We start from the raw sequence: 49,283 nt of genomic DNA, 5'->3' as shown, positions 1-49,283 counted from the left end.
CTCCTCTTTTTTTAAGTTCGGCTACAGCGTGACGCCCTCCCCAAGTTCTATTTGCGGCTGCGGCGCCAATTGCTTCTCCTGCAATTCCCGCGGGATGGGTATAAAATAGTATCTCTGGAAGTTTGGTATTAAATTCTTTTTTAAGAGTCTCGATTCGTTGTTTTACCTCTTTTGCTCCGCGTTCTTCGCAGGTTAGAGCAATGATAATTTGGGATTTTGGAAAATCGCTCTTAACAATTCCCCCCAAAGTATTTTTTAAAACTTCGTAGGATTCATTGACGGCGGGAATGAGGATTAAATGTCTCATCTTCTCAACGGATGGCAACTTACGGCAGAGGGACGACCAATCGGTCGCCACTTCTTTTTTGTATCTTTTATACCCAATATATGAGCCAATAGTATGGACAAAGGCTCGGTAGACCCAAAAGAAGCACAAAAAAGTGACCAAAAAAATTACGGCTAGAGGAAATTTATATCCTAACCATAGAGGGGAAGTTAAAACTGCCCAAGTTAAAATTCCAGGAACAGTTTGGAGCACTCTTTGAAGAACAGCTTCTTTTTTAATCATAGTTTAAGCCAAAAAGCAGTTGGGCATTTTGGGAGGTCGCGGTTGCCAGATCTTTTTCTGATATGTTTCTAGCCCCGGCAATTTTTTGTGCGACTATTTTAACATAAGAAGGTTCGTTTAGTTTAATCTTCGGATCAGATCTTGCTGGTTCTGGAATTAAAAGAGGCGAGTCGGTTTCGAGGAGGATTTTGTCAAGTGAGATGGTTCGGGCAATTTTGAGGATTTCCCCCCCGCTTTTGTAAGTAACAATGCCATTAAATGAGAGTAACAACCCTAACTTTAGAGCCAATTTTGCGGTTAAAGCATCCTCGACAAAGCAGTGCCAGACCCCGTTAGTCACGGAATACTCTTTGAGCGCTTCTACCATTTTGTCTTTAGCCTGCCTGCAATGCAATACTTGCGGTTTGTTAAGTTTTTGAGCAAGATGCGTTTGGAATTCAAAAATATACTCTTGCTCTTCAACATCCCGTTTTCTTTCTCCTGCTGGTGGCACAGAGTTATCAAAACCGCACTCACCAATGGCAACAACTTTGGGATGTAAGGATGCAACCTCTAGTTTTTTAAGTTTCAGGTCAAGTTGGAAGGGACTGGTGTTTTTGGTATCTTGGGGGTGGATTCCCAGCGATAAATACACCCCGCTAAATTTTTCGGCAAGAGCAATTGCTTTGGGGATTTCTTCTGTGGCAGAAGCTACGCAAATAATTTTGGCAACACCCGCCTCACGCGCTCTCGTTATGACATTATTGACATCTGGATAATCCTTACTTGCCAAGTGGGCGTGGGTGTCAATTAAATTTGCTATCTTAGACTTCTCCATATTTCAAAAATAAGGCAGGCAATAAAGATTATAAAATATCTTTGAGGGTTAAAGGCGTTTAAGTACCCAAGCAAAAGATAAGAAAATAACAAAAATGAGAGAAGTAAACTTCTTCTTAAGCAACTGCGCCAGAGACATTTTAAAATCCTTTTATCTTTAAGATGCTCTTTGTGGTGTCCTAACAGGTAAGACATTGGCAAAGACAAAATTAAACCCAAGATAATCCACAAAAGAGCAAAAACTCCTAGGATAATAAAGGTGTTTGCGGGGGGGATTTTTAAAAATATGTATGCTAAACTTGCGCAAAGAGCTAAAAGAATAAAAATTACTGTCAGAATAAATTTAGGCATAAATGTGTAACGCCCCCGATATTCATCGGGGAAATTAATAGGAAGTCTTCTTAAATCTTGTTATAAATTTAGGCATATAGGTATGTTATCAGAATTTGATCTCAACAAGGAACAACAAGACGCAGTTAACCACCAGATAGGACCTCTGTTGATTATTGCTGGGGCGGGAACCGGAAAAACTAGAGTAATTTGTGAAACTATCAGAAAACTAATTTCACAAGATGGGGTTTCTCCAAAAAATATTCTAGCTTTGACCTTTACCGAGAAAGCTTCGGGGGAAATGCTAGATCGCGTGGGAGATTTAATGCCTCTAGGGTACGAAGAACCCAATATTGCCACCTTTCACTCGTTCGCCGAAAGAATTTTAAGAGATAAGGGACTTGAAATTGGACTTGATCCCACATTTAAAATTTTAACAACCAGCAACGCCTATATTCTTTTTAAGAAAAATCTTTTTAAATTTGACCTTAGTTACTTTAGACCCTTGGGGAATCCCAACAAATTTATCGGGGCGATTTTAAAGTTTTTTTCTCGACTGCAAGACGAGGTGGTTAGTCCTTTAGATTTTTCTGACTATGTTAAAAACCTCGATCCCCCCGATATCAAGTGGCAAGAACTCTCAAAGGCTTATTCTTTATATACTGAATTAAAATTAGATAATTCCTTTTTGGATTTTGGAGATTTAATCAATTATGCTTTAAGGCTATTTAAAGAGCGACCAAAAATATTAGAGGAGTATCAAAATACTCTAAAACATGTTTTTGTTGACGAATTTCAGGATACCAATTGGGCGCAATACGAACTAATTAAGCTTTTATGCCCCGCGTCAGCTAATCCGCATTTAGTTGTGGTAGGAGATGATAATCAAAGTATTTACAAATTTAGAGGGGCGGCAATTTCTAATATTATAAATTTTAAAAAAGATTACCCCCAAACCAAAAGCATTGTCTTAAACAAGAATTACAGGAGCTTTCAAGATATTCTGGATGCCTCGTATCGGCTGATTAAAAACAACGATCCCGATACTTTGGAAGCAAAACTTGGGATTGTAAAAAATCTCGAATCCCAAAAAGAAAAAAGTAGCCAAGGCAACTTGCAATATAATATTTTGGCAACGGAAGAAGACGAGGCAGAGTTTATTGTTAAAAAAATATTGGAATTAATGGGAGAAAACCCCAAATATACATATAAAGATTTTGCGGTATTAGCAAGGGCCAATACTCACTTAGAAGGTATTGTGGCAACACTTCGTAGATACGGGTTGCCTTATCAAATTGTTGGGAATCGAGGGCTGTTTGATGTGCCACAAATTAAATCGCTCATCTGCTTTTTACGCTTTTTAATTGATGAGTCCGATAATGTTTCTTTATATCAATTTCTGGTTAGTGATTTTTTTAACCTTCCGGGAACTTACATCCTGCAACTTCTTAAAAAAGCTAAAACTTTAAGATGCCCCTTGTGGGAAGTATTTTTAGGCGATGCGTCGTTTAAGGATCAGGCAATTCTTATCAACCGCGCCAGAGAAATGGTTGCCAAGGAAAACACCAGTCGGGTTTTGTATAACTTTTTGGTAGAAGTTGGGTATGCCAAGAACATTATTAACACCGAAAGCTTGGAGAATAAATTGGTTGTTGATAATCTAAATCTTTTTTTTAAAGCTATTAAAACTTTTGAATCTCAAAATAATCAAAATTCGGTTTTAGCTTTTGTAGAGTATCTGGATTTAATTTTAGAAGCTGGAGAAAACCCCGCCCAAGCGCAAATAGAAGACATTGATACGATAAATCTCATTACTGTTCACGGATCTAAGGGTCTGGAGTTTCCGGTGGTGTTTTTGATTAGTCTGACCTCAGATAGATTTCCATCTCGTTCGCGGGGAGATTTAATAGAAATTCCCGAGGAATTAATCAAAGAAACATTGCCCACAGGCGATTATCATTTGGAGGAGGAGCGCAGGCTCTTTTATGTGGGGGTAACAAGAGCGCAAGATCAGGTCTATTTATCCTATGCCAAAAATTATGGTGGTGTAAAAGAAAAAAAGCCTTCAGGATTTATTGCGGAACTTGGTTTAACCAAAGACACAGTTAAAGATAGCAGTTTAATTCCTACAAAACAGCTCAATCTTCTTTTTGCTCTGTCGGAAAAAATTCCCATTAAGCCCCATAAAATTGCTGATGGGGAAGTAGCGGTGTCTTATGTGAGCTACAGCCAAATTGATATGTTTAAAAAATGCCCGTTGCAGTATAAGTACCGCTATATTTTAAGTATTCAAACCCCGCCAAACCACGCTTTTACCTTTGGGCAAAGTATTCATATAACCTTAAGAGATTTTGAAAAGCAGGCAGTTATAAATCCAAAATTGGCTACAATTGACGAGTTGTTACGCATTTATGAGAAGAATTTTGACCCCTCGGGGTACGAAACAAAAGAGCATAAAGAAAAGCGATTTTTAGAAGGAAAGAAATACCTAAAAATCTACTTTGAAAGGGGAAGACAGCTTTTTGGCAAACCAAAAATGCTTGAGGAAAAGTTTAGACTTTTAGTAGGTGGGGTTCCATTAATTGGTGTTATTGACCGAATTGATGAGAGGGTTGGTGGGGTTGAAATTGTAGATTATAAAACAGGGGGGTTAAAGGAGCAAAAAGAAGTCGATCGTGATATGCAACTTACATATTATGCTTTAGCCTGTCGCGACTTTTTTAAATTACCTTTAAAGAGCCTATCGCTTTACTTTTTTGAGGATGCCCAAAAAATATCCACCACCAGAACAGATGCAGATCTGGAAAGTGTCAAAGAAGATATTGTTAAGACGGTTAAGGAGATAAAGGTGGGAAATTTTGAAGCCAAAACTAGCCCTTTATGCAAATATTGCGACTACCGCCACATCTGCCCCGCCTACAAAAATTACTTGAATATCTAATTCGTTAAAATCGGTAAAAGCGGGTACTACCCGATTCGGGTAGTACCCGATAATTTGCTGTTAGGTCAAGGTATTCTCATTACTGTCTTAAATGTTGTTACAACAGGAAAAAAATGTGGTGAGACCCAAAAATATTGGTTTATCAACCCAGAATTCTTCCACTTTTTTCGAATCGCGTTTTATGCGACGGAGGTGGAAGAACTTATGTAATCGTGAAAAATCGCTAATTTTTACCAGTTTTTTATGGTTATGACCCCAAAACCGTGAAGATTTTAAATTTGTTATACTTAACCCATGCCAAAAGGGTTAATGATTTTTATTACAATTTTTGCTTTGCTGGCTCTTCCAACGCTAGCTTTTTCTGTTGTTAGTGACGAGGAAATTGCCGAGGTGCAAGAAGATCTGACAAAAACTCAAGATGAATACAACGATGTTAAGGGGGATTTGTCCGACATCAACTCCGAAATTTCCCAAATTACCAGTAAAATCAACAATCTCTCATCCCAAGTTAATGTCACCCAAGGCGAAATCAATGGAGTTCTAGCATCAATTAATAATCTCTCGGCAAAAATTGTGGAGTTGGAAGACCTCTTAAATAGATTCAATACGGTTTTGTTACAAAAAAGCGCCGAGCGCGATGGTACTATTCGCGGTCTTTATAAAGCCTCGCGACAATCCACGCTCCAAATGGTCTTATCCTCCATCGGTTTTTTGGATTTAGCCAAAAATTCTATGTACTACAAAAGTTATCTGGGTCAATCAATTGACACTATTAAGAGAGTCAATAGCGAAATAGAGGATTATTCCAACAAAAAAGCAGAAACCGAAAAAGCTAAAACAGGTTTGGAGACGCAGAAAGCTCGTTTGGAACAAATTAAAGCCACTCTTGCCACCCAAGTACAATCGGCTCAAGGGGAGGTTGCGGGTTTGCAGTCGCAGGCTAGTGCCCTAGAAGATCAGCTAAGCGATTTGTCGGATTCTTTGGAGGAGTTGTCCGAAAAACAAAATGCCTTACTGCGCGAAAAGTTTGGGGCATCATCAGAAAGGCTAACTGTAGGTGACAGCGAATCTGGCAGGCAAAGCTTGCCCGACCCAGGTTTTTCGGGAACCGCCTATGCGTTTTTTACTCGGGGCTATCCCCATCGGGTAGGAATGAACCAGTATGGTGCCAAAGGTAGGGCAGATGATGGTCAAGATTACGAAGAAATTTTAGATGCTTACTATCCAAACACTTCTTTGGAGGGGAAATGTGATAAAGATCTAGAAATTCCGGTTGCGGGGTATGGGGATATTTCTTTAGAAGAATACCTTTATGGCTTAGGTGAGATGCCCTCTAGTTGGAACATGGAAGCCTTAAAAGCCCAAGCCGTAGCAGCTCGAAGCTATGCTCTAAATTACACCCAAGGTGGCAGGGCAATTTGTACCGATCAAAGGTGCCAAGTTTATTTAGGACATGAAAAAGGTGGTAGATGGAATCAAGCAGTGGATGCAACTTGTGGTCAGTATTTGTCTTACAATGGTTCTCCTATTCCCGCGTGGTATGCCTCTACCGCTGGGGGTTTCGTTCGTTCCAGCGCCGATGTTTGGGGAAGTTCTCGTCCGTATTCTCAAAGGTTGCGAGATGGAGATTGTGGTGATTGGGAAAACTGCTCTTACGATGGACCAGAATATGGCGATTCTCCATGGTTTCATAAAGCTTGGGGCAAAGGTACCGAAAATGGTCCTTGGATGACAGAAGAGCAGGCCCAAGATGTTTTTAACGCTTATTTGCTTTCCAAAGAATCCTCCTCGTACAATAGCGATCTTTCTCCGGCGGATCAGGGTGGAATCAGCGAGGACGAAGTCATTGAGAAGCTAAAAGATGAAGATGTTGATCCCGTTGGAGAAATTAGCAAGATTGAAGTTTACGATGATGGCGAAGGATATACATCATCAATAAAGCTTTATAGTGCCAACTACTCGGGTGGGATAACATTTGACGGCTACAAATTTAAATCTATTTTTAATCTCCGCGCCCCGGGAACAATTGTTATTTGGACAAGTTTTTATGATATTTTAAGGCAGTGATACAAAAATTACTCGTCATCATCCCAGCTTACAATGAAGATGCATCAATAGGAAAAGTTGTTGGCGATTTAAGAACTGTGGGTTTTGAGGATATTCTAGTTGTCAATGATGGAAGTTGGGATACTACTGTAACTGTTGCCCAAAAGTTTGGAGCTACCGTTATCAGTCACATTTTAAATGTTGGTTTGGGGGGAGCAATTGCCACGGGTTTAGAGTACGCCAGATATCAGAATTATAATTTTGCCATAACATTTGATGCCGACGGACAGCACAAAACGGAAGATGCTTTAAAAATCAAAGAAGCCCTCTTCTTGCAAAAGTTTGATTTTGTCATCGGAACAAGAATTAAAGATTTGGCTAAAGGCTACAAATTACGCTATCTTGTCAACATTCTCTCAAATCTCATCACCTACGCTCTCTATGGTGTTTACGTATCAGACTCGCAGTCGGGAATGCGGGGATTTAATCGGAAAGCGTTAGAATTATTGCAACCGGTGACATCGGGTTACGAGGTCTCAACGGAACTGATTGGTCTTGCTAAAAAGAGTAATCTCAAGATTGGGGAGATTCCCATTAAGGGAATTTATACCAGTTACAGTTTAAAGAAAGGTCAAAAAGTTACTAATGCTTTTAAGGTATTACGCAGACTTTTAGTTAGCTAATATTATGATGCTATTTCAAATTCTTTTTCTTGTCATCGTTGCCTTTTCAACAAGTCGAGCTCTGTTGCGGTTTAGGGAAAAAGCCTTAAATTTAGGCGGGGTAATATTTTGGGTTTTGGTTTGGGGGGTAGGGTCAGTAGTGGTTTTTTACCCCGGACTTTCCTCAACTCTAGCAAATTTGTTTGGAATAGGGCGTGGGTCGGATTTAATTTTGTACTTGTCAGTAATTCTGTTGTTTTACCTAATTTACCGCATTTATGTCAAGCTCGCAGGTCTCTCAAGAAAACTCGATTTATTAATTCGCAAACTTTCGAAACAGTAGATCTGGTAGTCCTAATTTACCCTTAATTAGGATTAAATTGCAGGAACAAAATAAGTCGCGGGAACCACTTGTCCATCTTCCAACGATGCCATTCCCTCAAAAACATACACCGGTTGGGCATAGTCAATATTTTGTCTATCAAGAATTTTTATTTCGTATTGTTGTACGCTTACCGAGACCACCTTTGGCTTTGGGGCATCCACATCAAAGTAAAAACTCTCGGGCATTTTAAGATTTACCAGTATTCCTTTATTTTCTTTAACTTCCTCTATCGCTCCTTTAATATCCTTTAGGGGATATGTCCCAAAGCGCGAAGTATCCAGCGCGGTGTAATAAAGCGAGAGGTTTTTAATTTTATTTTCTGGTCCAATCATCATTGTCAAAAGATAGCTTTGATAGGGGAGGCTTGTTGTCTTGAATTCGCCAGCTGGCGAACCAAGGTTTCTCACGAAGGGTACGAAAACCGTATCGTAAGTATCAGCTGTCCCATCAGTTGGATACTGATTACCTTTAGAAATTTTATAGGCAACCCCAGTTTCGTCTGGGATTAAATTAAAGCTGTCCAGTTTGAATTCGTTAAGATAATTTTTAGCGGTTAAGACAGCTCCTTCTCTGGTTGGTCTGGTTAAATTATAATTTAGACCTTGATCATAAAAAGAAAACTGTTGGAATTCGTTCCAAAAAGTCAACGAGGCAGACTTGTCTCTGTTGTAAAAGATTGAAGATCCATCCTCTTGAGGAAATGCTGTCGTTTCTAGTTTTAGACTTTGAGCAATTTGCCTTGCCGTTTTTTCGTCAACTTTAGTATCTTTAAGATACTGATAAACTGGAGCGGTGTAGGCTGGCGCCTGTTCAGTGGGCACATCGACCCCAATCGTAGCGTTTTGCTCTGACTGATAAACAAACGAAATTTTAGGCGCCGAAATACTCCCAAAGATTGGATTTACCGCTTGCTTGATTTCCTCTTGTTTTTTGGTTGCAATTTGGGATTTTTGATACTCTTTATAGGCCGAGTAACCGCCAAGGATGAGGGCAAGGGCTAGAACAATTAGAGTTATAGGAAGCTTTTTTATAATCATATTCGTCTTTAAGTATAGATTAAATTAAGATACAATAAAAGGATGTCCCGCGAAGTTCAGCAAGTAAAAAAACAACACCCGGTTCCGCAAAATATCATGAGCGTGGAATTCAAGCTCATCGGCGACATGACAGTCAGGCAGTTTTTTTATGTGGCAGCTGGTGCTATTCTGGGAATTCTGTTTTTTAAGTCGGGGCTTCCCTTTCTTATAAAGTGGCCCTTTACTCTTTTATTTAGTTTGGGCGGAGCGGCTCTTGCCTTTGTCCCCCTGCAAGAGCGGGGGTTAGATGTTTGGTTTAAAAGCTTTATTCGGGTCTTTGGAGTTCCAACCCAAATGGTCTGGAAAAAAGATCCTACCCCTCCCGCCTTTTTCTTGTCGGATTATGCTAAAGCAGTAAACGCAGATTTAATTGCTATGACTCCAACTAAGAGTCGTCACCGACTACATTCTTATCTGGAGGCTATAAGAAATAGCGCTAGTCTTGATCCCCACGACCGAAAAGAAAGAGAGTTATTGGCTAAATTAAATTTTGATTTGGCAATTCCCCCACAGCTTGCGGGTTTGTTTGAGGAACAAAGTCCCCGTCTTTTACTTCCTGCCAAAGAAGCTTTTTTTAGCGATAACACCTTTACAGGTCAAACATCTCCATTTATTAAAAATGTTAAAAAAGACCGACCCCTGCGAAACATTGCATTAGAAAAAGAAATCATCCTCCCTAAAGATTATAAAGATATTCCTGTTAAGGTTGAGGTTGTTGGGGTTAAAAAAGATGGGGTAGGGAACGCAAAGGACGAAGAAAACGCACTACAAAAGAAAACTGAAGAATTAAAAAAAACCATGGGGAGAATTAGAAAAGACAAAGAGAAAAAAGAATCTAAAAAAATTCTCCAAGATATTCCCAAGGAAAAGAAAGAAGGTCCAAGTCCTTTAGTGAGGCTCACAACCATCTTTTTAAGACCAAAAAAATTACCTAAAACAGATTTTGCCAATGTTTCCCCTAGTCCCCAAGAAAGCGACAATTCTTTGTTCGCAAAAATTCCTAAGGGGGATGAGGGGGAAAAGAGGGAACAGAAGGAAGAAAAAGGAGAAGAAACAGCGACAATTGTTCGCGAATCTGAAGTTACAAATCCAAAACCAGAACCCCAGATTAGTAAAATAGAAATAGTAGATGCTGGGGTTGCAAAATCTCAAGTAGAAGACAAGATCAAAAAAACAGCAATGGCAGATGTTAATATACTAAAAGGTCATGTCTTGGACAGCAACGACCGTATTGTGGAAGGCGCCTTGCTTCTAGTAAAAGATTCTCAAGGCGATCCCGAAAGAGCCACAAAAACCAACGCTTTAGGAGAGTTTATTACTGTTACTCCGCTAAACAATGGCAAATATTCGATAGAAACTAGGTATGAGGGGATGGTTTTCAATGTGGTAAACTTTATAGCAACTGGAGCAAAACTTGATTATTTAACAATTAAAGCTAAAGCTACCCATGGCTAAAAAATACACGGCTTCTACCCAAGAGCATTTAGATATAGAGACGATTGTGAATGATCTTGTAATCTTAAAAAACGGGGGAGCGGTTTGCGTTTTAGAAACCTCGTCGGTTAATTTTGATTTGCTGTCGGAACGAGAACAAGATGCCGCAATCGCAGCTTATAGCGCCCTTTTAAACTCGCTATCTTTTTTTGTTCAGATAGTAATTAGAAGCAAAAAGATGGACATTACCTCATATGTAGAGAATGTAAAGCGTAGCGAAGACGAAAAAACCGATCCTAAACAAAAGCAGGAGATTTTAAGATACCGTAAGTTTGTTGAGGAGCTGGTTACAAAAAACGAAATTTTGGATAAAAAATTTTATGTCGTGCTTCCCTATACTTCGATTAGCCTAAGACCCTCATCGGATCCATTTTTTTGGTTCAAATCCCTTTTGGGTCTGCCAACAAAACGCCGAGAAAGAGTAGATGTAGGTTATGTGGAAAAGCGCGCCCGCACAATGTTAGAGCCTAAGAGAGACCATTTGATAAAGGAGTTTACAAGGTTAAATATTCGCGCGCGACAACTTAAGACCGATGAATTAATTGAGCTATTTTACGATCTCTACAACCCAGAAAGCGCCCGAATGCAAAAGGTTAAAGGATCGGTGTTGGAGTACACAGTTCCATTAGTTGAACCAAAAGTCGCGATTTAGAAATTAAGAATTAGAAATTTGTGAGATATGCTTGGATTATTTAAACCAAAAACTAAAAAAGTTGAGGAAAAAGCAAAAGGTGAAAACTCCGTTGTTGCCTCAATCGCTCCTGTTCCCGATGAACGAAAAAAAGGCAAAACGGTAAGTTTAATTTCCGAGGGATCTTTAGAGGTTCGTGATATCATCGCTCCGTCTGCTATAGAGGTAGATTTTGATCACATAAAAATTGCCAATAAATTCTATCGCACTCTCTTTGTTTCGGGTTACCCCCGCTTTGTTGGAGCCAACTGGTTGGAACCAATCATCAATTTTGACCATTCTTTGCTTATCTCAATGTTTTATTATCCCGTGGAGGCGCGGGGAGTTTTAGATGACCTTAGGCGCAAAATTGCCGAAATGGAAGCAACTTTATCAACCGATAGAGAGCGAGGCAGAGTTGTCGACCCCGCGGTTCAAGCGGCACTTGACGACGCAGGATCTTTACAGGAACAGTTGGTTAAAGGAATGGAAAGGTTCTTCCAATTTTCTTTTTACATCACAATTCCAGCCGACTCTCTAGAGGAGTTGGATCGCATTTCCAATAGAGTGGAATCGGCGCTGGGTTCTTTAATGCTTATTTCTAAACACGCTACTCTCCAAATGGAGGATGCCTTCCAAAGCACTTTACCCACCTGCCAAGACAAGCTTTATATTACAAGAAACATGGATACCACAAGCGTTGCCACCACCTTTCCGTTTACTTCTAGTGAACTGTCGGCAAACGAAGGCATTTTATATGGCGTTAATAAACACAACGGATCGCTGATCATTTTTGACCGATTTACCTTGGAAAACGCCAACTCGGTTATTTTTGCCAAGTCGGGTGCTGGAAAAAGCTATTTCGTAAAAATAGAAATTATCCGTTCTTTGCTTTTTGGTACCGAGGTTATGATCATTGATCCCGAAAGCGAGTATAAAAAAATGTGTGAGGCCATGGGCGGGGATTATCTAAATTTTTCTATAGACAGCACCGTGCGAATAAACCCCTTTGACCTTCCAGAACCAATTCTTGGCGAAGAACGAGATCAACTGGGGTTAAAAATTTTAACTTTGCATACCTTATTTAAAATCATGTTGGGAAGTTTGACTTCTACCGAAGAAGCGGTTTTGGACAACGCTTTAATGGTCAGCTATAAACTTAAAGGAATTACTCAAGATCCGTCAACCCAAAGAAAAGAGCCCCCTGTAATGCAAGATTTATATAAAGTATTGCTATCTTTGGAGGAGCCAGAAGCAAAGACTCTTTCCGAAAGATTAGAAAGGTATATTAGAGGGTCGCTGGCGGGAATTTTTGATCAGCGATCTAATGTGGACATTAAAAATAGGCTCACGGTGTTTTCGGTGCAAAATTTAGAAGATATTCTACGACCTATTGCTATTTATATAATTTTGGATTTTGTCTGGACAAAAATAAAAGGCGACCTTAAAAAGCGCATTTTAGTTGTGGATGAGGCTTGGTATTTAATGCAAAACGCCGACTCGGCAGAATTTTTATTTTCTATTGCTAAAAGGGCACGAAAGTATTATTTGGGGCTTTCTACTATTACTCAAGATGTTTCGGACTTTTTATCTTCGGAGTATGGAAAAACCATTATTACCAACTCATCTTTGCAAATTCTTTTAAAACAGCATCCGGCTTCTATTGACCAGGTTGCCGAAGTATTTTATTTATCCGAAGGAGAAAAGAGGCTACTCTTATCTGCGGGGGTGGGAGAAGGACTATTTTTTGCCGGATCTAATCATGTTGCGATGCAAGTTGTAGCGTCCGAAGAGGAACATAAATTAATTACCACAAACCCTGCAGAACTGATCAAAATGAAAGAAGAGGAGGGGGAAACAAAAGTAGAAAAACTTAAAAAGAAATTCTCCGAAGCTAAATCCGAACCCACCCCCACAACTCCTGCAAGTTAGCATTAACTCCACTTATTTTTCCTACTATGACAATCTTTAAATTGGTATCGTAAATATCCTGGTTTAACAACAAATTATCGGGTAGTACCCGAATCGGGTAGTACCCGCATTCCGACAACGAATCCGCACTTTATAAACTATAGGTTTTTGTGTTATAATTCCTCTACATTTCACGCGAATAGATCTAACCTAAGGGGGGTATCATGAAACGCAACGATTTTCCGTCCTCTTTTTTGTTTGGTGCCGCGACGAGCGCGCACCAAATCGAGGGGGAGTGGGGTTCCGACTGGCACTACGCTGAAGCATCAGGTCGTGTGCCAGCTGTGGGTATCGCCTGCGATCACAGGCGATATCGCAAGATTTTCAAGTCGGGGTAGTAGAGAACTACGGTCGTTTCTACCCAGTTTCTAGGGGGTTTGCGATTCCTGCGTACCTGTGCAACTTGTTTTCCCTCGTGGGATTTCACGGGGGAGACTGGTTGGGAGTGAATTACTACCGCTCTTATCAAGTAGGAGCTAAGGGAGCGGTAGACAGAGCGTCGGAACTTGGATTTACAGATATGGGATGGGGGGTTTACCCCGAGGGGCTGTTCGATGTATTAACGGCACTTGGGAAAAAATTCCATTTCCCTATCTACATTACAGAAAATGGATTGGCGGACTTTGCGGATGCAAAGCGGTGGGCTTTAGACTACAAAAGGTTTAGAGTTTGGCTTACAGAAATACAAAAATCTCTATACATACTTACAAGAATGTGGCTTTACGCTTATTTTTAAGGAAGTGGTTTATGGTGAAGATGGGAGACCTAAAGGAAATTGTGATGCAGATTTTGTCTTACAAACCACTAAGGATTACTACGAAAATAATTGCGAGAGGGCTGTAATCGTCTCAAGTGATGGGGATTATGCAAGTTTAGTAAAATTTCTTATTGATAATAAAAGGTTGTTGGTCGTGTTATCTCCCGCAAGAAAAGAGAAATGTTCAATACTATTAAAAAGGACTGGGGCTACGATATCGTATATAAACGATCAACGATCAATATTATATTTGTCAAAAAAGAAAAAGCCCCCGTTAAGGACAAAATCTTAAAAGGGTCTTTTTCGTAGTGATCGTAGTAATTATAACAAAAATAAGTTTAACAGCAAGCGGGAAATTTTTAATTAGAGAGAGAAATGAAACTAATAAATTACTTTCACTTAGGAGGTGGAAGAGTTTGGGGTTGCTAGATCAAGGTTTGCCATGGAAAGTCTATGGAGCAATGTGGAATTAGGATTGGACTCTTACGGGCATGACGACATAGTAGTAGTCGGGGATTTCATCAACCGAAAACTTGGCTGGGGCAACTGGACCCATAGATTCAAGAGTAGCAGTTTTTCCAGATACCGCGTTTAAAAAATCCAGCAAAAATTTTCCATTAAAGGCAATCGTCATATCATCACCTGTAATTTTGCATTTTACTGTTGCTTTGCTTTCGCCAATTTCGGGTGTTTCGGAAGAAACCGTTAATACTCCATCAGCCTGGTTTAGTTCAAATTTGACAATCTTGGATTCGTCTTTAGCGAAAACACCGGCAAGTTTTATAGCCGAAACAAGGTCGGCAAAATCAATTTCGGCTTTAACCGTGTGCTCTTGGGGAACTATCTTCTTGTAGTCGGGAAAATCGCCATCTAATTGCCTAATGCTAATAAAAATATCTTCGCCCTCAAACGAAAGAGAGTTCTCTTTTTCTAAAAATCCAATCGTAACCGGCTTTTGGCTTCCTGACAAGATGCGGGAGGTCTCGAGCAAATGTTTTGATGGCAAAACAAAAGAGAGAGCTTTTTCTTGAGCCTGTTTTTGCGCCAGCAGTTTTTCGGCTAGTCTAAATCCGTCTACACAAGCAAAAGAAATGCGGTCCTTATCAAGACTTATCTGTGTTCCGGTAAGAATTGGTCTGGTATCATCAGTTGCCGAGGCAAAACAAACCACAGAGAGATTTTCAAAAAGATCCTTGGCATTAATACTAAAGGAGTTTGTAACATCCGTGTTGGCGGCAATTTTGGGAAATTCCAAAGCCTCGACGCAGGAAAATTTGGAGAGGGAGTTTTCTGACTCTACAATAAGCATCGATCCCTCGGTGTGAACCAACAGTCTTTCACCTTTAACGGTCCCCAAATATTCGTGCAAAACCCTTGCGGGAACCGTTATTGCCCCCTCCTCCTCTATTTTTGCCCCAACCCAAGTAGTAACGGATTTTTCTAGATCAGTTGCCGAAATTTTAAGGCGACCTCTATCAGTCTCTATGAGGACATTAGATAAAATTGGTAAAGTAGCTTTTTGGGATACGGCTTTATTAGCATTGGTAAAAGCGTTAAATAGGTTTTTTGTGATAATAGAAAATTTCATGCCTGGTCTTTTTTGACTGGTTTAATAACTACTCTTCTTTCGCGACCCTCGCCGGTACTTTCTGTTGTTAAGTTTGGGTTTTCGGATACAAATGTATGCACGATTAATCTATCATACGCTGGCATGGGAGAAAGCCCCACCTCTTTGTTAAAAAAGATGACTTTGTCGCAACCGGCTTGGGCAATCTTTTTTATCCAATCTTCCCGCTCTTTTCTATAATTGCCAACATCCAACGAAATAGGGGTCCATTTTTCGGTCTTTCGGTACAGGGCAAGCTCTAAAAAAAGTTGCATGGCGTTTAGGGTCTCTCCGTGAAAGCCAATAATGTTGCCAAGGTGCTCACCTTCCAGAGAAACATAAAAGCGCCCCTCTTTTTCCTCAATAGAGACTTCGGCTGTTACCTCAATAAGTTTAAGTAATTCCAATGTTGTTGCTAAGATTTGCTCTTTTGGACTATCCATTGTTGTAAAATTCCCAAAACTGTTTGTAAAAACCAATAAAAAACCAAACCCGATGGAAACTTATAACCAATAAAAACGGTCATAACGGGTCCTAAATACATCATTTGCTTTTGCATATTATACATGACATCGTCCGATTTTTCTTCGGTTTTTTCGGCGACTTCCTTTTGCACCTTGGCAAGAGCTCCCATGGGGGTCATCATTTTAGTCATTACAAACTGCGATAGACCCGCAAGTATTGGCATAATATAGTAAGGATCAGGTTTGGCAAGATTTAAATATAAAAATGAGGTATTTAGCTTATGACCTGCTTCTGATCTTAAAAACTCAAAGTATAAATTGGGATTAAGGATAGAAACATCATCAACCGCTTTAAGAACCCTTAGAAAGACATTATATAAGGCAAACAGGATAATAATCTGGAGAATTTGAGGCAGACACCCAGACGCGGGGTTAATACCATGTTTTTTGTAAAGCTCCATTTGCTTTTGCGCCATAAGTTTTTTGTCTTTACCATAGATTTTTTTTAGCTCCTCAAGCTCACCCGCCACCTCTTTTTGCTTTTTCAGCATTTTTAGGGAGGGGAGAGAGAGGGGGTAGAGAATGAGTTTAAGAAAAAGAGTGAGGAATAAAATTGCTAAACCAAAATTATTAAATCCAACCTTATAAAAAAATATTAAGAGGTTTAGTATAGGATCAGTCAGAAGTAATTGAATAATATTTGTCATAATTAAGCTGGGTCACTTCCTCCAACATTATGTGGATTACAGCGCAGGATTCTCCTCACACCTTTTATGCCCCCATGTAAAATTCCGTACTTCGTAATGGCGTCAATTGTATATTGAGAACAGCTGGGAGTAAATCGGCAAATTTTTTGGGGAAAGATAATTGACAGAACTCCTGTTTCAAACGAGAGGAGTTTTTGGTAGAGCCGTATCAAAAGAATGACTAATTTCTTCATAAGATCTACCTAAAATACTCTTTTTAGGAATAAACACAATGTCAAATCCCAGTTTAAACTCATTTAGTCTTTTTTGGACACCTTGACGCAAGAGCCTTTTATAGCGATTGCGCACGGTTGCCCTTTTGTTGAAGTTGGTCGAAAAGATAAAGCCAAACCGCAAACCTTTTGGATTTTTGGCGTGGGCGCAGGCAATAATAAAGAAAGGAAAATTATAACTTCTACCAAGTCTCTTGACTCTTCTAAAATCATAGTCGTCTAAAAGACGATATTCAGCAGGAAGCATAATACTTTAAGAGGACACCTTGCGTACTTTTACCGTAAGAGAAGCTCTTTTTTTAGCCCTTCTTCTTTTGAGCACATTTCTACCACCCGCGGTTTGGGAGCGTTTTAAAAACCCATGCTTACGGGCGCGTTTTTTCTTTTTTGGTTGCCAAGTTCTTTTAGGCATGAGGGAAATATATCACATATGTTGCTATTATCAAATGTTTTTCCAAAATGTTAGAATGTAAGCATGAAAGATATTACAAACGCCTTGGAAAAATTATCAAACGCCTTTTCTAAAAGACCCGAAATACTTGCGGGGTATCTTTTTGGTTCTTATTTAAAAGGAACTGCTGTATCAACTAGTGACATAGACATTGCTGTTTTACTTGATAAGGATGTTTTTAATCCAAAAAGCTATCAGTATATGCTTGAATTGCAAAATGAAGTATCTAAAAACATCGTTGATTTTAAGACAGAGATTATCCCAACAACTTATATGTCTTATCCACTGCGATTTACCGCCCCACTTCTGGGGAAAGTAATTTATTGTAAAGACCAAGCTAAAAGGCTAAGAGAAGAAAAAAAGTTAGAGATAGATTACGAAGAATTAAAAGAGCTTTACGACATGCGTCATAAGATTATAATGGAGAGAGTAAAAAGTCGTGTTATGGCAAACTCCTAAAGCAAGTTGTGGGGGATGGTAATGCCAAATTTAGAGAAGGCGTTATCCAAAAGTATTATACCTTCTGTTCTTCTGTTTAAACTTCCAAGAATGACACCTAGAATTTTGTGTCCCGAATTTTCTACATAAGTTATTAAACACAATCCCGAATCCTCGGTATAACCGGTTTTTACTCCTTTAGCTCCAGGGTAGGTAGAGAGCAAATTGGTTTGGTTTTGTAGGTAAATATATTTGTGTCTTTCGGTTGCAAAAATCTCATATTCAAATGTGGCAAATATCTCGGCAAGCTCCGGTTTTCTCAAGGCGTATTCTGTCAAAATCGCTAAGTCATAAGCTGTGGAATAATACTCTTTGTTTTTGGGATTAAGACCACTGGGTTCCGAAAATTTAGTATTTTCTAAACCTAAATCACTTGCCTTGCGATTCATCCAGTCGGTAAATGTTTTGGCGTCTCCAGCAACTCCTTCAGCTATGGCATAGGCAGTGTCATTTCCTGAGGCAAGAACCAGCCCATAGAGCAATTCTTCTAAGGTATATTCTTCGCCTGGCGAAATACCCATGACATTTTCGCCGATAGTACCAGCTTTTTGCGAAACAACTATTTTTTCATCCAACTTTAGGTGCTCCACCGCGACAACTGCTGTGGCAATTTTGACAAGGCTGGCAACAGGGACTTGCTTTTGGGCATTTTTATTGTAGATTATGGTGTTGGTTGCCAAATCGACAAATAAAACCTCTTGCGCCGAGACCTCTGGAGTCGCGGTTTCTGGGGAGTTTCTAAGATCAAAAGATAGCCTTTGGGGATTTTTATCCCCCTCGTTTCTAAAAGTTGCTTCGTAGAGGATCTCTTTATTGCCGTTTTCTAGCGTTTTGGAGAATTTTTGGGGCTTTGTCCAGGTTGTTAGAGCAATAATTAAAATAAGCACGAGTAAAAATGGGGCAAAATACTTTTTAATTGGAGTTTTTTTTGGTAAGATGTTTTCCATGGTTAAACTAATTGATTTTTTTGCCACATGGTGTGGTCCTTGTCGCGCAATGTTACCTATTGTAGAAGAAACAGTATCGGAATTACAAGGGAAAATTGAATTCGAGAAAGTTGATGTAGATAGCAATTCGCCTCGCGCCCAAGAATTTGGCGTTATGAGTATTCCCACCTTTGTTTTGCTAAAGGATGGAAAAGAAGTGGATAGAAAAATGGGGATGATATCAAAAGAGCAGTTTGCCGGTTGGATTAAGTTGCACATTTAAGTATGGAAAAAAGCAATCATCAAACCACAACACTTTTGGAAACAGCTGTGCAGTTGGAACCAAAAAAATTAGTGACAGATTCTAAAAGAGTAAGAATCGCCATAAATGGATTTGGCAGAATCGGTCGCGCCGTACTTAAAATTGCTCAAGAAAGGGAAGATGTAGAGGTTGTTGCTATAAACGATCTTTCGGACATTGCAACTTTGGCGCACTTGTTAAAGTACGATTCGGTTTATGGAATTTATTCCAAAACTATCAATATCCAAGACAATTTGCTTTTTGTCGATGGAAAAAAGATTCAGGTTTTGTCAATTCCGGACCCAGCAAATCTTCCCTGGAAGTCTTTGGAGATTGATGTAGTGGTTGAATGTACCGGAAGATTGACCAAGGATGGCGCTTCGAGTGCTCATGTAACAGCTGGAGCCAAGAAAGTTATTATTTCTGCCCCTGCCAAAGGTGGTAATGTTAAAACGATTATTTTGGGGGTAAATGATGGGGAATACAAAGGTGAACCTTTGGTATCTAACGGTTCTTGCACCACAAATTGCATAGCCCCTGTTGTTAAAGTCGTAGAAAATTCTTTTGGGGTAGAGCAGGTTAGTTGTACTACTGTTCATGCCATGACCTCGGAGCAAAACATTGTTGATAGCGCCCCACCTGCCTTGCACAAAGATTTAAGACGCGCTAGGGCTGCAGGAAGTAATATTATCCCCACAACATCTGGAGCAGCTACCGCTCTTGTTGAGGCGTTTCCAAATCTGGTTGGAAAGGTAGAAGTAGTATCTCTGCGAGTTCCGATAATTTGCGGATCTATTACCGATTTTACCTTTGTCACAAAAAAAGAAACTACAGTAGAAGAAGTCAACAAAATTTTGACTTCCGCTTCTCTTTCTGGAGAGTATAAGAATGTTTTGGCAACAACATCGGATCCAATTGTTTCTTCGGATATTATTGGAAACCCGGCTTCTAGCCTTGTGGATCTTTCGTTAACCAAAGTGATATCTAAAAACCTTGTTAAGATATTTTCTTGGTATGACAATGAATGGGGATACAGTAATAGACTTATAGACCTATGCCAACACATCAGCTCGTAATTTCCCACCCTAAAAATTGTATTGGTTGCCTGCTTTGCGTTTTGGCGTCTGTAAGAATTTCTAAATCCAAAATTGGTCTCTCCGATGGTTTTATTACCGTTTATCCCAAAGGCAAAGAGGGCTTTGATATTTCAGTAGACTACGCATCCAAGAACGATTTTGAAGAAATTGTCACAATCTGCCCCAGAAATTGTTTTAAGATAGACGCCGTAACCATAAAAAAATGAATTACGATTGTAAAACGGTGTTGCAAATAAATCTAACTAATAGAACCTCCCAAGTAAAAATTTATAAAGATTTAAATTGTTATATTGGTGGCGTGGGTCTTGCTTTGGCGATCATCGCGGAGATAAAAGATTCTAACCCGTTAGTTTTTTGTACTGGACCTTTGGGCGGGTTCTTTCCTTATGCCTCCAAGATTATCGGGATGTGCATTTATAACAATACTCTTTGTGAGGCAGTTGGTGGTGGAAGAATGTCTTTGATGATGAATCTCGCGGGGTTAGACGCTATTGTTATAACAGGCCAGAGTCAAAGCAAGGTGGCAATTTCAATAAAAGATCAGCAGGCGAATTTTTTTGAAGCTTCAAAAATATCTCAGAGAGACGCTTTTAAAAACGAAGGGCTACCTAGCAAGCGAAGTCTAATTGAATTTACCAAAAATTGTTTAGTTGATTCCCATTTTAGTTTTGGCAGTAACGAACTTGCGACAGCTGGCGCTTTAAAAAATTTAAAAGCTCTTTTGGTCACGGGTACCCAGTCTTTTGCCGTTGCAAGTTTAGACTACTACCGAAGAATCTATTTTGATATTTTGTCCCGTCCTTCAGATCTTGCGGTGCCTTTTATGGGGTACAGATCCTGCGCGGGATGTCCCGCAGGTTGTAAATATTCAAAGAACGGTGAAGGGGATGTTAATATTGCGGTATTACCTAGATGTTTGGTTGCTTGCCAATTTGCTCAAAATATTTATAATGACATTCCAAGAGTATTCTCGTGCCTTGCGAGTATCGGCTATCATTATAACCACGAAGACTTAGAAGGAATTTCCGAAAGGGTAGGAAAACTGCATGAACTACTTAATCGCCAATTGGAAAGCCAATGACAATTTAGAGTTTGCCAAGAACTGGTTTACTCTTTGGAATAAAAATCCCGCCTTTAACAATTTAGCCGCAATTGTTTGTTCCTCGTTTCCTGTTTTAAGTTTTGTGGCAAGTCAACGCTCGGTTATCTGCGGAGCGCAAGATGTTTCTCTTTTCTCTGGTGGATCTCACACGGGAGAAGTAACCGCCTCCGATTTGGCTTTGTTTGCTAAATATTGTCTTGTAGGGCACAGCGAGAGGAGAAAAGAAATGAGAGAGACAATAGAAGATGTAAGATCTAAGATGGAAAATTTAATTCAGGTTGCTATAATCCCAATATTGTGTTTTGAAGAGGTAGAAGATTTAAAAGTAGTAAAAGGTCTTATCTCAAAAAGTATCTTGGTGTATGAGCCATCAGAAAATATCAGCAGCGGAGGGCAATTTAAAGAAGTGGATTTTAACGCGCTTTATGAAACAGTATCTGACATTAAAAGCAGGTACGGCAGTAATATTTCCCTTCTTTATGGTGGAAGTGTTAACATAAAGAATGTTTTGCAAGTAGCCAACTTAAATGTTTTCAATGGTGTACTTGTAGGTAAAGCAAGTTTGGAGCCTTTGGAGTTTTATCAAATTGGAAAAATATGGGCGCAGAAAGCTTAAAAAAACAAAAGAATAGGATGTTTTTATTGCCCCTAATACCAGTATGTCTCATTGGTCTTTTTTTTGTCTTTAGGGGAAATTGGCTTTTTTCCGCTTCGGTAATTTCTAAAATTATCCCCTCTAAAAATCTTCCACAAAGCGATGGGAGGACAAACATCTTACTTACTGGAGTGGACAAAAACGAGAGGTTAACAGATTCGTTAATGGTTGTTTCTATTCCTCAAAGTCCTGGAAAAATCGTCATGGTTTCATTGCCTCGGGATTTGTGGGTGGAATACAGAACTGGAGCTTCTGCCAAGATCAATGAGGTTTATGCTTACGCAGGACTCGAAACAACAGGATTCAATTCCGAGAAAGGACTCACAGCCCTAAAAAATTCAGTGACTCAAGCTACTGGAATGCCAGTTCACTATTTTGCCAAAGTGGATTTTAATGGCTTTAAAGAAGCCGTAGATGCCTTAGGTGGTATTAGAATCACGGTGCAAAATACCTTTGACGATTATAAGTACCCTGTGGCTGGCAAGGAAGCCAATACTTGTGGATTGACCGAAGATGAAATATTGGAAGGAAAAGATGAAGATTATGTAATTTCCGAAGCGGATTACCCTTGCCGTTTTGAGCGTCTCCATTTTGATAAGGGGATGGTGCAAATGAATGGTGAGAGTGCCCTAAAGTATGCCAGGTCTCGGCATTCAGTAAATCCAGCAGAAGGATCCGATTTTGCGAGAGCAGAAAGGCAACAGCAGGTAATTTTGGCCATAAAGGAGAAAATAATGTCACTAGATACTCTGTTTAACGCTAAAAAAATAAGCGAGCTGTTTGCGATTTATAATAAGTTTGTCGAAACCGATATCACCCTTACCGACGCCGAAGCTCTTTTTGAAGTGGGGATGAAAAGCGATACTACAAACATTAAAACCTCTGTATTGAACAACAGTAATGTAACTGACGGCACAGGTTCAGGGCTTTTATACACACCGACTGATATCGCATCTTACGCGGGGAAATGGGTGCTTTTGCCCAAAGGTGGTTCCTATTCTACGGTTCACGCCTTTATCCAAAAACTGCTTTTTGATGAGTGACAAGCGTCTGTTAGAATATATCTAATGGAAAATTCTATTCACCAAATAATTATCATAGGCTCTGGTCCGGCAGGTCTCACCGCTGCAATTTATGCGTCCCGAGCCTCGTTGCAACCGCTTGTTATAGAAGGGGCGCAATTTGGCGGGCAGTTAATGCAGACAACTCTTGTGGAGAACTTTCCTGGATTTTCCAAAGGGGTGCAAGGACCAGATTTAATGTTGGCAATGCGAAAACAGGCGGAAGATTTTGGGACCCGCTTTGTTGCGGGCGATGCCACGAAAGTAGATTTTTCCAAAAGACCTTTTACTGTTTGGGTAGGGGAGCAGGAATTTAAAGCTCAAGCTGTAATTATTGCAACTGGAGCCCGCGCAAAATGGTTGCCTTTGGAATCAGCCGAAAGATTGCGAGGTAGAGGAGTAACCGCCTGCGCTACCTGTGACGCCCCGTTTTTTAAAGGGCAGGATGTGCTGGTGGTTGGTGGGGGAGATACAGCAGTGGAGGAAGCTTCGTACTTGGCTAAATTTTGCAATAAAATTTACCTGGTAAATATTTTGGATAGCTTGCAGGCAAGCAAAGCTATGCAAGAGAGAATTCTTGGCAAACCTCAATTTGAGATTATCCTAGACTCCAGTGTTATAGAAATATTAGGAGGGGGTAAGGTTATTGGAGTGAAGGTAAAGAACAATAAAACCCAAGAAGAAAAGGTTCTAAATGCCACTGGAGTTTTTATTGCAATTGGACATAGTCCGGCATCCGAGATCTTTAAAGGGCAACTGGAATTAGAACGCGATGGCAGAATCAAAGTTATTGATAACACCAGGACTTCGGTTGCTGGAGTTTTTGTGGCAGGAGATGTTGCCGATAATAAATATTGGCAGGCAGTAGTTGCGGCGGGGTTTGGAGCCATGTCTGCCCTTGACGCGCAGAAGATGATAGAATCTTCTCATGCAACCATTGGCTGACAGGGTGAGACCAAAAACCTTAGACGAGTTTGTTGGTCAAAAACAAATCCTTGCCCTCGAAAAGATCCTATTCAAGTCCATCAGATCTGGTCAGGTTTTTTCGATGATCTTTTGGGGACCTCCAGGAAGCGGTAAAACTACTCTAGCTCGGGTGATTGCTAATGAGACCAAGGCAAGATTTTTGGAATTTTCAGCGGTTAATGCCAAAACCTCGGAACTTAAACCCATCTTTGAAGATATTAGAAAGACCAAAAAAGCTACAGAGAGAGTAATCGTTTTTATTGACGAGATTCATCGGTTTAGCAAAGCCCAGCAAGATGCCTTTTTACCCTATGTAGAAAGGGGCGATATTATTTTAATTGGCGCTACAACCGAAAATCCTAGTTTTGAGGTTATCGGAGCTTTGCTTTCTCGTACTCGGGTTTTTGTCTTGGAACGATTATCCAACAATGACTTAAAAGAGATTATCAATCGCGCTATCAAAGATAAAGCAGTTGGTCTTGGTGAGTACAAAATCAACTTTGATGAAGGAGCCTTAGATTATCTTATTGAGGGGGCAAATGGCGACTCCAGAATTGCCTTGAATGCTTTAGAAATTGCGGCCAACTCAAAGGGTGCAAAAAATATCACCTTGGATGTCGCAACTTTGCAAGACGCTTTGCAAAAAAGAGCTTTACTGTACGATCGGGCAGGGGATGAGCATTACAACACAATTTCGGCTTTTATTAAATCAATGCGCGCCAGCAATACTGATAGCGCTTTGTATTATTTGGCAAGAATGGTGGTAGCTGGAGAAGACCCGCTGTTTATCGCTCGGCGCATGGTGGTTTTTGCCAGTGAAGATATTGGGGCGGCGCAACCCACAGCCTTGGTTGTGGCTAACGCTGTTTTTAGAGCTTGCGAAACCATTGGCTATCCCGAATGTCAAGAAAACTTAGCTCATGGGGTTGTCTATTTATGCAAATGCAAAAAAGATCGTTCGGCCTATAATGCTTACTTTAAGGCGTTGGACGATGTTAAAAAATATGGTAACTTGCCCATTCCTTTGGAAATTCTTAACGCCCCAACTGCTCTGATGAAAAATTTAGGCTATGGGGCAAATTACAAACCGTATTCTACTGGCTCCCTCCTTCCCGAAAAACTAAAAGACAAAAAGTATTATTTAGGGTTAGAATAGATTGGAATAGAATAGGGATTATCCCAAATTTGGGATAATCCCTAATCGAGTCCTAGTCGAATATGCCCAGAAAGAATATTCTAAAAAAGTATCAAGAGGGTAGTTACTACCATATTTATAGTAGAGGAATTTTCCACCAAGATATTTTTGAAACTTCGGATGATTACGCGATTTTTCTCTACAATCTTAAGAAATATTTGCAGAAAGACTTTAAAGAACCTCGATTTAATAAAGTAACTAAGTTGATGGATTATTTTTCTCCTAACTCTGTTGCTGACGAGGTTGGACTCGTTGCATATTGCCTCATGCCAAATCACTTCCACCTGCTTTTGCACAATAAAGAGATTATGGGAATATCGCATCTCACGCGAAGGATTTTATCCAACTATTCTACTTACTTTAATACAACTAGGGGTAAAGATGGACATGTTTTTGAGAGTACATACAAGGCGGTTCTAGTGCGTAACGAAGATCAATTAAAACACTTGTCCAGATATATTCACATAAATCCTTTAAAGCTAGGAGCAGAAACGGATGTTCTTAAATATGCTTATTCGAGCATATCGGATTATCTTGGAGAAACCAAAAGAAGCTGGTTATATCCATCAGTTGTATTATCGAACACCTCCGATTATAAAAGTTTTGTATTGGATTATCTTAAATCTCCAAAGGAAAGCTTGGAGTATTTAGGAACGAGTGTTTTACTGGAGACATAAATTAGGGATTATCCCAAATTTGGGATAATCCCTACTTGTGCCTTTTGTGTTTCGACTATTGTGATAAGGTGGTTTTGGATATACAATCAAATTGTTATGGAACCTACATTTTTGATCATTTTAGTAGTCTTGGCAATTGTAACCCTGTTTAAGGGTTTACGAATTGTCTCCCCTTGGGAAAAGGGGATTGTGGTTAGACTTGGAAGATACCATACAACTTTGGAAAGTGGGATTAACTTTGTAGCTCCTTATATTGATGAGGTGATAAAAGTGGATACCAGAGAACAAGTCATAAGCGTGGAACCGCAACAGGTTATTACCAAAGATAATGTGGTCGTGATAGTGGATGCTGTTATTTATACCAAAGTTGTTGATCCAGTAAAGGCGGAATTTGAAGTGCGAAATTTTGGATTAGCCGCAACGACTTTAGCTCAAACCACTTTGCGAAATTTAATTGGAGACAAATCTCTTGATGAAACACTGGTTGCTCGAGATACCCTCAACGCCTCCTTGCGCGAAACTTTAGATGAGGCCACTCAAAGTTGGGGAGTAAAAGTTACCCGTGTGGAGTTGCAAAGAATTGATCCCCCAGAAGATATCACTCTTGCTATGAGCAAGCAAATGAAGGCAGAACGAGAGCGTAGAGCCATAATTTTAGAGGCCGAAGGAATTAAGCAATCACAAATACTAAAAGCCGAAGGCGAAGCCCAAGCCTTAAAAAATGTTTCCGAAGCCGCCGAAAAATACTTTAAGACCCGTCCCGAGGCTTTAAGAAGGTTGGAGGTTTTAGAAAATGTCTTGGCTTCTAATACCAAGTTTGTTATTCCATCAAGTAGCGAATTAATAAATCTGTTAAATTTAGATGGGGAAAAAACCACAGTATTGCCCCTCAAGCAAAAGAAGTAACAGCCTGTCTCAATGGCTCTAATCTCATGTCCCGTGTGGTAGAATTGGACACATGCTACCTACAGCTCATACATCGGTTGGTTTTCTAATTTCACAAATTAAGATCAAAGGCAAATCTCTCTCAATTAAAGAGGTTTTGTTTGTGATTTTTTGTGCTAATGTTTTTGATTTAGACCTTTTTTATGTTTATTTAGGCGGGCAAAAAATTTACCACCACCTTTTAGTTACTCACACACCTCTATTTGCAGTTTTTCTCATTATCTTGTTTACCCTTGTCTTGCGCTTAAATTGGCGAGTTGCCTTATTGAGTTTTGTGGCCATGCTTTCCCATTTTGTACTGGATGATTTATCTTATTGGTTGTATTTTGTGGGTATTGCTCACGAGGGTAAACCCGAAATCTTTTGGCTTTTCCCCTTTGATGCTAGGCGAGGCGAGGCTCTGCGTTTATATAGCAGTCTGCGGCCAACAGTGGGCGGGTTTTTTGCAAGTTACATCAAACACACAGTATTTATTTTTGAAGGGGTGTTTTTAATTTGGGGTGGGGTTGTCTTTCTAAAAAAGTATGGATTTTTAGTCAAGAAATTGTTTTTTCAGACCACTCTCAAGAGTAAGATAAAAGAATGATTACTCTAATCTATGGTGATGATTTAGAAACATCCCGAAGAAAATTAATTGACTTAAAGCCTGGTGGTGGAAAGGCTGTAACAATCCTTAACGCCGAGGATAACCTTAATGCTGTTATTATGGCATGTTCCTCTCAATCATTATTTGGAGATAAAACTTTTGTAGTTGCCGAATTTTCCAAAAGCCCTAATTCCGAAGCGGATTTTTCATTTATTCAAGATATTTCAAATGATTGCGAGATTATTTTTTGGGTGGGGGGTAATTTGCCCGCCAAAAATGACCTTCTGGTGCAATGTCGTGATGTCAAAGCTAGCATGTTACTATTCCAGAAAATGGCAACTAATTCCTTTAAATTTGTAGATGCGCTAGTTGCAAAAAACTACGATCTAGCCCTCCGCGAACTATTTTTATGTCTTAGAAAGAGCGATCCTTTGGAGATTTTACCTAGTGTGGTTTTTCAATTTCGTAATCTTCTAGGGTACAAGACCAAAAGCGCCTTAGTGTTAAAACTGCATCCTTATGTCCAAAAAAAATCTCAGACTGCGGTAAAAAGATATACGCAAGAAGAATTAATTTTAATTTATTGTAAGATACTAGAATGCGAAGTGGCAATAAAAACAGGGACAATGGATGCGGAACTTGCTATACTAAATTTAGTGGAGGAAATATGCAAAAAAAATACCCCTACATCTACTTAAAAAGCGAACCGCAGCCGGTAAAAAAATCAACGATTAAACTTAAACATTATCTTGGTGTAGCGTTAATTCTCTCTGGCGTTTCTGTTTTTATATTTTTTGTTGGATTTCCTATGTTTAATCAGGTTATGGGAAAAAGATCTTATGAGATAGTAAGCGCAGTGGGGGAGGAGTTTATGAGTGATGCCGGAGAAATGACCGCTTTGTCTTTAATTCAATCCTCTTTTAATGGAAATTCTAATTTTTTTCCTTACAAAGGTACACAAAAAGAGAAATACTTTTTTACCCTATCCATCCCTGTTTTGGGGATTAAAAATGCTCAAGTTGAGGCAAATTCTACCAATACCAATCCTTCCGAAATCCTGGTGCATATTTTAGGGACTGCTGAACCTGGATCATCTGGTAATACTTTTATTACAGGACACTCATCTTTTAAGTATCTCTTTGATCCCACAGATTATAAACAGGTATTTTCTACTTTGGAGGACTTATCCATTGGTGATGAGATAATAATTAATGTTGATAACACAACCTACAGATACGAAGTAATGCAAAAGGAAAAAATTAAACCGCAAGATGTATCTCTTTACAAAGAGCTTTTTCCTAAATTTCTTAATCGCCAAACTGTAACTTTAATGACCTGCTGGCCCGGAGGGACTACCTCATATCGACTCCTTGTCACCGCGCAATTAGCCAATTAGACGGTATAAAACTTTATGAATTTACATAAAAAACAAATCCAAACGATTTTTTCTGAAGTCAAGCAAATAGCTTGTCCCGCTTTTGACAAAGAAAAGGTTTACTTTACTGCTAAGGGAATAAATCACCTTCTATACAAAAACAGCAGAAGCAAAAGAGATTCTAAAAGAATAGAAACTAACACTCGTTTACTTCCAGGAGCAATCAAAGTTTTACGAGTAATGCCGTATTTTCAAGAAGAAAGTTACTATACAAAGGAAAGTGTAATTCACAAATTTTGGGCTTTTGAAGCAGTAGTCGATGATAGAAGAATAAAGGTTGTTATTCGTCAGGTGGGAAAAGGACAAAAGCATTTTTGGAGTGTTATTCCTGCCTGGAGAAAAGATAGATTTGGGATTTTAAATGCTAAAAAGAGAAACCTGGAGGAGTAAAAGTGCCTGCACTGAGCTTGTCGAATGTGCTGGCCGTCGGCTTTAGATTGGCCGAATAAACCTTACGGTTAACCAGCAAGGGCATCTTATCAGACGAAAGTAATTTCGTCAATCTTGAGTTGTACGGTGTCTAACACATACTATTCCATTTATTTTCAATTTAGAGTAAAATACCATTATGTGTACAACAGTGGCTAAGAAATTAGATAATAGTTGGTTTCTCCTCAAAACGAGGGATCCAGTGCCTTGGATGAGATGGGATGATGAAATAAAACCTTTCGATTCTAAGATTGACCAAGTAAAAAAGCTTATTATACAAAACCCCAACTCGCGGGAGGATGGCTATTATGGAGGAATTAATGAAAAAGGCGTTGCTTATGTTGCAACCTTTGTTTCGGTTGCCGAAAATCAAATTTCCTACATTCGGCGACCCTATGTGCGTCTAATACTAGATGCGTCAACAGCCAAAGAGGCTGTTGAAATCATCAAAGCCTTTAATCCTAGGATTGGTGGCAATATGTTTGTAGCTGATGATAAAGAGTGTTATGGAATTGAGGGAGTCCCCGAAAAATATTTTATTGAAAAAGTTAGTGACCCTGTTGTTAAAACGAACCACTTTGTTAATTTGCCAAACCGCAATTTGAGTTTTGATACAGAAAAAGGTTTTGAACAATGGTCGCACGATCATTACGATAGAGCCAAGGAGTTAATCTCAACTGCTAAAAGTTTAGACGATTTTAAGCAACTCTTGCGAGATAGAAAAAATGCTGAAAAGAAAACTGCTATCTGTACAACAAAAGAAGAGGATAAGTGCTTTACTTATTCCGCTTTTATTTTTGATACCAAGAATATAAAAGCCTATTATTGTCAAGGCAACCCATTAGAAAATGAGTTCAGGGAATACGGATTCTAGAATTAAAATCAGTTAACTGAAAAGTCTAGGGAATTTAGAATGCCGTCGCCGTTGGTATCACCTTCTATTTTATTATCCGCTGGTGGAATCACCAAATCTTGAGATTTTGTGGTGAAATTTTTGGTATCTCGAGTATTATTATCCAGATAATAGTAGTACGAGGTGTTAGGTATTAGGTTAGTGAGCGTGATTTCATGGCTGGTTGAGGCGGTATCTTCCGAAGCGGTTAGGCACGATCCAGTTTCTTGTTGCGTGCAAACCGTCGAATCTGTCCCATAAACTATATTTCCTACAAGTTCTTTTGATGTATTCCACAAAATCACCGCTTCGGTTTGAGTAATATTTGAGGCATTTGCATCTATCAGGCTAACGGTAACCTCTTGAGGAGACTTGGCAAATTTCAGCTCCACAATCTTCTTTGAAAAGAAGTAAATAGAAAAAGATATTAGGCATAAAAAGGAGAAAGTTAAAAATCCTCGTTTGGCTTCGGTACTGTTCATGTGGTTCTAGAGATGCCTAGCGGAGTAAACAAAAGCTCCGCCGACAGTTATAAGTACGCCAGAAAGTAGCATAAAAAGAAAGAGATTTTCAGTATTGCCAGTTGCAGGAACCGTAACTGGTGTTACAGGAACAGAAGTAGCAGGAGGGGTAGCAGGTGGTGGAGTAACCTCTGTTGTTGTGGATATTGTGTAAACCCCGCCAACCACAGTTTCTAAAATATCCGTACCGTTAGATGCCACATGAGAACCAGTTTGACCTCCTAGCGTAAAAACAAAATCCACAGGAGTTGTTCCAGTTGTAACTAGAGGTTTAAAAGAAATCTTGGCAACAACAGTCGGGGCGGAAATTAAAGTTGTGGTGTTATAGGCGCTTATTTCGATAACGCCAGTAGTTTTGTTAATGTTCTTTTTTAGATATTGCTCGAAAACACCGTTTTGAATAAGAGTGGCTTCGAGCTTATCCGGTTCATACTTAACAATAGCATCCACTCCCGAAACACTGGCACCCTTGGGGTCTACATTGATTGTAAGATCAAAACTGTCTGCCACTGTTTGAGTCTGTGGGGTTATGGTAAGCTCCGCCGCAAAAATATTAGTCGCAAAAGCAAAAAAGAACAACGGCGCTAAAAATATTCGTTTAGGCAGGTTTTTTATCATTAATTAATTTTGCCCATTTGTTAAACTTTTTGTCAAGTCCCGATTTTATTCGAGCCGATTTATTTTTATGAAAGGATCCGCAAGATACAGCTTTATCGGCGATTTTTTTGGCTTTGGCAAGTTTGGCAGCAACCGCATCACGATCTTTATTTTGTAGCATTAAATCTTTAAGTTCCTTTTTGGTTTTACGCAATCCATTTTTCCAATACTTGTTAGTAATAGCTTTTCTTTGAGAAACTCTAATTGCTTTTTTAGCGCTTTTTGTGTTTGCCATGGGTGCAATTCTATCAACCATCTACCACGAACACAAGAGGATAGCCAGACATATGCTGTTACGCGACATTAATTTTTAATTCTTTTTTTAACTTTTTAAAATAATCAACAGCATACTTAATCAGATACCTTGATATACCTATTGCCCCAAAAGCATCAATTTTGTCAGCATCAAAAAGAATTTTCGCTTCAATCTGAGGTCTTTTTGACGATAGAAATGTTGGATCATGATATTTAATGGCTAATATAGCAGGCTCAATTTTATCTTGCGGAAATTGAATTCTTTCTAAAACTTGCCTTGCATACGGAGCGCTAATTGGTCCATGTTCTCTAGCCCCCTCTGGATAGTGGCGACCAATATCATGTGATGGGGCTTTTTTCATTTCTTTTTCAAGCTCTTTAATTAATATTGTTTGCCACCTTTTTTCTGCTTGGTTGCTGTTGATTACCATAATTATTTAGAAATCAATCTCATGTAATTACGGAATTTCGCTTATCTCTGTTAAAAGATAAGAGTCTTACCAATATATTTTCTTCGGCTTATACCCTAGATGCGTTTCATGCTCAAACCGATTATAGCCAAGTCAAAGAAAAGTTTTATTCGTTTATTACAACACTACCAATAAAAGTAGATGTTCTAGTTGTGGATAAATTGCTTTGTTACGAACCGTTAAAACGAAATCCGGGGAAAATGTATGGGATTATGGCGGGAGAATTAATCAAAAATCTGTGTCACCAATCCAAAAATACAGAGATTGTCTTTAGTCGCAAAGATAGTAAGTTAAAATTGCGACAAGAGTTAGAAGCAGAGGTAGAAAGGGTAAGGTTAGGATATCTTAAAGACCACCCCAAACTTAATGCTAATCTAAAGCTAAGTTATTATCACAATCCACATTATACCCACGGTGGGCTACAAGTTGCCGATTATATCGCATTTGCCATTTATCAAATCTACGAGAGAGGTAATTAGGAATTGGTACGAAATGGTAAAACCTGCAATCGGAAAAATACAAGATATTTGCAACAAAAAATACTTCACTAAAAGCAATCCGCTGTAACTATCCTTTTGGGAAGTGCAAACCTTGCACGTCTTATTAAGCGAACTGCTTTAAATGAAGTATCTGTAGTTAGTATAAACCAAACAGTAAGCAAAAGTCAAACAAAATTTCCCACCACCTAAACCCTGTCGCCCAAATATTTTAGTATTTTTGGAGATTCTTATTACCTCAAACACTGTTGACATGATACCATCATCTCCATGACCGGAATTTTTTTTAAAAAACAAGAAAGCGTGCTTTCGGCAGCTTTTGTTATCTCCGTAACTTATTTGGTCGCTTATTTTTTGGGATTTATCAAACAAAGGGTATTAATTGCAACTTTTGGAGTAAGTCTTGAGGGGGATTTACCCACATCTCTTTTGGGAACATTTTATTTGGCAGATAGAATCCCTTCGCTTGTTTTTAATGTCTTGGTTGTTGGGTCAATTTCTTCGGCATTTATTCCAGTTTTCACAAGAATTCTCCATGCGAAAGATCAAGATAAGGCTTTCGAAATGGCAAGCGAAGTCCTAAACATCACGCTGATAGCTTTTGCAATACTTTCCGCTGTGGTTTTTATTTTTACGGGAACTCTGTCTCGCACTGTGACTCTTTTTAGTCCCGACGCCGACTATCCGCTTTTAATTTCACTAATTAGAATTATGATGCTTTCGCAATTTGTTTTAATTGTAAGTAGCTATTTAACCAGCACTTTGCAATCTTTAAAGCGCTTCATTATCCCAGCCCTTGCTCCAGTTTTTTATAACCTTGGGGTTATTATAATAACTATTGTTTTAAGCCCCAGAATTGGAATTTACGCTCCAGCATATGGTATGGTGTTTGGCGCTTTTCTCCATCTGGGGATTCAAATTCCAGCTTGCAGGGCGGTTGGTTTTAGGTACTTTGCTAAGATAAAAAACTTTAGTCAAGGCGCCAAAGAGGTATTTTTGCTTGCTATGCCCCGTACTTTTGGAATGATAGCCGACCAAATCTCCTTGATAATTGACACCTCACTAGCATTTTTTATCGCCCCGCCCTATACGGCAATACTCGCTCTTGCCGCATCTTTACAGAGACTGCCAGTAAGTGTTTTTGGTGCCTCCTTTGCTCAAGCGCTTCTGCCACGATTTTCTCATTTGGTAAGCCAGCAAAAGGATAAATTCTCGGATGAAATAAAAGAGGCGATAATCAAGTCTCTGTTTTTTTCCATGCCTTCTTCGGTTGTTATTTTGGTTTTAAGAATTCCTTTGGTTCGAATTGTTTACGGAGCTTCTAGATTTTCTTGGGATGCGACTATTGCAACATCATACACCCTGGCTTTTTTTTCCATCTCTATTTTTGCCCAAACTTTAGTTTTTATTCTTGCTCGAGCCTTTTATGCCTTGGAGGACACAAAGACTCCCTTGAAGGCAAGTGTTATCTCTCTTGTAACAGGTATTATTTTAAGTCTAACCTTTGTTTTTGGTTTTAAATTTGGAGTTTGGTCGCTGGGGCTGTCATACTCTATTTCGGTAATTGTCAATTTAGTCTTCCTGGTCTTTTTTCTTCTTAAAAAGAAGATTCTAGATAAAGTTGATCTCGTCTTTGCCGACCGTGCGGCAAAAATTTTCTGGGCGTCTTTTTTTACAGGAGTATGCCTATATATACCTCTAAAGCTTTTTGATCAATACTTATTTGATACTTCCCGCACGATATACTTATTGGCATTAACCGCGATAGTTGGTGTTATCGGGGTAGGCTCGTATATTAAACTCTGCTCGTTATTTAAGGTTCATGAGGTGGTGATGGTGAGGGAAGTATCTGCGATAGTTATCTATAAGATAAAGAAGTTAACGATAGGATTTCGAGTTTAGTATTTATCAATTTGGATAGACAAGTTTTGGGTCTAAAGGGGCTATTTCGTCTTGATAAATCTGGAGGACATCTGTGGCTGTAATTTCTGGTTTTGTAGCGTCATAGAGAACCCACACCCCCAAGCAAATGATTGTCAGGATAATAATTATCAGATCGCGTTTTTCTAAAGTCATAGAGTTTCTTCAAAATAAAACACCTTGCCTCTTACAGAAATTGTGCTTTCTCGGCGCAGTTTAGAAACTGTTGCCGATTCAATTTCGATAATTCTTTTGATCCCCTGAAGGCTTTTTAGAAAGTTTAAAACCGAATCAAAGTCTCCGCTTACCGCCATTTCTACAGTAAGTGTTTTAAGTTCAGTATCATTGGCGTTTTCATTGTAAGCGATAAAATTAATCTTGGTAACGGTAACTTTGTTTACCGTGGCAAGAGTATACACTTCTCTTACAAACTCCGAGTCGCCCCGACCACGGGTAACAGTACTATTTATTGTGTTTAAGTAAGTTTCTATTTTACTATAATTTGCTTTAGCTGTGGTGATGTTGGTCAATTTTTCGCTAAGCAAACTGTTTAGGGTGGTATACTTGTCAAGTTGGTTCGTAAGCTTTATTAGCTCAAGAACAGAAGGTCTTATGGCAAATCCCCCAAATAGAATTAGAGCGATAACACTGGCTAAGGCAAACGAATAGGCCTTTTTTTCTAAGGTGTGACGAATCCCAACTCTTTTTTGATACTGCAATAAATTCATAATTAAAACATCACCTCAAGCACAAAAAAGTAACTTTCTTTTTCTTTGTAAAACGACGCCTCTTTAAGCGAGATTTCTAAAATTGATTTATCCGCCACTAAATTTTCAATAAATTTACTAAAGTCGGCAATATTTGTTGCCGATGCCCTAATAGTAATTGGTTTGGTTACAAAATACTCAATTTTTTCTAGCGACACCCCTGCAGGTGTATTTTTTGTAATTTCTGCTATAAATTCCCAAGGTTTAATAGTTTGGGCTTTAGCTTGTTGAATATACAAAAGTCGTTTTTGAGTACTGGAAAAATCTGTAATAAACTTTTCTTCTTGTTGCACGATAGCTCTGTTTATTTCTGCTGTTTCTTTTAGATCTTTAAGGCGGGAATCTAAAACAAATCTTGTGGCAAATACCAAAACTACTGTAAGTTCTGTTAAAATAACAACAATTCTGCCAAAGCTTGTAATCCAGATAGAGGCCTTGTTACGAAACGACTCGTCCTCAAAGCTTTTTTTGGGAACAAGATTTATACCTAAGTCCATGTTATAAATGTCACATTCCAAAATTGGATAAAAAGAAAGGTGATATTTACATAGACCGAACATCTTTATCCAATTTATAAATGTGAGGTCTATATTAGTATAGTTTAGAAATGGTAGCAACATCAATGACATCCCAAGATATTTTAAATATTAGAAATTTTTCTATTATTGCCCATATTGATCACGGTAAATCCACCCTTGCCGATAGAATGTTGGAATGTACCCATACAGTCTCCAAGCGTCTTATGGTAAATCAATTTTTAGATTCTATGGAATTAGAGCGTGAGCGGGGGATTACGATAAAACTCAAAGCCGTCAAGATGACTTATGTCTCAAATGATATTTCTTACATTTTAAATCTCATCGATACCCCCGGCCATGTGGATTTTTCCTACGAAGTTTCTCGCTCTCTTGTAGCTTGCGAGGGGGCAATTTTGTTGGTGGACGCAACGCAAGGAGTCCAAGCGCAAACAGTGGCAGTGGTAGATAAAGCCTTCTCTTATGGTCTTAAAGTAATTCCAGTAGTTAATAAAATTGATCTGCCCTATGCTATGGTGGAACAAACTGCCTTGGATATTGTAAAAACTTTTGGGTTTAAACAAAACGAAATTCTATTTTCGTCAGGAAAGTCGGGGGAGGGGATAGATAAAATTTTGCAAAAAATTGTAGAAGTAATCCCCCCACCGCAGGGAGATCTAAAAAAACCCTTTAGGGCTTTAATTTTTGATTCCTCTTTTGATGAGCATTTGGGAGTTTTGGCGAGTGTGCGGGTAGTTGATGGAAGCCTTGCTGTTAACGAGAAAATAAAGTTTTTTAAAACTAATCAAAGCTCCTCCGCTCTAAAAGTTGGTGTGATGGCTCCTAATTTTTGTGATTATTCGCCACTTTCTGCTGGAGAGGTTGGGATCCTCGCGACCGGTTTAAAAGATATTAAACAAGTCAGGGTAGGAGATACAGTCTCTAAGCAAGGTATAAGCACAGAGCCATTGCTGGGGTATAACGAACCAAAACCAGTGGTTTTTCTGGGTCTTTATCCCTTAAATTCCTCGCGATTTTTGGACTTGCGCAAAGCATTAGAACGATTAAGTTTAAACGATGCTTCCTTGTCTTACGAACCCGAGTCGGGCGGAGCTTTGGGGCACGGTTTTAAGTGTGGCTTTTTGGGACTACTGCATGCAGAAATTATTCAAGAGAGAATTGAGCGGGAGTTTAATTTAGAAGTTGTCTCTACCACCCCAACGGTGGCTTATAAAGTTTCGTTGACCGATGGGGTAGCGATTTTTTGCTCTTCAGCGTCGTTTTTCCCCGACCCTTCTAAAATTGACTTTATCGAAGAACCGGTTTGTGAACTTACCATTTATGTTCCATCCCAATATATGGGCAAGGTCATAGATCTTTGTTCGCAAAAGCGAGCAACTATTTTAGAAAACAATTTTGTGGGAAATGTAGAATTGCAAAGAGTAAAGCTAAAATTTATCATGCCTCTTGCCGAAATGATTACCGACTTTTATGATCGGCTTAAATCCATTTCATCGGGTTATGCCTCGTTAGATTATGAGATTGTAGGATACGCTAAAGTTGATGCGGTAAAACTTTCTATTTTGGTTGCCGAAACAGCGGTAGATGCCTTGTCTCGAATAGCTTATCGGGGAAAAGCTTTAGATTTGGGAAGACAGATAATTACGGCTTTAAAAGAGACTTTGCCAAAAGAGCAGTTTCCTGTGGCTTTGCAAGCTGCAATTGGGGGGGCAATTATTGCCCGTGAAACCATCCCTGCCATGCGTAAGACCGTGACCCAGAAACTGTATGGTGGAGATGTTACCCGAAAAAATAAGTTGTTGGATCGGCAAAAAGAAGGCAAAGCCAGACTAAAACAAATGGGTCTCGGGCGGGTCCAAATCACCAAAAAGGCGTTTTGGAAAGTGGTTAAGATTGGTTAATTCAGGTTAAGATTTATGTTATCCTAATTAAGATGGAAAAACACAGGAGTCTTTTTATCCAACTCTTCCCAATTGCAGTTTCTATATTTGGAGTATTGGTTTTAGTTTTCTATTTAAGGTCGGTTTTAGTTAAACCAAGTAATGACAAAACATGGGTAAATACCTCCACCGAAAAAACCACTTCTGATTGTATTCGGCTGGAAGCGCCTTCGGATTTTCTAAAAGAAACCTGTAGAAGAAGTGGAGGATTGCCAAAACTTTCCACAAACACAAAAACAGGTTGTGCCATTGGATATATGTGTGATATTGGAAAAGGCTCATCAAAAACACTTTCTACTTATAAAGTACCAGACAATTGGGTAAGGTATTCAAATAGTGACTTTATTGGTATTTCGTACCAGTTTTATTACCCATCAGGTCATATTATATACGATACAGATCCTGCAAGTGGGGACATAGAAGTTAGAGATGCCGAAACTCAGCATAATGTGGTGGCAGTAAATAAAATGACAGTTTGGGGATTTAAAGAATATGATGGAAGTCCACAAGAGAATTGGTTTCTTAATAGTTGGTACGAACACGAAAAATCTAGTGGTTTAGATCTAAATGATATATCTTTAGCGCCGGTAAAATTTGCCAATGGAAATGTTTTTTACTTGGTATCTTATCCGCAAATTCTTGGACCTTATACAATTCTGCCACGGATTTACTGCGCCATTCTTTCGGGCAAGGCTATTTTTGTGCAAGATTGGGGGAAGTTATCAGAAGACGAGCTGTATTCGTTATTGCAAACTTTGGTTGTTAAGTAAACCCAAAAACTAATGATGCCAGTTTAATGAGTAAATGCAAAGGTTTTTCTCCTTTAACACTTAAACACTAACTGGCATCTCGTGAGCCTCTCAACCATTACCTACCATCCAGGGAAATATTGGTTGAGGAGTTGTTGCGCCATCGGATTTGCCTTCAGTACGCCCTGCATTCGCAGGCACTGCTGAAGGGCCTCCGCGGGCATTCCGGCGACGGTGGCGATCCGCGCGTTACAGCGGGTTGCGTCGCCCGCTCGGAGGGTGACGCATTCATGGTTGCTTTTTGAGGTGGCCAACGCCCACCCCGAAACAAAAGACGCAACCAGTGCCAGAACCAGCAAACCGACAAACAGTTTTGTTCTCATTCGACCTCCTTGTGGGTTGCAGACTTTCGTCATGCATGGTTGTAAAATAAGCAGAAATCTTCTGCCTAAGTGCTTGTATTATACCACAAAACCCTATAGTTAGTAAAGGCGCTGGTGAGGCGTTTTGGAAAGTGGTTAAGATTGGGTAAGAGACCTTGCCAAAAACACTTCTCGCTTGTAGAATAAACTATATGGAAATTCTTAACTTACCTTTAACCATTAAGGTCTTTAAAGAAGGATCTTCTAAAGAAAGTCCTTATGTTGCCTATAATCCCGTAGATGGAGCAAAAGAAGACGGGACTTTAGATCAACTTTTAGAAGAATCAGTTTTTGCTGTTAACACAACTAAAAGTATACCTAGTACCGTAGTCTAGTCAACGGTACTGATGTACCAAGGTGTTTAAAGTAAATTTTTTTTCGTTAAAATTTCTAAGTAACCTTCTGCACTCAGCGGACAGTTGTTAAGATCGTAAAGTTGTTGCTTGTTATCTAGTTTTAACTGAGATTTTATAGATTGCATCTCAAATTCTCTTAAATCTCCTGTTCTATGAGAGTGGTATGTTCTAAGAATATATTTTCCGTTGTAATAACAATTGTAAATGGTGTGATGGGATTGTTTAACTTTTACTTCGAGTACCTTTGAGACTTTTTTACCGATTACTTTTTTCTCAAAGTCACTTATAGTCATGTTTATCTCTTTTCAATTAGGTCTTCTAAAAGAACCTTCCACTTTTTAGGTTCTTTGCCAAGATTCTTTGCATCTATTTGTTCCATTTCCTCAAACAGCTCCAAGATATTTATTTTCAATTCATCTAGTGCATCTGTTCTATCAACGCCAGATGCGATCAAGTTAAGTTCAATTAGTTCTGCTACATAAAGATTTTCAGTAAATCTAACTTGACACATCAAAGGACATTTCAACTTATGTTTTTTAGAGTTTAAGGAATGAATAGGTATAATCTCTAAGGAATTAGCACTTAGTACAGCATTTTTTATAATTTCCACATTAAAATCAATATTGTTGAGGGTGTTTAATGGAATCACGAAGTTTATTGTTGATAGGGTATCTGCCTCTAAATACTTGACCACCTCTTCCTTTAATTTTGTTGATGTAATGTTGTACTCCATGGTTTAGCTGTTAGCTGTAACTTCGAATTTTACTTCTGCTTCTACATTATCTTCCACAAATATTTCTGCACAGTAAACACCTTCTTCTGATAATTGTAGATTGTGTACCCCAAATATAGCTCCAACGGTTTGCACCTCTTTTGATGGATCTACGGAAACATTAATAGACAAACCTACATCGGAATAGTTACCATCAGGTCTTTTAATTTTTAATTTAGTTACTAACTCCTTTCTATCTGGTTGTAACCCCTTTAATTCAAAATTTACTACAATGTATAGTTTTGCATACACTCCTGGTAGGGCGAAACGAACTTTGATGACATCAAACACATTAAAAAGTGTAATCTTATTATCCTTGTCAAGGGATGTATTTTCGCAAAGAAGTGCGAAGTTTTTAGTTATTTGCATAGGTTGTATTATACCACTAAAAATATATCACCTATTGGATATTTCTCAAACCGTAAGTTTTAACGAGTACTACCCGATAAAACTATCTCTTAAGTTCATAAGTCGAACTCTTAGTAGAACCGCGTTTGGCGACTATTTTGTGTTTTATCAAGTCCTTTAAATCCCGTAACACTGTATCTTCGGAAATATTGGGAAACAGTTTTTCAAAATCTTTATTTGTAAGTCTTCCGTAATTAGTTAACCAATCAATGATTTTCTCTTCCCTCTCTGATAGGTAAACTTGACCAACGGTATTTTTAAGTTTGGCATCGCGAGACATTTTTAAAACCCGCTCTTTAATCTGTGTTAATTCTATGGCAAGACCCTCGCAGAAGTACTCAATCCAGACTGTTAAATTGGTGTGACCATCACTAATCGCTTTGTAATAAGCTAAAACATCTCGGTCGTAATATTCCTCCAGCGAAAAGAATTTTTTAATGTCGTAGCCCTCAAGGTATAAGCTCAAAGTGGCGCAAGCGCGAGCAGTTCTGCCGTTGCCGTCAACAAAGGGGTGAATCGAAACAATTCTCTCGTGGACTATCGAGGCTTTAATTGCTGGATGCAGAGTTTTTGCCTCATCCCCGTTTATGTACTCAATAAATTGTTCCATGTGGGCAACCACCTCATCCGCTGGCGGTGGGGTAAAAATAGTTTCTTGGGTGACAAGGTTCATGAAGTAGTTTTGGTTATGGCGGTAACTTCCGCGGTAAACATCCCCGACTACTTTTTCGGTTGAGATGTGATTGATGTGTTTTACCGTCCTGGAGGTGATGCTCTGATCTCTGTAGGAGTCAATAAAAGCAATCACTTTGCGGTAGTTAATGACTTCTTGAATGTCTCTTTCGCGACCTATGACCTCTTCGCCTTTGCCGTCAATAATCTTGCGGACATTTCCCAAATTTAATTTGTTGCCTTCTACAGCGGTTCCAAAGTGAGCCATACGAACAAAAGCGTCATTTTTAAATTGGCGCTCGTATAGTGGGAGTAGGGGAGAAGTCTCAATAATCGCCTTGGCGTTTTCCACAGCAGAAACGCTTTTTAAAATGCTTGAAGTGATGGTAAATTGGGGTTGGTAACTCATGCGTTAATTCTACGGGAATAATGCGGGAATTGTCAAGGGTGATATAATCTATCAAATGACATTTAGCGAACTCTCCAAATATTTTCAACAAATTGAATCCACGCCCAAACGCTTGGAAATGACTGCAATTCTGGCGAGTCTCGTCAAAGACTTATCACCCGACGAGGTAGATGTTGCAATGTACCTCTCTTTAGGCTACTTAACCCCGCCCTTTAGATCCACGCAATTTAGCGTAGCACAAAAATTAATGTTGCGGGCAATTTCGTTAGCGTTTAATATATTCCCCCCGCGTAAAACGCGGTTGGAATATGAAACGCCCCCGACACACGGTCGGGGAAATTTATCGGAAGAGGTATCCTCTAAATCTTGTTATAAACCATTTGTTGATGTTGTTGATTATGCCAACAAGGTTGGGGATTTAGGAATTGTTGCACAGAGTCTTTCCAAAGTGCACGACTCCTCACTTTTAGTATCTCCAGTTTACGAGAAGTTAAAAGAAATAGCTCTTGAGAATGGGGAAGGATCACAGGAAAGAAAGCTGACCAAAATTGCCAGTCTTTTAAATCAATTGGACCCCATATCAAACAAATTTGTGGTACGGATAATTTTGGGAACCATGCGTTTGGGGTTTTCGGATATTACGGTGATTGAGGCGCTTTCGTGGTATTTAGCAGGGGATAAAAGCCTTAAAGCAAAAATAGAATCTCGCTACCGAATTCATCCGGATATTGGTTTTTTGGCAAAAGTTATTAAAGAAAATGGAATTGCAGGACTTAAAAAAGTGGATTTGGAAGTTGGCGTGCCAGTTCTGGTGGCAAAATGCGCCCGAGTGGCCACAGCCGAGGAAGCCATGGATAAAATTGGAGAACAGGCTGTTGCGGAGGATAAATATGATGGAACAAGGGTGCAAATTCACCTTAATTCCGGAAGAGTCTGGACTTTCACTCGTAATTTGGAGGAGTCAACTTACCAATTTCCCGATCTGGTAGAGGCAGTTTTAGCTAATGTTAAAGCAGAAAATGCTATTTTGGATGCCGAGGCAATTGGGTACAATGTCAAAACTGGCGATTTTATTCCCTTTCAACAAACTATCAAACGCAAGCGCAAGCACCAGGTGGCGCAAAACGCCTTGGATATTCCTTTAACTTTGCGGGTTTTTGATCTTTTGTATTTAAATGGCGAAAGCCTCATTGATAAACCCCTACATGAAAGATGGGAAATTTTAAGAAGCATTCTTTCCCCAACGGAAAAAATTCAACTAGCCAATCGAGCCAATATATCTAATTCCAACCAGTTGCTCAAAGTTTTTGAAAACGCTGTGTCTCGTGGGCTAGAGGGGGTCGTAATAAAGAACCCTAATGCTAAATATGCGGTAGGGAACAGGGGGTTTGCTTGGATTAAATTTAAAAGAGAAGAAACCGGGGGGTTGGAAGATACCATAGACGCCGTGGTTTTGGGGTACTATTTTGGCGCCGGCAAAAGAACCGTGTTTGGCATTGGGGCGTTTTTAATTGGGGTTTATGATAGTAGTACCGACAGCTTTAAAACAGTCTCTAAAATTGGAACCGGTTTAACTGATGAGCAATGGGTGGAACTAAAGGAAAAATGCGATGCCATAAAAGTGGCGGAGGTTCCCAAAAATGTGGCTATTCCCAAAGAGCTATTTTGCGATGTCTTTGTCGCGCCTAAAATGGTAGTAGTGGTGCGGGCGGACAATATCACCGTTTCACCCTTGCACACTGCAGGTTACGCTATGAGGTTTCCAAGGCTTATAGAGTATCGGGAAGATAAATCACCGCTTGATGCCACAAGTTTAAAAGAGCTTGCAGATATCTACAAATTACAAAAAAAGACCTAAAATCTCCACCCCATTGTAAGGGTTTTTTTGTGATAAAATGATATTTATCTGGAGGTGATGAGTAATGGAAAAAACCAAGAACAAAAATCAAAGCCATCTTTACGGGGCGTTATGTTATTTTTGGGTTTTGTCGCTGGTCTTTTTAATTCTTAAAAAAGACGATGAATTTGTAAAATTCCACGCCAAACAAGGGTTAGTTCTTTTTGTAGCCAGCTTTTTAACCTGGGTTCCTTTAATTGGGTGGTTGGTAGCTTTTGGGGTATTTTTATTAGCCGTTGCTGGGTTTATCAAAGCCTTGCAAGGTGAGAAATACCGCTTGCCGATAGTTGCCGATTTGGCAGAAAAGCTTAATCTTTGAGGCTTTTGAGCTTCCACATAAAAAGACGGGCGGGAACTTTGGCGCGAGATGCTTTAACAAATTCCAAAGCGTCGAGCAATTTGTTGCGATTAACTGTTTTGGCAAGTTTAATGTAAAGCGACTTGTGAGCAAAGTCGTTTAGCTGTTGCGCCATTCTATAGCCAAAATCCTGAAATTCGTGCTTGGAGTAGGACATTTTGTTTGCCGGTCGGTTAGAAAGTATTTGTTTAAGGGAGTCCATTCATATATCATATATTTATCTTATGCTAGTTTGCAACCCGTAGGGTTAGCAAAGTAGCTTAGATGTATACAATTGTTATGTTGCTGAAACAACTTTTTAAAAGACACTCTCTGAACTTGCTTTTGGCGCTGGTTCTTTTTATTTTAATTTTGGCGTTGCGCTTGGAGGCTCACCCAATTTCTATGATTTGGATATTTGCCGGGTGCATCTCGGGGTCATTCCTGCTGGATTTAGATTATTACCTTTTTGCTTTTTTGGTGGAACCTTCCCACCACTTTAGTATTCGAGTTAAAGAATTTTTTCATCAGAAGAATTTTTTGGGAATGGTGGCGTATGTTGGAACTCACACAGACTCTCTACCGCGATTAACGCTACACAGCGCGTTGTTTCAAGTTATTTTGGCAGTTGTGGTGTTATATGTTTTAACCTCCTCGGCAAGTTTGTTTGGACAGGCTTTTGTGCTTTCGGGGTTTTTGTCGAGTATTTACAAGATGCTGGACCAGCATTTTAAAACAAAGAATGTTGACAGCTGGTTTTGGATTTTAAAAGAGAAACCAACTAAAAGGTTTATAAAAATCTATCTAGCTTCTCTTGTAGTTGTCTTTTTATACTCATTAACATTTGTGGGGTAGGGAGGATCCTGCCCTTCTACGCTTCTCAACAGGCTCAAAGCTTCGCAGGGCACAAGAAAATGTAATCCCGACTTTAGGTCGGGAAACATTTTCTAGTGGCGGTGTGCGTTCGAAAAAATTCGAACTGATTTCGCCCAAAATTTGTAGGGCGGGCGGAATTCCCCCCAGACCCCCCTTCCGCCCGCCGCACCTGTCCGCCTCTGGCGGAGAAGCGATCCTTTCGGATTGGACGATTTCAAGTTTTTCGTTCCACTATTAGCGGAACTCTGGGCTTCGCCCAGTTTGGCGGCAAATTCTTAACTAATTATATTATGTTTTTTGAATACTTCCAAAAATGTTGGCGTTGCAAATCCAAATGAATAGGTTGCGTTTAACGTCTCAATAAATGCTTTTTCTTTGTACACTTTCAGTTGTTTTACACCTTCATCGGAAATTACATTTTCTCTTTCATTAATTCTTAAAACTTTATATCCCTTTACAATAGAGACAACTTTTCCTGTTTTTGTATCAAAAATTGGACCGCCGCTATTCCCGGGATTAAAAGCAAGAGTAAATTCGTATAGAAAATCTTTTTCAGATGTTTGGTATCGGCAATTAACAACCCCTTGATCAGCTCGAAGCAAAACATTTCCTATCAATGGCTTATTTATATCTTTTTCTTGAAATTCCAATTTGCAAAGCGGATATCCCAAAACACCAACTTCAGATCCAATTGGTAAAAATTCTTTTGATATTCTAATAAAATCATTTCTATCGGCAAAAATTTTGTCGCCGACTTGATAAAATTCGCTATCTAAGTAAATTAGAGCAAGATCAATATCAGCAAAGACAAATATTTCCCTGTCTAGTTTTGGTTCAAATATTCTACAATGCCAGTTGTTTTCATCGTCGTGTCTCAGAAGATAGTACTTATCACCGTCTTGATGTTGAGCAAGTTCGCCTTTTTCTGGGTCATTAATGACATGTGCGGCAGTTACAAAACGACTAGGTGCAGCAACGAATCCTGATCCTAAAGTAATCCAATTTATTCCTTCTTTTTCATCAACTATAACCTTTCTCCCACGGACAACGATATAAACAGATTTTTTCAACCATTTAATACACTCTGAGAAAGAATGAAAATTTTCAGGTCTTTTGGGCGGTTTTGGTCCTTGATATTTTTTATTTTTTCTATTCTTCTTTGACATAATTTTTGTAAAATCGATTAATTATCACCCCAGTTATTAAAGGGTTCGAAATAGGGATTCAATATCATTCCTCGACCCAAAAAGCTTGCGCCATAAGATACGAGATAAAGATATAAATATCCTAGACTCGCAGATTTACTATTCACGACCATAAATTCTTGATCTGTCGACCAGTTCAAAATACGCCCTTTCTTCAACAACACTCCGCGATTTAGAATACAGATTAGGTCAAAAGTTTCTTTCCAATTTTTCTTATTTATCTCATCAATAATTGTTTCCCAAGTAGCACCATCATAAGCAAAAATTGCTCTGAGTGGTCTATCTAGCATTGGTCCAGAACTGATTGTCGCTCCGACATTATTTTTTAAATTTACTACTTTTGTCAATGTTTCTCCCGCTTCGACAAATTTTTCTCTAGTTAAATTAGACTTAACTTCAATAACGCCAAAAACACCTTCGGCTAGATAAATATCGTCAGAACCTACATGTAAAGAGGGAGCATCGTCTCGTAAAACAATAATATCAAGCTGTCCGGTTTTGTTCTTTTGAACGATTGTATTCTGCCAAAAGAACATCTGCCGTTTTTAGAAAATATGAGTATAAAATAGGTTTATTGTCCATAAGCAATTATTGATTTTTTATTTTTTATAAATTCCTTTAAGTTGTCTATAATCAATAAACTTGTCTGCAAATTATCGTCTGATACCTTAAATAAGGTGCTTTCAGATGTGTTGTTTGTTTTTATTAGAACTTTTTGTTTAAATCCGTTTTTACTTGTCGCCTGTAATAACAATCGTTTTGCTTTTTCTATTGTTTCATCATCTCGCTGGATTTTTACTGGTATTGGTTTTGCTGAATTACCAACCCTTAGAAAGCCGTCAATACCTTTATTCCTTTGCACAGGGGTAGCATCAATTACTTTTAAAATTTGCAAAATCTCTGGATCCTGATTCAAATATGAACTTTTCCCATTCTTTAATAAATATGAGTCTGTTCGTATCGGATTATTTACCCTTTTGTGTGCTAGTTGTACAGCGTCATCTGATATATCGATACCTATGAATTTTCTATTAAGTAATTTTGCTGCCACTAGCGTAGTACCACTACCACAGAACGGGTCTAAAACCATATCGCCCTCGTCCGTTACAAGTTGAATTACTTTTTCTAATAACACAATTGGTTTTTGCGTAGGGTAACCTACTCGTTCGTTTGCCTTGGGGTTTAAGTATGGAATATCCCAAACATCGGAAAGCGGAACTCCCTTTTTATCTTGAATCAATTCATAGCCACCAACCGCATTTGTTTTGTATTTTGTCTTTCCGTTCGCATCTCTCGTTCTTTTCTGAAAAATCTGGTCAATGTTCGTTGTCGGAGAATAATCTTCAAAAATATGGTTGAACTTGAAATCAGCAGTTTTGCTATAAAAGTAAATAACTTGATGAGCATTTAGCAAGCCCTTTTTAGCGTTTGACCATCGTTTATATATCCAAACAATTTCACTCTGGAAATTATTCGCTCCGAATACATTATCTAAGACAATTCTTAAATGATGTGATGCACTTCTGTCGCAGTGTAAAAATATACTCCCAGTATTTTTTAAAACACGCTTACATCCAAACAATCTTTCTTCAATATACGTTTTGTAAGATTCTATACTTTCCCAACTATCATCAAAAGTGTATTCTTTAGAATTGTCTCTCGTTTTTTGTGATTGCTTTTTCTGTGTGAAAAAAGGAGGGTCAAGATAAATTAAGTCTATCGAGTTAGACTCAATTTTCTTTAGTTCAGTTTTGCAATCACCTTGTTTGATCATATCTTTTGAAATTAACTTTTGGGTTTGGTTTTTTGGTCAGCAATTTTTTCTAAAATAGATAACAAGTCAACCCCAGTTTTCTTTTTGATAACTTCCCAGACCCCTTTGCCAAAATAGTATTCACCGCTAACACCGGCATAAATAGTTTTTAATGTCTCTTGTATGCGAATAGCTTGGGTACGATTAGGGTAATAAAACATTATGCGAATAGGTTTATACCCCGCGTTTTTAATGTTTTTTACTCTGGTGTGTTCTTTTGTGATATGGTCGCCGTCAGTTGTCGCGTCTCTCCATTTAATTTCGTATGCCTCTTTCCCCACGAGACAATCAATCTCAAATGTTGCAGGTCTTGATCCCAGCTTATTTGGTATACGGAGTTTCCTTTGTGTCTTAGGAAATTTTTCTTCAAAACATAAAATAGCGGCCTCTTCTAAAAATGAACCTGCATATTTATAGAGAAAACGACCCATATTTTGATATTCATCAATCAATTTTCCTTCCTCTGTTGCAATACCTAAAACTCTATATATCAAATAATGAGAATTATCATCTGCCTCCATCTCCTTAATTCTCCCGGTCATTTTTAGACGGAGAGTTTTAGAGTATTTTTCCGAGAGTGATAATATTTTTTCTTGGATAGTTTTCATAATTTTATTTCATTAAATCGTCAATGCTTGTTCCCAAGCCACTAGCAATCTTCATAACTGTTTGAATAGAGGGTTTGGTGATGACATTTGTTTCAATTTTGGTAAGTGTCGTGTAGGGAAGATCGGATTTTCTCGCCAATTCGTCCTGCGTTAAACCTTGCTTATTCCTAAGCTGTTTTATCTTATCCCCAATTGTTTCGCTATTATTTTGACTTTTCATAGTTTCCTAAGTATGATAGTATTAGTATGGGTGCGTATCTAACCCTTCATAAATATGATAACAAATAAAATGGAATCAATCAAATTAAAAATAAGGGAAGCACGCTTTTGCCAGACCCGCAGTAGCGGGGCAAAGATAAAAAATTCCAATTTGCGCTTAAAATCGGCTGGCGAGCCCTCGCAGAGGGCGAGCCAAACGCTTCTTTTACCAACTGGCGGTGGGGGTGGGATTCGAACCCACGTGAGATTGCTCCCAATTGGTTTTCAAGACCAACGCCTTACAGCCACTTGGCTACCCCACCAATAATCCCGACCTGCCATAAGAAAATATGTCCCTTGTTTAATGTTATCTCAAATGGTCTTCTGTAAACAGCTTTATTACAAATCAAACAATTAGAATTTGGTTTACGATTGTATTTTTCCACTACTAACACTCTACAACATTCGGGTTTACTTTGTAAAGATCATAAATGTAATATTTTCCTTAGTGACTTGGGGTTACACCCCCAAGTCTACATTTAATTTTTTGGTGGGCTCGGAAGGACTCGGACCTTCGGCCTCTTACTTATCAGATAAGCGCTCTAACCAACTGAGCTACGAGCCCAAAAAATGAAATGCAAGATAAGCGCTCTAACCAACTGAGCTAATGTCCCATAAAAACTAGAAAGGCGCTGCGGGGATTATACTGTATAGTCTCGTTAAATCCAAGAATTTTTGATAGAATGGCAAAAACCCAATTTATTTCGTAGAAACAAACTTGTTTATTGGCACGATGGCGAAGTGCCGTGCCCGCCAAAGCTGAGCCGTTAGGCGATGCGGGCGGGGAAACGCTGGGGCTATGTTCATTATAGGTAAGAGATAGAATAGGAAATAGTAAGGCACGATGGCGAAGTGCCGTGCCCGCCAAAGCTGAGCCGTTAGGCGATGCGGGCGGGGAAACGCTGGGGCTATGTTCATTATAGGTAAGAGATAGAATAGGAAATAGTAAGGCACGAT

General features: G+C 39.0%; 64 protein-coding genes and 2 tRNA genes. 34 read left to right on the top strand and 32 right to left on the bottom strand.

The genetic code is table 11. The annotated features are described in order from the left end of the window. The 3 genes from KKF75_03520 to KKF75_03510 all read right to left on the bottom strand — a co-directional run. Window positions 1-568 (bottom strand): hypothetical protein (locus tag KKF75_03520; protein MBU4381261.1); only part of this gene is annotated, 568 nt, incomplete at its 3' end. After that, the gene (locus tag KKF75_03515; protein MBU4381260.1) at window positions 561-1,385 is read right to left on the bottom strand and encodes a TatD family hydrolase; all 825 of its coding nucleotides are present in this window, start codon (window positions 1,383-1,385) and stop codon (window positions 561-563) included. The genes KKF75_03515 and KKF75_03520, both read right to left, overlap by 8 nt. Then, a complete protein-coding gene (locus KKF75_03510; GenBank protein MBU4381259.1) occupies window positions 1,367-1,735 on the bottom strand; it encodes a hypothetical protein in 369 nt (122 codons plus the stop codon). Before KKF75_03510 ends, KKF75_03515 begins: the two co-directional genes overlap by 19 nt. Window positions 1,736-1,817: 82 nt before the next feature. Between KKF75_03510 and KKF75_03505 the strand changes: the two genes are divergently transcribed. The 4 genes from KKF75_03505 (at window position 1,818) to KKF75_03490 (ending at window position 7,706) form a co-directional block, all read left to right on the top strand. Then, the gene (locus KKF75_03505) at window positions 1,818-4,655 is read left to right on the top strand and encodes an ATP-dependent helicase (GenBank protein ID MBU4381258.1); all 2,838 of its coding nucleotides are present in this window, start codon (window positions 1,818-1,820) and stop codon (window positions 4,653-4,655) included. Between the two features lie 294 nt (window positions 4,656-4,949). Then, a complete protein-coding gene (locus tag KKF75_03500; protein MBU4381257.1) occupies window positions 4,950-6,722 on the top strand; it encodes a SpoIID/LytB domain-containing protein in 1,773 nt (590 codons plus the stop codon). Then, the gene (locus KKF75_03495) at window positions 6,719-7,384 is read left to right on the top strand and encodes a glycosyltransferase family 2 protein (protein MBU4381256.1); all 666 of its coding nucleotides are present in this window, start codon (window positions 6,719-6,721) and stop codon (window positions 7,382-7,384) included. Before KKF75_03500 ends, KKF75_03495 begins: the two co-directional genes overlap by 4 nt. Window positions 7,385-7,388: 4 nt before the next feature. Next, window positions 7,389-7,706: a DUF2304 family protein gene (locus KKF75_03490; protein MBU4381255.1), complete on the top strand. Its 318-nt coding sequence runs from the start codon at window positions 7,389-7,391 to the stop codon at window positions 7,704-7,706. Between the two features lie 32 nt (window positions 7,707-7,738). On the opposite strand, the gene KKF75_03485 is transcribed toward KKF75_03490, so the two are convergent. Further along, complete coding sequence (locus KKF75_03485) at window positions 7,739-8,785, bottom strand: hypothetical protein (protein MBU4381254.1); 1,047 nt, start codon at window positions 8,783-8,785, stop codon at window positions 7,739-7,741. 42 nt (window positions 8,786-8,827) lie between these two features. Between KKF75_03485 and KKF75_03480 the strand changes: the two genes are divergently transcribed. From KKF75_03480 to KKF75_03455, 6 genes are all read left to right on the top strand, one after another. Then, window positions 8,828-10,279, top strand: a complete 1,452-nt coding sequence (locus KKF75_03480; GenBank protein ID MBU4381253.1) for a PrgI family protein — start codon at window positions 8,828-8,830, stop codon at window positions 10,277-10,279. After that, window positions 10,272-10,970 (top strand): hypothetical protein, encoded by a 699-nt coding sequence (locus tag KKF75_03475; GenBank protein MBU4381252.1) that lies wholly within the window; start codon window positions 10,272-10,274, stop codon window positions 10,968-10,970. The genes KKF75_03480 and KKF75_03475 overlap by 8 nt, the downstream gene beginning before the upstream one ends. A 27-nt stretch (window positions 10,971-10,997) precedes the next feature. Beyond that, window positions 10,998-12,920 (top strand): ATP-binding protein, encoded by a 1,923-nt coding sequence (locus KKF75_03470; GenBank protein MBU4381251.1) that lies wholly within the window; start codon window positions 10,998-11,000, stop codon window positions 12,918-12,920. A 203-nt stretch (window positions 12,921-13,123) separates the two neighbouring features. Beyond that, entirely contained in the window at window positions 13,124-13,297 is a 174-nt protein-coding gene (locus KKF75_03465; protein MBU4381250.1) for a family 1 glycosylhydrolase, read from the top strand. 182 nt (window positions 13,298-13,479) lie between these two features. After that, window positions 13,480-13,695 carry a family 1 glycosylhydrolase gene (locus KKF75_03460; GenBank protein MBU4381249.1) on the top strand — a complete coding sequence of 72 codons (216 nt, stop codon included), beginning with the start codon at window positions 13,480-13,482 and terminating at the stop codon, window positions 13,693-13,695. Then, window positions 13,688-14,008 (top strand): NYN domain-containing protein, encoded by a 321-nt coding sequence (locus KKF75_03455; protein ID MBU4381248.1) that lies wholly within the window; start codon window positions 13,688-13,690, stop codon window positions 14,006-14,008. Before KKF75_03460 ends, KKF75_03455 begins: the two co-directional genes overlap by 8 nt. A 177-nt stretch (window positions 14,009-14,185) precedes the next feature. Here KKF75_03455 and dnaN read toward each other — a convergent pair whose 3' ends face one another. The 6 genes from dnaN to rpmH are packed head-to-tail and all read right to left on the bottom strand — an operon-like array spanning window position 14,186 to window position 17,177. Then, complete coding sequence (gene dnaN, locus KKF75_03450; GenBank protein MBU4381247.1) at window positions 14,186-15,304, bottom strand: DNA polymerase III subunit beta; 1,119 nt, start codon at window positions 15,302-15,304, stop codon at window positions 14,186-14,188. Further along, on the bottom strand, window positions 15,301-15,765 hold the full coding sequence (locus KKF75_03445; protein MBU4381246.1) for a KH domain-containing protein: 465 nt from the start codon (window positions 15,763-15,765) through the stop codon (window positions 15,301-15,303). The genes dnaN and KKF75_03445 overlap by 4 nt, the downstream gene beginning before the upstream one ends. Next, window positions 15,738-16,493: a YidC/Oxa1 family membrane protein insertase gene (locus KKF75_03440; GenBank protein MBU4381245.1), complete on the bottom strand. Its 756-nt coding sequence runs from the start codon at window positions 16,491-16,493 to the stop codon at window positions 15,738-15,740. Before KKF75_03440 ends, KKF75_03445 begins: the two co-directional genes overlap by 28 nt. Before the next feature lie 2 nt (window positions 16,494-16,495). Then, the gene (gene yidD, locus KKF75_03435) at window positions 16,496-16,726 is read right to left on the bottom strand and encodes a membrane protein insertion efficiency factor YidD (protein ID MBU4381244.1); all 231 of its coding nucleotides are present in this window, start codon (window positions 16,724-16,726) and stop codon (window positions 16,496-16,498) included. Further along, a complete protein-coding gene (gene rnpA / locus KKF75_03430) occupies window positions 16,671-17,012 on the bottom strand; it encodes a ribonuclease P protein component (protein ID MBU4381243.1) in 342 nt (113 codons plus the stop codon). The genes yidD and rnpA overlap by 56 nt, the downstream gene beginning before the upstream one ends. Before the next feature lie 6 nt (window positions 17,013-17,018). Beyond that, the gene (gene rpmH / locus KKF75_03425; GenBank protein ID MBU4381242.1) at window positions 17,019-17,177 is read right to left on the bottom strand and encodes a 50S ribosomal protein L34; all 159 of its coding nucleotides are present in this window, start codon (window positions 17,175-17,177) and stop codon (window positions 17,019-17,021) included. Window positions 17,178-17,240: 63 nt separating this feature from the next. On the opposite strand from rpmH, the gene KKF75_03420 reads away from it, so the two are divergent. Next, window positions 17,241-17,675, top strand: coding sequence for a nucleotidyltransferase domain-containing protein (locus KKF75_03420; GenBank protein ID MBU4381241.1), 435 nt, complete (start codon window positions 17,241-17,243; stop codon window positions 17,673-17,675). Here the strand turns inward: KKF75_03420 and KKF75_03415 are convergent. Then, window positions 17,672-18,661, bottom strand: a complete 990-nt coding sequence (locus KKF75_03415) for a serine hydrolase (protein MBU4381240.1) — start codon at window positions 18,659-18,661, stop codon at window positions 17,672-17,674. The genes KKF75_03420 and KKF75_03415 overlap by 4 nt on opposite strands. Here KKF75_03415 and trxA point away from each other — a divergent pair. The 15 genes from trxA (at window position 18,651) to KKF75_03340 (ending at window position 29,963) form a co-directional block, all read left to right on the top strand. Next, window positions 18,651-18,923, top strand: coding sequence for a thioredoxin (gene trxA / locus KKF75_03410; GenBank protein MBU4381239.1), 273 nt, complete (start codon window positions 18,651-18,653; stop codon window positions 18,921-18,923). The two genes, KKF75_03415 and trxA, sit on opposite strands and share 11 nt — an antisense overlap. Window positions 18,924-18,925: 2 nt before the next feature. After that, window positions 18,926-20,017 carry a type I glyceraldehyde-3-phosphate dehydrogenase gene (gene gap / locus KKF75_03405; GenBank protein MBU4381238.1) on the top strand — a complete coding sequence of 364 codons (1,092 nt, stop codon included), beginning with the start codon at window positions 18,926-18,928 and terminating at the stop codon, window positions 20,015-20,017. After that, the gene (locus tag KKF75_03400; GenBank protein ID MBU4381237.1) at window positions 19,996-20,244 is read left to right on the top strand and encodes a hypothetical protein; all 249 of its coding nucleotides are present in this window, start codon (window positions 19,996-19,998) and stop codon (window positions 20,242-20,244) included. The genes gap and KKF75_03400 overlap by 22 nt, the downstream gene beginning before the upstream one ends. Next, window positions 20,241-21,119: a hypothetical protein gene (locus KKF75_03395; protein MBU4381236.1), complete on the top strand. Its 879-nt coding sequence runs from the start codon at window positions 20,241-20,243 to the stop codon at window positions 21,117-21,119. Before KKF75_03400 ends, KKF75_03395 begins: the two co-directional genes overlap by 4 nt. Beyond that, on the top strand, window positions 21,085-21,756 hold the full coding sequence (locus KKF75_03390) for a triose-phosphate isomerase (GenBank protein ID MBU4381235.1): 672 nt from the start codon (window positions 21,085-21,087) through the stop codon (window positions 21,754-21,756). The genes KKF75_03395 and KKF75_03390 overlap by 35 nt, the downstream gene beginning before the upstream one ends. Next, the gene (locus tag KKF75_03385) at window positions 21,738-22,838 is read left to right on the top strand and encodes an LCP family protein (GenBank protein ID MBU4381234.1); all 1,101 of its coding nucleotides are present in this window, start codon (window positions 21,738-21,740) and stop codon (window positions 22,836-22,838) included. The genes KKF75_03390 and KKF75_03385 overlap by 19 nt, the downstream gene beginning before the upstream one ends. Window positions 22,839-22,862: 24 nt before the next feature. Beyond that, the gene (gene trxB, locus KKF75_03380) at window positions 22,863-23,801 is read left to right on the top strand and encodes a thioredoxin-disulfide reductase (protein MBU4381233.1); all 939 of its coding nucleotides are present in this window, start codon (window positions 22,863-22,865) and stop codon (window positions 23,799-23,801) included. After that, entirely contained in the window at window positions 23,785-24,978 is a 1,194-nt protein-coding gene (locus KKF75_03375; protein ID MBU4381232.1) for a replication-associated recombination protein A, read from the top strand. Before trxB ends, KKF75_03375 begins: the two co-directional genes overlap by 17 nt. Before the next feature lie 62 nt (window positions 24,979-25,040). Beyond that, on the top strand, window positions 25,041-25,694 hold the full coding sequence (locus KKF75_03370; GenBank protein ID MBU4381231.1) for a transposase: 654 nt from the start codon (window positions 25,041-25,043) through the stop codon (window positions 25,692-25,694). Between the two features lie 96 nt (window positions 25,695-25,790). Then, window positions 25,791-26,600 (top strand): SPFH/Band 7/PHB domain protein, encoded by an 810-nt coding sequence (locus KKF75_03365; protein MBU4381230.1) that lies wholly within the window; start codon window positions 25,791-25,793, stop codon window positions 26,598-26,600. A gap of 52 nt (window positions 26,601-26,652) precedes the next feature. After that, complete coding sequence (locus KKF75_03360) at window positions 26,653-27,225, top strand: metal-dependent hydrolase (protein MBU4381229.1); 573 nt, start codon at window positions 26,653-26,655, stop codon at window positions 27,223-27,225. Beyond that, window positions 27,222-27,923: a hypothetical protein gene (locus KKF75_03355; GenBank protein ID MBU4381228.1), complete on the top strand. Its 702-nt coding sequence runs from the start codon at window positions 27,222-27,224 to the stop codon at window positions 27,921-27,923. The genes KKF75_03360 and KKF75_03355 overlap by 4 nt, the downstream gene beginning before the upstream one ends. Then, entirely contained in the window at window positions 27,893-28,621 is a 729-nt protein-coding gene (locus tag KKF75_03350) for a sortase (GenBank protein ID MBU4381227.1), read from the top strand. Before KKF75_03355 ends, KKF75_03350 begins: the two co-directional genes overlap by 31 nt. A gap of 15 nt (window positions 28,622-28,636) precedes the next feature. Further along, complete coding sequence (locus tag KKF75_03345; GenBank protein MBU4381226.1) at window positions 28,637-29,050, top strand: hypothetical protein; 414 nt, start codon at window positions 28,637-28,639, stop codon at window positions 29,048-29,050. Between the two features lie 178 nt (window positions 29,051-29,228). Continuing rightward, a complete protein-coding gene (locus KKF75_03340; protein MBU4381225.1) occupies window positions 29,229-29,963 on the top strand; it encodes a C45 family peptidase in 735 nt (244 codons plus the stop codon). An 8-nt stretch (window positions 29,964-29,971) separates the two neighbouring features. On the opposite strand, the gene KKF75_03335 is transcribed toward KKF75_03340, so the two are convergent. Genes KKF75_03335 through KKF75_03320 form a run of 4 tightly spaced genes read right to left on the bottom strand, consistent with a single transcriptional unit; the run spans window position 29,972 to window position 31,845 of the window. Continuing rightward, window positions 29,972-30,463: a fibronectin type III domain-containing protein gene (locus tag KKF75_03335; protein ID MBU4381224.1), complete on the bottom strand. Its 492-nt coding sequence runs from the start codon at window positions 30,461-30,463 to the stop codon at window positions 29,972-29,974. 6 nt (window positions 30,464-30,469) lie between these two features. Next, on the bottom strand, window positions 30,470-31,120 hold the full coding sequence (locus KKF75_03330) for a hypothetical protein (GenBank protein ID MBU4381223.1): 651 nt from the start codon (window positions 31,118-31,120) through the stop codon (window positions 30,470-30,472). Then, complete coding sequence (gene rpsT, locus KKF75_03325; GenBank protein MBU4381222.1) at window positions 31,101-31,394, bottom strand: 30S ribosomal protein S20; 294 nt, start codon at window positions 31,392-31,394, stop codon at window positions 31,101-31,103. Before rpsT ends, KKF75_03330 begins: the two co-directional genes overlap by 20 nt. A 58-nt stretch (window positions 31,395-31,452) precedes the next feature. Further along, window positions 31,453-31,845, bottom strand: a complete 393-nt coding sequence (locus KKF75_03320; protein MBU4381221.1) for a hypothetical protein — start codon at window positions 31,843-31,845, stop codon at window positions 31,453-31,455. Between the two features lie 26 nt (window positions 31,846-31,871). On the opposite strand from KKF75_03320, the gene KKF75_03315 reads away from it, so the two are divergent. Both KKF75_03315 and murJ read left to right on the top strand, forming a co-directional pair. After that, on the top strand, window positions 31,872-32,363 hold the full coding sequence (locus tag KKF75_03315) for a DUF3800 domain-containing protein (protein MBU4381220.1): 492 nt from the start codon (window positions 31,872-31,874) through the stop codon (window positions 32,361-32,363). Between the two features lie 288 nt (window positions 32,364-32,651). Continuing rightward, window positions 32,652-34,283 carry a murein biosynthesis integral membrane protein MurJ gene (gene murJ, locus KKF75_03310; protein MBU4381219.1) on the top strand — a complete coding sequence of 544 codons (1,632 nt, stop codon included), beginning with the start codon at window positions 32,652-32,654 and terminating at the stop codon, window positions 34,281-34,283. 6 nt (window positions 34,284-34,289) lie between these two features. Here murJ and KKF75_03305 read toward each other — a convergent pair whose 3' ends face one another. Genes KKF75_03305 through KKF75_03295 form a run of 3 tightly spaced genes read right to left on the bottom strand, consistent with a single transcriptional unit; the run spans window position 34,290 to window position 35,628 of the window. Beyond that, window positions 34,290-34,457 carry a hypothetical protein gene (locus KKF75_03305; GenBank protein ID MBU4381218.1) on the bottom strand — a complete coding sequence of 56 codons (168 nt, stop codon included), beginning with the start codon at window positions 34,455-34,457 and terminating at the stop codon, window positions 34,290-34,292. After that, on the bottom strand, window positions 34,454-35,029 hold the full coding sequence (gene pilO / locus KKF75_03300; GenBank protein MBU4381217.1) for a type 4a pilus biogenesis protein PilO: 576 nt from the start codon (window positions 35,027-35,029) through the stop codon (window positions 34,454-34,456). Before pilO ends, KKF75_03305 begins: the two co-directional genes overlap by 4 nt. Before the next feature lie 2 nt (window positions 35,030-35,031). Next, window positions 35,032-35,628, bottom strand: coding sequence for a hypothetical protein (locus KKF75_03295; GenBank protein ID MBU4381216.1), 597 nt, complete (start codon window positions 35,626-35,628; stop codon window positions 35,032-35,034). Between the two features lie 62 nt (window positions 35,629-35,690). On the opposite strand from KKF75_03295, the gene lepA reads away from it, so the two are divergent. Next, window positions 35,691-37,505: a translation elongation factor 4 gene (lepA, locus tag KKF75_03290; protein ID MBU4381215.1), complete on the top strand. Its 1,815-nt coding sequence runs from the start codon at window positions 35,691-35,693 to the stop codon at window positions 37,503-37,505. A gap of 32 nt (window positions 37,506-37,537) precedes the next feature. Then, window positions 37,538-38,314 (top strand): hypothetical protein, encoded by a 777-nt coding sequence (locus tag KKF75_03285; protein MBU4381214.1) that lies wholly within the window; start codon window positions 37,538-37,540, stop codon window positions 38,312-38,314. Between the two features lie 101 nt (window positions 38,315-38,415). On the opposite strand, the gene KKF75_03280 is transcribed toward KKF75_03285, so the two are convergent. Further along, a complete protein-coding gene (locus KKF75_03280) occupies window positions 38,416-38,676 on the bottom strand; it encodes a hypothetical protein (GenBank protein ID MBU4381213.1) in 261 nt (86 codons plus the stop codon). A 191-nt stretch (window positions 38,677-38,867) separates the two neighbouring features. Between KKF75_03280 and KKF75_03275 the strand changes: the two genes are divergently transcribed. Then, window positions 38,868-39,050, top strand: coding sequence for a hypothetical protein (locus tag KKF75_03275; protein MBU4381212.1), 183 nt, complete (start codon window positions 38,868-38,870; stop codon window positions 39,048-39,050). A gap of 26 nt (window positions 39,051-39,076) precedes the next feature. On the opposite strand, the gene KKF75_03270 is transcribed toward KKF75_03275, so the two are convergent. The 4 genes from KKF75_03270 to KKF75_03255 all read right to left on the bottom strand — a co-directional run bounded on the left by KKF75_03270 (window position 39,077) and on the right by KKF75_03255 (window position 41,332). After that, the gene (locus KKF75_03270) at window positions 39,077-39,364 is read right to left on the bottom strand and encodes a hypothetical protein (protein MBU4381211.1); all 288 of its coding nucleotides are present in this window, start codon (window positions 39,362-39,364) and stop codon (window positions 39,077-39,079) included. A gap of 2 nt (window positions 39,365-39,366) precedes the next feature. Then, on the bottom strand, window positions 39,367-39,804 hold the full coding sequence (locus KKF75_03265; GenBank protein MBU4381210.1) for a hypothetical protein: 438 nt from the start codon (window positions 39,802-39,804) through the stop codon (window positions 39,367-39,369). 3 nt (window positions 39,805-39,807) lie between these two features. After that, window positions 39,808-40,212, bottom strand: a complete 405-nt coding sequence (locus KKF75_03260) for a hypothetical protein (protein MBU4381209.1) — start codon at window positions 40,210-40,212, stop codon at window positions 39,808-39,810. Window positions 40,213-40,294: 82 nt separating this feature from the next. Beyond that, window positions 40,295-41,332 carry a Fic family protein gene (locus tag KKF75_03255; protein MBU4381208.1) on the bottom strand — a complete coding sequence of 346 codons (1,038 nt, stop codon included), beginning with the start codon at window positions 41,330-41,332 and terminating at the stop codon, window positions 40,295-40,297. Window positions 41,333-41,387: 55 nt separating this feature from the next. Here KKF75_03255 and KKF75_03250 point away from each other — a divergent pair, with 55 nt between their 5' ends. Both KKF75_03250 and KKF75_03245 read left to right on the top strand, forming a co-directional pair. Beyond that, the gene (locus tag KKF75_03250) at window positions 41,388-43,190 is read left to right on the top strand and encodes an ATP-dependent DNA ligase (protein ID MBU4381207.1); all 1,803 of its coding nucleotides are present in this window, start codon (window positions 41,388-41,390) and stop codon (window positions 43,188-43,190) included. Between the two features lie 64 nt (window positions 43,191-43,254). Further along, window positions 43,255-43,548 carry a hypothetical protein gene (locus KKF75_03245; protein ID MBU4381206.1) on the top strand — a complete coding sequence of 98 codons (294 nt, stop codon included), beginning with the start codon at window positions 43,255-43,257 and terminating at the stop codon, window positions 43,546-43,548. Here the strand turns inward: KKF75_03245 and KKF75_03240 are convergent. Continuing rightward, window positions 43,538-43,789 carry a hypothetical protein gene (locus tag KKF75_03240; protein ID MBU4381205.1) on the bottom strand — a complete coding sequence of 84 codons (252 nt, stop codon included), beginning with the start codon at window positions 43,787-43,789 and terminating at the stop codon, window positions 43,538-43,540. The two genes, KKF75_03245 and KKF75_03240, sit on opposite strands and share 11 nt — an antisense overlap. Window positions 43,790-43,866: 77 nt before the next feature. Here KKF75_03240 and KKF75_03235 point away from each other — a divergent pair, with 77 nt between their 5' ends. Next, window positions 43,867-44,421 (top strand): hypothetical protein, encoded by a 555-nt coding sequence (locus tag KKF75_03235; protein MBU4381204.1) that lies wholly within the window; start codon window positions 43,867-43,869, stop codon window positions 44,419-44,421. 296 nt (window positions 44,422-44,717) lie between these two features. Here KKF75_03235 and KKF75_03230 read toward each other — a convergent pair whose 3' ends face one another. The 8 genes from KKF75_03230 to KKF75_03195 all read right to left on the bottom strand — a co-directional run. Further along, entirely contained in the window at window positions 44,718-45,608 is an 891-nt protein-coding gene (locus KKF75_03230; GenBank protein MBU4381203.1) for a serine protease, read from the bottom strand. A 17-nt stretch (window positions 45,609-45,625) separates the two neighbouring features. Then, window positions 45,626-46,183, bottom strand: coding sequence for a hypothetical protein (locus KKF75_03225; GenBank protein ID MBU4381202.1), 558 nt, complete (start codon window positions 46,181-46,183; stop codon window positions 45,626-45,628). Window positions 46,184-46,218: 35 nt separating this feature from the next. Beyond that, window positions 46,219-47,421 carry a site-specific DNA-methyltransferase gene (locus tag KKF75_03220; protein MBU4381201.1) on the bottom strand — a complete coding sequence of 401 codons (1,203 nt, stop codon included), beginning with the start codon at window positions 47,419-47,421 and terminating at the stop codon, window positions 46,219-46,221. Window positions 47,422-47,432: 11 nt separating this feature from the next. Beyond that, complete coding sequence (locus tag KKF75_03215) at window positions 47,433-48,068, bottom strand: ApaLI family restriction endonuclease (protein MBU4381200.1); 636 nt, start codon at window positions 48,066-48,068, stop codon at window positions 47,433-47,435. 4 nt (window positions 48,069-48,072) lie between these two features. Continuing rightward, the gene (locus KKF75_03210; GenBank protein ID MBU4381199.1) at window positions 48,073-48,288 is read right to left on the bottom strand and encodes a helix-turn-helix domain-containing protein; all 216 of its coding nucleotides are present in this window, start codon (window positions 48,286-48,288) and stop codon (window positions 48,073-48,075) included. A gap of 212 nt (window positions 48,289-48,500) precedes the next feature. Continuing rightward, a tRNA-Ser gene (locus tag KKF75_03205) sits at window positions 48,501-48,589 on the bottom strand. 225 nt (window positions 48,590-48,814) lie between these two features. Next, window positions 48,815-48,891 (bottom strand) — tRNA-Ile (locus tag KKF75_03200). A gap of 134 nt (window positions 48,892-49,025) precedes the next feature. Beyond that, window positions 49,026-49,283: hypothetical protein (locus KKF75_03195; protein MBU4381198.1), on the bottom strand; the 258-nt coding region annotated here is incomplete at its 5' end.

The organism is Patescibacteria group bacterium (assembly GCA_018896215.1).
GTDB lineage: Bacteria > Patescibacteriota > WWE3 > 0-14-0-20-40-13 > 0-14-0-20-40-13 > JAHINB01.
This window is presented reverse-complemented; position numbering and strand designations above follow the sequence as displayed.

Bases quoted from the DNA above. Each gene is read 5' to 3' on its own strand.
- KKF75_03255 (MBU4381208.1), bottom strand. From the start codon at position 41,332: ATGAGTTACCAACCCCAATTTACCATCACTTCAAGCATTTTAAAAAGC.
- KKF75_03500 (MBU4381257.1), top strand. From the start codon at position 4,950: ATGCCAAAAGGGTTAATGATTTTTATTACAATTTTTGCTTTGCTGGCT.
- yidD (MBU4381244.1), bottom strand. From the start codon at position 16,726: ATGAAGAAATTAGTCATTCTTTTGATACGGCTCTACCAAAAACTCCTC.
- KKF75_03440 (MBU4381245.1), bottom strand. From the start codon at position 16,493: ATGACAAATATTATTCAATTACTTCTGACTGATCCTATACTAAACCTC.
- KKF75_03270 (MBU4381211.1), bottom strand. From the start codon at position 39,364: ATGACTATAAGTGACTTTGAGAAAAAAGTAATCGGTAAAAAAGTCTCA.
- KKF75_03360 (MBU4381229.1), top strand. From the start codon at position 26,653: ATGCTACCTACAGCTCATACATCGGTTGGTTTTCTAATTTCACAAATT.
- pilO (MBU4381217.1), bottom strand. From the start codon at position 35,029: ATGAATTTATTGCAGTATCAAAAAAGAGTTGGGATTCGTCACACCTTA.
- rnpA (MBU4381243.1), bottom strand. From the start codon at position 17,012: ATGCTTCCTGCTGAATATCGTCTTTTAGACGACTATGATTTTAGAAGA.
- rpmH (MBU4381242.1), bottom strand. From the start codon at position 17,177: ATGCCTAAAAGAACTTGGCAACCAAAAAAGAAAAAACGCGCCCGTAAG.
- KKF75_03400 (MBU4381237.1), top strand. From the start codon at position 19,996: ATGCCAACACATCAGCTCGTAATTTCCCACCCTAAAAATTGTATTGGT.
- KKF75_03490 (MBU4381255.1), top strand. From the start codon at position 7,389: ATGATGCTATTTCAAATTCTTTTTCTTGTCATCGTTGCCTTTTCAACA.
- KKF75_03335 (MBU4381224.1), bottom strand. From the start codon at position 30,463: ATGAACAGTACCGAAGCCAAACGAGGATTTTTAACTTTCTCCTTTTTA.
- KKF75_03480 (MBU4381253.1), top strand. From the start codon at position 8,828: ATGTCCCGCGAAGTTCAGCAAGTAAAAAAACAACACCCGGTTCCGCAA.
- KKF75_03395 (MBU4381236.1), top strand. From the start codon at position 20,241: ATGAATTACGATTGTAAAACGGTGTTGCAAATAAATCTAACTAATAGA.
- KKF75_03460 (MBU4381249.1), top strand. From the start codon at position 13,480: ATGGGATGGGGGGTTTACCCCGAGGGGCTGTTCGATGTATTAACGGCA.
- lepA (MBU4381215.1), top strand. From the start codon at position 35,691: ATGACATCCCAAGATATTTTAAATATTAGAAATTTTTCTATTATTGCC.
- KKF75_03415 (MBU4381240.1), bottom strand. From the start codon at position 18,661: ATGGAAAACATCTTACCAAAAAAAACTCCAATTAAAAAGTATTTTGCC.
- KKF75_03350 (MBU4381227.1), top strand. From the start codon at position 27,893: ATGCAAAAAAAATACCCCTACATCTACTTAAAAAGCGAACCGCAGCCG.
- murJ (MBU4381219.1), top strand. From the start codon at position 32,652: ATGACCGGAATTTTTTTTAAAAAACAAGAAAGCGTGCTTTCGGCAGCT.
- KKF75_03485 (MBU4381254.1), bottom strand. From the start codon at position 8,785: ATGATTATAAAAAAGCTTCCTATAACTCTAATTGTTCTAGCCCTTGCC.
- KKF75_03355 (MBU4381228.1), top strand. From the start codon at position 27,222: ATGATTACTCTAATCTATGGTGATGATTTAGAAACATCCCGAAGAAAA.
- KKF75_03240 (MBU4381205.1), bottom strand. From the start codon at position 43,789: ATGGACTCCCTTAAACAAATACTTTCTAACCGACCGGCAAACAAAATG.
- KKF75_03280 (MBU4381213.1), bottom strand. From the start codon at position 38,676: ATGAGAACAAAACTGTTTGTCGGTTTGCTGGTTCTGGCACTGGTTGCG.
- KKF75_03375 (MBU4381232.1), top strand. From the start codon at position 23,785: ATGCAACCATTGGCTGACAGGGTGAGACCAAAAACCTTAGACGAGTTT.
- KKF75_03220 (MBU4381201.1), bottom strand. From the start codon at position 47,421: ATGATCAAACAAGGTGATTGCAAAACTGAACTAAAGAAAATTGAGTCT.
- KKF75_03420 (MBU4381241.1), top strand. From the start codon at position 17,241: ATGAAAGATATTACAAACGCCTTGGAAAAATTATCAAACGCCTTTTCT.
- KKF75_03445 (MBU4381246.1), bottom strand. From the start codon at position 15,765: ATGGATAGTCCAAAAGAGCAAATCTTAGCAACAACATTGGAATTACTT.
- KKF75_03515 (MBU4381260.1), bottom strand. From the start codon at position 1,385: ATGGAGAAGTCTAAGATAGCAAATTTAATTGACACCCACGCCCACTTG.
- KKF75_03330 (MBU4381223.1), bottom strand. From the start codon at position 31,120: ATGATAAAAAACCTGCCTAAACGAATATTTTTAGCGCCGTTGTTCTTT.
- KKF75_03235 (MBU4381204.1), top strand. From the start codon at position 43,867: ATGTTGCTGAAACAACTTTTTAAAAGACACTCTCTGAACTTGCTTTTG.
- rpsT (MBU4381222.1), bottom strand. From the start codon at position 31,394: ATGGCAAACACAAAAAGCGCTAAAAAAGCAATTAGAGTTTCTCAAAGA.
- KKF75_03390 (MBU4381235.1), top strand. From the start codon at position 21,085: ATGAACTACTTAATCGCCAATTGGAAAGCCAATGACAATTTAGAGTTT.
- dnaN (MBU4381247.1), bottom strand. From the start codon at position 15,304: ATGAAATTTTCTATTATCACAAAAAACCTATTTAACGCTTTTACCAAT.
- KKF75_03475 (MBU4381252.1), top strand. From the start codon at position 10,272: ATGGCTAAAAAATACACGGCTTCTACCCAAGAGCATTTAGATATAGAG.
- KKF75_03465 (MBU4381250.1), top strand. From the start codon at position 13,124: ATGAAACGCAACGATTTTCCGTCCTCTTTTTTGTTTGGTGCCGCGACG.
- KKF75_03305 (MBU4381218.1), bottom strand. From the start codon at position 34,457: ATGACTTTAGAAAAACGCGATCTGATAATTATTATCCTGACAATCATT.
- KKF75_03385 (MBU4381234.1), top strand. From the start codon at position 21,738: ATGGGCGCAGAAAGCTTAAAAAAACAAAAGAATAGGATGTTTTTATTG.
- KKF75_03345 (MBU4381226.1), top strand. From the start codon at position 28,637: ATGAATTTACATAAAAAACAAATCCAAACGATTTTTTCTGAAGTCAAG.
- KKF75_03470 (MBU4381251.1), top strand. From the start codon at position 10,998: ATGCTTGGATTATTTAAACCAAAAACTAAAAAAGTTGAGGAAAAAGCA.
- KKF75_03285 (MBU4381214.1), top strand. From the start codon at position 37,538: ATGGAAAAACACAGGAGTCTTTTTATCCAACTCTTCCCAATTGCAGTT.
- KKF75_03340 (MBU4381225.1), top strand. From the start codon at position 29,229: ATGTGTACAACAGTGGCTAAGAAATTAGATAATAGTTGGTTTCTCCTC.
- KKF75_03245 (MBU4381206.1), top strand. From the start codon at position 43,255: ATGGAAAAAACCAAGAACAAAAATCAAAGCCATCTTTACGGGGCGTTA.
- KKF75_03510 (MBU4381259.1), bottom strand. From the start codon at position 1,735: ATGCCTAAATTTATTCTGACAGTAATTTTTATTCTTTTAGCTCTTTGC.
- KKF75_03250 (MBU4381207.1), top strand. From the start codon at position 41,388: ATGACATTTAGCGAACTCTCCAAATATTTTCAACAAATTGAATCCACG.
- KKF75_03225 (MBU4381202.1), bottom strand. From the start codon at position 46,183: ATGTTCTTTTGGCAGAATACAATCGTTCAAAAGAACAAAACCGGACAG.
- KKF75_03275 (MBU4381212.1), top strand. From the start codon at position 38,868: ATGGAAATTCTTAACTTACCTTTAACCATTAAGGTCTTTAAAGAAGGA.
- KKF75_03320 (MBU4381221.1), bottom strand. From the start codon at position 31,845: ATGGTAATCAACAGCAACCAAGCAGAAAAAAGGTGGCAAACAATATTA.
- KKF75_03210 (MBU4381199.1), bottom strand. From the start codon at position 48,288: ATGAAAAGTCAAAATAATAGCGAAACAATTGGGGATAAGATAAAACAG.
- trxB (MBU4381233.1), top strand. From the start codon at position 22,863: ATGGAAAATTCTATTCACCAAATAATTATCATAGGCTCTGGTCCGGCA.
- KKF75_03365 (MBU4381230.1), top strand. From the start codon at position 25,791: ATGGAACCTACATTTTTGATCATTTTAGTAGTCTTGGCAATTGTAACC.
- KKF75_03215 (MBU4381200.1), bottom strand. From the start codon at position 48,068: ATGAAAACTATCCAAGAAAAAATATTATCACTCTCGGAAAAATACTCT.
- KKF75_03370 (MBU4381231.1), top strand. From the start codon at position 25,041: ATGCCCAGAAAGAATATTCTAAAAAAGTATCAAGAGGGTAGTTACTAC.
- KKF75_03295 (MBU4381216.1), bottom strand. From the start codon at position 35,628: ATGTTCGGTCTATGTAAATATCACCTTTCTTTTTATCCAATTTTGGAA.
- trxA (MBU4381239.1), top strand. From the start codon at position 18,651: ATGTTTTCCATGGTTAAACTAATTGATTTTTTTGCCACATGGTGTGGT.
- gap (MBU4381238.1), top strand. From the start codon at position 18,926: ATGGAAAAAAGCAATCATCAAACCACAACACTTTTGGAAACAGCTGTG.
- KKF75_03505 (MBU4381258.1), top strand. From the start codon at position 1,818: ATGTTATCAGAATTTGATCTCAACAAGGAACAACAAGACGCAGTTAAC.
- KKF75_03260 (MBU4381209.1), bottom strand. From the start codon at position 40,212: ATGCAAATAACTAAAAACTTCGCACTTCTTTGCGAAAATACATCCCTT.
- KKF75_03265 (MBU4381210.1), bottom strand. From the start codon at position 39,804: ATGGAGTACAACATTACATCAACAAAATTAAAGGAAGAGGTGGTCAAG.
- KKF75_03230 (MBU4381203.1), bottom strand. From the start codon at position 45,608: ATGTCAAAGAAGAATAGAAAAAATAAAAAATATCAAGGACCAAAACCG.